Genomic DNA, 57,671 nt, shown 5'->3' on the forward strand with positions numbered 1-57,671 from the left:
AGCTTCTTCACCATTGGAGGCCTTTCCCACTACTTCCATGTCCTCTTCCAAATTAAGCAGTGATCCAAAGGCCCCTAGAAGCATTTGCTGGTCCTCAGCGATAACGATTCTTATCATTTTCGCTCCTCCTTATCCAAATGCGGCTTTACATCATTCGGTACTTTTAGGATTAAGGTTGTTCCATTGTTAGTCACAAGTTCGAGACTGCCGTTAATGAATTCAAGCCGTTCTTTCATTCCAATTAGTCCATGCCCTTCCGCTAAAAACCCTTCTGTACCTTTAAATTTACCATCATCACTTATGGTTAATACAATTTCCTTCCACGATTGCTCAATTGAAACATAACAAGTTGTGGCCCCGCTATGTTTGACCACATTATTAATGGCCTCTTTCAAGCACATACTTAATATATTCTCAGTCAATAACGAAACATTCGTCAGAGTGAACTCCTCTTCAGAAACTAATTGAATCTGGGCGGCCCTCAGAATCTCCTTAACCCGGAACATTTCATCTTTTATACGAATACCCCTCATCGAAGAAACCATTTTTCTTACTTCGCTTAGTGCAGTCCTTGCCGTTTGCTGAACATCCTTCAATTCATTCCTGGCTTGCTCAGGGTCTTTCGTGATCAATTTTCTTGCCAAATCCGTCTTCAATCCTATCAAGGAAAGCTTTTGTCCTAAAGTATCATGAAGATCCCTGGCTATCCGCTGACGTTCCTCCAATTTTACAAGCTCAGAAATCTTTTTATTGGCATATTCCAATTTTTCTTCAAGCTGCCCTCTTTCTTTCCGGTTATAAATACTGAATGGGAGAAGGATCACACTGATCCAAATGATAATAACAAAGGGCAATTGCTGTAAGAAGAGCTTTTCATGCATAACGATGCTGTAATTAATCGATGCCGATGTACTAAGCAGATGGATAAAATACAAGGTTAAAAAAGCTGCGCGGTCTTTTATATTTCCAATAAAATATGCAAGAAAAAAGGCAAAATAAACATAGCTGAATAGACTGGTCGCTGTTATTGAGATACCAATAAGGATTAATGTCCAAAGATAGACAGGCCATCCTTTTGAAATAAACGCGATCCGATAAAGGATAAAAAATAGCAGCGTTAGTAAAATTCCTACTACGATTTGAAGGGTAGTAGGCGCTTGAAAAATGAAGTAAAACGGTAAAATGCAGAGAACAGTCCAAATATACGGAGCAATCCCATTATTTTTTTGGAAAGTCATATACTTTTTAATCATGAACTGTACCTCTTTTTTTAAGTAATTACCTTATCCTCTATCTTAACGCAAAGTACCTTCATTTGGAAAGAAAATGAAAAAACTCCACTATTTTAGGTCAGTGGAGTTTAAATCTTTATCTTATTTAGAGCTTACTAAAACTTTTCGACTTTCCTCAAGGCGACCAGCTACCTTTTTGTGGTTTTCCCTTGCAGCCTTTAAATATTCATCGGAAACTTTTTGCCAGCCATTACGGCGCTCTCTTGCATATTTAACATAGTTTTCACTGCCTTCAACAAAATTTTCTTCAATCCGTTGAATCAGATCTACGCCGGCTGCAAGTGGTGCCATAGTTAACTGCTCAATTCGTTCGGATACCTCACCAAACTGGTCCTTCAATTCAGGGCGTAATGCCTGTTTTTCATCAACTCTTTTAGCCAGATTACTTGAAACTCCTTTAACAAGTTCTGTACTTGTTTGCCTGGAAGTCTGAAAAAGATTGGCAAGGGAGCCTCTAAATTCTTGATTAAACTTTACTGTTTCTTTTACAGCATTAAGATACGCATCTTCTCTTCTTTCGCGGAGCTTTCTTGCTTGATTTAATGATTGCTCATATTGATTCCAGAATGTATCTACAAAACGATTGGAATCAAATGCTGCTTCTTGTTCAACTTTCTTAGTAGTCATAGTTTATCCCTCTCCTTTTTATTTGTTACTCAAATAAGAACATATGCTTTCGTATGTATTTTCTCAGCTAGTCTATATATGTAATTTACACCTATGTGTCATAATCTGTCAACTCTGATTATATAATAAAATAATCAGAATCTTAAAAATGTTTATACCTTAGGAATGTTGGAAACATAGATTATTATAAAAACTTGAGGAGGAATGCATTTTGAGCGAAGTTTTCAAGAACTGTTCAGGGATTCCCTATTTAAGACTCGGTACGGGTGAGCCATTAGTTTTTATTCACGGTCTAGGAGAAGTTAAGGAGGGCTGGTCTAATCAATTTGAATTTGCCGACCAATATGACTTAATCATTCCCGATTTACGGGGGCATGGTGAATATCAATCCCCTGGAGAAATATCAATTAAAAATTTTGCTTACGACGTCATCACCCTTTTAAAAGGCCTTGAAATTGAAAGCGCACACATATGCGGCTTGTCTATGGGAGGGATGGTGGCACAGGAAATTTATCGCCAGGCTCCTGAAATGTGCCGTTCCTTAATGCTAGTCAGTACCTTCCATTATGCACCGAAGCAGCTTGGAAAGTTATTCTTGAAATTCAGGGAAGCACGTGCAGAAAATAAGTCTCCTGACGACCTAAGAGAAACAGCTGCAAAGATTTGCCTTTACTCATGGTCAAAAGAAAATTTTGATCACTTTTATCAATATTACAAACCAAATAGTGAATATTATTTTAAATCGATGGAAGCATGTCTAAAAGTGAATAATTTAAGTTTGCTTCCTAAAATTAAAGTTCCAACCTTAATTATTGGCGGACAATATGATTCAGTCATCCCCGTTTGGGTTCAATTAATGATGCACAAACAAATTCGCCATTCTGAGTTTGTTATTTTCAGAAATACTGGTCATATTGCCAAGCTTGAAGCAAAGGAAGCCTTCAATGAAGTCCTGCGCAACTTTTTAAATAAACACACAAGGGCAAGTTAGCGGGGAAGGAACTAGTTCCTTCCTCCTCCAAATTGCACATACTTATTATATATTTACTTGTACTTAAATTTATTACAGAATAATTTTTATATTGGATTAGAACGGCTGGAAGCCCATTTATCGACAATGCCAGCAAACATTCCGGACAGCGCCATACCAACATGGCCAGATTCTACCACGATATAGGTTTTATCCTCACTTGAGACTAAATCCATTATCGGCTTGCTCTGATCTTCCAAAATCAAATGATCTCTGGAGCCAGAAACGACGAAAAGATTTGCCTTAATATTCTTTAGATCAGCTTTTTTGTTGCCGATCATAAATTCTCCTTTTACCAGCTTATTCTCTTTGAAAAAGTCATTCGCCAATTGGCGGTATGCTTCCCCTGCAAATGGCACCTGGTCAACTGTCCATTTATTCATTCTGCGCCACTTTTCCACATAACGCTTATCGTGTGCCCTGCTTAAAAGCATGGTATAGTTTGTAAAATAAATTGGTGCTCCAATGGCTCTGAACATGCCTTCAACTAATTGAGGCGGCATATTGCCATAAACATCAATAAAATGGTCAATATTCATATCACCATTTCTCATACCTTCAGCCCATTTATCCGGTCCCACGAATGGACCGAAATCGATTGGCACCGTTGCGACAACCAAGTTTTTAATTGGTTCATCTGCAACTGCAGCATAGAGTGAAGCTATAGTTCCTCCTAAACAGTAACCGACAAGGGTAATTTCTTCCGCATCGGAATGACGAATGGCCCTTTTTACTGCCGTTCTTAAATATTTATCAATGTAGGTGTCTAAACCAATTTTCTTATCTTCATAGCCTGGTGTACCCCAGTCTAATAAATACACTTCATAGCCCATGTTGGTAAGACCCTCGATCACGCTGGCCTTTGGGGCAATATCTAAAATGTACGGTTTATTAAAAAGTGAATATACCAAAAATAATGGAACCTCATACTTTTTCTCTTTGGCAGGATAATGCCATAATACCGACTTATTCTTTCTCCATACTTCATTTCTTGGAGTAAGCCCTATTTTTGGCTCTGGTTCACTTAAAAGCTTAAAAACCTGAGACCATCGCTCCATTTCCTTCTCGTAATTCAAATCTGGAATTGCGTTCTTTAAAGGTGATTCTGTTGCCACTGTCTTCCCTCCATTCCGCTATTATTTGGTCGCCCCAGCACTAGCAAGCTCACGCTCAGAGCTTTTGTCTTTTTCAATCAAACCTTTTAGTGTTTCAAATTCTTCTTTAAAATCATTTAACTTTAAGAGCTCAAATTTCATTTCCTGCAGCTCGGCATGTAAATCCTTAGAATCTGATAGCTCTTTTTTTGTTTTCACTAGCTCTGTTTTAAGCTGTTTTGTTAGTTTAATAATCTCCTTGGATACTTCCACAACACTCTCAATATCCTTGCTTTGAGACTTTACAGAATCCTGCAGATCCCATATTTGTTCCTCAAGAGCTTCAATTTTTTCCTCTGTCTGAATCGTCAAGGCTGCCACGTTCGTCACATCATTTTTAGTAGGCAAATTTAAAACACTAGCAAGTGCTTCTTGATTTTTTTTAAATTGATCAAGATAACGGGAATGAATCTCTGTTCCTACATTGGACATTTTGACAAATTCTTTATTATTCGTCCAAAGATAGATAAAATCATTGATCTGCTTTTCCCATAATTGGCTAAACTTATGAAGAGATTCATATGGATCATATGTTTTTTTGCCTGTCATCGTTTCCACCCCTGCATTATTATCATTTTTTTGTAAGTTCAGTAACGCCTTTCATATATTGTTGAAATGGGAACATCGCCGATTTAACTTGTTTTGCAAATAAATTTGCAAATATTTTCTGATTTTCATAGACAACATTCGTTGTTTTCTTTACGCTGTCAACATATTTTTCTCGGCCTTTTTTTCTAAAAGAAATATATTGTTCCAGCGTTTCTAAGTACTTTTCAATTGCTTGGCCATTCGTTAACGAACGGAATGGAGTTAAAAACAGGGAAGTGGTTTTTGTCTGAATATCATCCACCACTTGATTGATTTCTTCATACGATTTAATTGGAAAAAATTGCTGGATGGACGTTGTCGTTACAAGTAACTCCTCCCGTGCTCCTTTTTCCCATTCCTTAAGCTCTTTGTTAAATTGCTCTGTAATTGCTTTAATATTTTCCTGATTGCTTCTTACTCTTTCAACAAAGCTTTTAGCTGCTTCCAGGAATAAATCATCCCGCTTGTTAAATCTTTCAGCCCATGAATCTAATTCATCGAATCCAAGCCTCCACAACATGTCTAAGCTTGATAGTTGTTCTTCAGGACGAAATTCTGTTTCTTGACTTTCAACAACTGCTTCCAGCTCTTTTTCATTTTTCTTTGCCATCAATATTCTCCTCCATCTCAAAATCTGCAGTAAAAAGCTGTTTTAATTCCAACAGCTCTTCCTCTAATTTTTTTATTTTATAATCTTGGATTGCCTTTACTTCTTTTTCTAAAATAGCCAATAATTCTTCAAGCGATTTCTGGACTTTTTTAAACTTAAAACGGTTTTCCTTCATACTTTTTGCTGTCATATAAACTGTCTCATCCAGGAAATCCAGCTTTCCCTCACAATCTACCATTCTTACAGAAAGTTCTGCTATTTCATCTTTATTCGCCAGATCTAAGCGATTCAACCACTTAGTTGTTAACCTTCTGTGAATCTTTAATCGGGAAAGATGCGCATCCATTCCCCTGCCAAAAGCGCGGGTAAAGGAACCGCAATTGGTACGGGCATGGATGCTTTTATTGAGCTCTTCTTCAAATTTTTTATAAAAAGTCATTCTATCTCGGTGTTCGGAATCCATTAAATTCCCTCATAACTAACCGGTCGGTATGTTTATCTAATCATAGTAAATTCAGGCCTTTAAGTCAATTTACAATTTGTTAAAAATTCAAAAAATTTATTTAACATTGCTTAGAGAATTCCTGCTGACGATCCGCCATCAACAGCTAAAACATGGCCCATTACATAATCTGAAGCACTGGAAGCTAGGAAAAGTGCTGGCCCTTTCATATCTTCATCGGAGCCAAAACGTCCAGCTGGTGTACGCTCAAGAATTTTCTCTCCTGAAAAGCCCAAAATACCTTTTGTCATTTTGGTAGGGAAAAAACCAGGTGCAATCGCATTTACATGTACATTATAAGGCGCTAATTTAACGGCTAGTTCTTGCGTTAATGTGATAACAGCACCCTTACTTACGGAATAACCAATCGCATCCATTACTAATGGATTCTGACCGCCCATTCCGGCAATGGAGGCTATATTAATAATCTTACCGGAGCGTTGTTCTTTCATAACTTTACCTGCTGCCTGGGAAAATAAGAAGACTGCTTTAAGGTTAATGTCCATTACATTATCCCATTTCTCTGCTGGCATTTCTAAGGCTGGAGCTCCCCAGCTTGTCCCGCTATTATTGACTAAAATATCAATTCGGCCAAATTCCTTTAATGTTTCGTCAACAACATGCTGGATGTCGTCTGGATTGGAAACATCACACTTAAATGCAAGTGAACGAACTCCTTTTTCTTTCAAAGCATCGCTTAATTCCTGACATGCGTTGATATCTCTAGAGCAAATTACAACATTAGCTCCAGCCTCGGCATATATTTCTGAGATTTGTTGACCTAATCCCCTGCCGCCGCCAGTAACAATTGCCGTTTTTCCTTTTAGACTAAATAAATCTATCAAACTCATCTTTACCCCTCCATTTTTTATTAGGCCTTTATTTTTATTTCTTCTTGATCTCTTAAAACCCTTCTTAATAATTTTCCGACTGATGATTTTGGCAGTTCAGGAAGAATTTCTACTTCCTTTGGCGCCTTATAGGGTGCAAGGTTTTCCTTGCCAAACTGTTTTATTTCCTCTTCAGAAATCGAATACCCCGCTTTTACCTTGACAAATGCTTTCACTGTTTCACCGCGGTATGGGTCCGGAACCCCAATTACCAGTGCTTCTTCAATTGCTTCTAACTGATAAAGCACTTCTTCAATTTCACAAGGATAGACATTGTAGCCGCTTGCAATAATCATGTCTTTCTTACGGTCAACAATATAAAAGTATCCATCCTCATCCATTTTGGCGATATCGCCTGTAAACAGCCATCCATCTCTTAATGTTGCTGCTGTCTCCTCTGGACGGTTCCAGTACCCTTTCATTACTTGTGGACCTTGAATAATTAGTTCCCCTGCCTCGCCAACAGGTACATCAACTAACCCATCTTCTGTTTCATGGACAATTCTTGCGATTGTGCTTTGAACAGGAATACCAATGCTGCCAAATTTCCTTGGTACAAACGGAGGGTTAAAAATGACAGTTGGAGCTGCCTCTGAAAGACCATATCCATCAAGTAACCTAATACCCGTCCTCTTTTCAAACAATTTCGCTTGTTCCACGGGAAGTGGACCGCCGCCGCTACCAATGTAATAAAGTTGATCAAACCCGCAATCTTCAAGTCCCTCTTGACTATTTAAAGCAAAAAACATAGTAGGAACACCAGACATTTGGAATGGTTTTTCCCTCTTAACAATCTCCATTACTTCTTTGGGATCAAATCGTGGTAATATAATCTGATTGGCGCCTTCCCTAATTCCGCAAAGGGCAACACTCGAGAGACCATATACATGGAACATAGGTAAAACAGTTATCATTTTAAAATCTTCTGGTTTATCTTCACAAGTTTTATAAGCAAAATCACAAACTTGATTGAAGTTTGCTAAAAGATTATTATGGGTAAGCATAACACCTTTGGAAAGTCCTGTAGTTCCGCCTGTATATTGCAGAACTGCTACATCTTCAAGGCTGTCAATTTCCACATCAGGTAAATTCAATTCTCCATTAAGGAATTCATCGAAATAATGATCCCCATCAGCAAGGTCAAAACGTTCTCCTCCAAAGCTTACAACGAGAATCTTTTTCAAAGATGTCGCCGATTGTACTTTTTTTACTTTTTGATAGAAAGCATCCAGAACGACCATATATTCAGAGCCTGAATCCTGTAAAACATGCTCAATTTCTCTTTCAACGTACATTGGGTTAACTTGGACAGCAATTCCACCTAAGCGAAAGGCCGCAAATAAGGTGAAAATGTAATGAGGGGAATTGGGAAGCATTATGGCCAAACGGTCACCTTTTGTAAATCCCGCTCTATGTAATGACGAAGCCAATTGATCTGTAATTACTTTTGTCGTGTTAAATGACCATACATTTCCAAAGAATGTGAAAGCAGGTTTGTCTTCATAACGGTCTACTGCACCTTGTAAAAAATCATAAAGGGAATTGTGCTGAATCTGAACATGTTCATCAATTCTCGAATCATAAACTTTCAACCACGGCTTTTGCTGATAAACCATAAAACATGATGCCTCCTCACGATATTGTCATATCAACATTCTTATTTAAAATTGCTGTCCCTCTTTGATGTTATGAATTCACTACATAAATTTTTAGAATATTAATATAATTATAATTATTGTAGAAAAATATAGATTTGTAAACCTATCATTCTCGACATTTTTCCACAATTTTTCTGAGGCTCCATGAAAATTGGATAAAAAACACTTGATAACACTCCTTAAAATAAGCATTTTATAGATTCGCATTAAAAAAAACATAGCGCAAATTGTCGAAAAATTTTTCTTTCGACATTTAGAAACACTAATGATTAATGGGTGTTTCATCCAAATATTATCTCATCCTCCTCCCTTTATAACCGGTACCTCCCGAAAGTAATATTCTTATATAACATTTTCATACTTTAATAAGCGTTATAGGTCTTTTTGAAGGCTTAAGGTTCTTGCAATCTAATCGAAATCATATAATCTATTATTATCTAGAAGAAAGGGAGTTGCCCTATATGCCTATAACAAATGCAAATGGAATTGATCTTTATTATGAAGTGCATGGTGAAGGTGAACCATTACTATTAATTATGGGATTGTCTCTTAACTCAAAGTCCTGGTTCAGAACCTTACCGGCTTTAAGTGAGCATTACAAGGTTATTATTTTCGACAATCGTGGTGTCGGTCATAGCGGAAAACCGAATACCCCTTATTCCATCGAGCTCATGGCAGAGGATACAAAAGCCGTATTAGATGCTGCGGGGGTTGAATCCGCCCATGTTTATGGTATTTCGATGGGCGGAATGATTGCTCAACGATTTGCCATTAAATATCCAGAAAAAGTCCGCTCTCTTATCCTTGGCTGTACAACCTCTGGAGGTATCAATCATGTACAACCTAGTGCGGATGTCTCGATGCTAATGTTATCAAGAGCTTCCTCAACAGCTACTCCTGAGGAAATGGCCTGGGCAACGACTCCAATTCTCTATAGTCAATCCTTTATCGATAATCAGCGGAAACTCATTGCCGAGGACATCCAACGAAGAATCGAACTTCCTATTCTTCCATATGCATACATGCTGCAGCTGCAAGCCTGCCTGGCCCATGATACCTATAATGAAATTGATCAAATTAAAGCACCTGCGCTCGTCATCCACGGGAATGAGGATAGGTTAGTTCCTTATGAAAATGGTGTAACCTTAGCAGAGAAAATTCCAAATGCAGAATTTCTAACCATCAACGGCGCGGGACACATTTATGTCACGGAAGCAAATGATTTAGTAAATAAAAGAGTTTTAGAATTTCTTAATAAACAAAGGTAATTACAAAACGCCCGGTCAGAAAATTGATCGGGCATTTTTTATCAATTGGCTGTGTTAAAATAGTCTGTTGCTTTCCGCTTCAGGCGCGAGCGGTACGCGGGCGGTTCGGGGAGTCTCCTCCGCGCTTATGCGCCTGCGGGGTCTCCCCTCTCCCGTACTTCCGCAGGAGTCTCGCGCCTTCCGCTCCAATCAACAGGGTTAAAAAATCAACAGTGACCTACTACACAGCCTATCTATTAATCGTTATCACTCTTGGCACCAGGATTTATTTTTGCAGCATATGAAAAACTTGTTCAACGTCCTTATCACCGCGGCCTGATAGGTTCACGATGATTACATCATTGTTTGATAATTCTTTTGCTAACTTAATCGCATAGGCAACTGCATGAGAACTCTCAAGGGCTGGGATTATTCCTTCCGTTTTACTTAATAGTTGAAAAGCTTCCAGCGCTTCCTCGCCAGTTATCGTTACATACTCCGCTCTGCCAATTGTTTTCAAAAAGCTATGCTCCGGACCAACACCTGGATAATCCAATCCTGCCGCGATTGAGTACGTTGGTTTTGGTTCCCCGTTTTCATCTAACAGCGTTAAACACTTGAAACCATGGATAACAGCCGGAACTCCTTCTGTTAAAGTTGGCGCCTCGGCAGGTTCTACGCCAATTAGGCGGACATTCTTTTCTTTTATATAATGGGCAAAGGCTCCAATCGCATTGCTTCCGCCGCCTGCACAGGCAATAACCGCAGTCGGGAGCTTTCCTTCCTTTTCAAGCACCTGTCGCTTTGATTCCTCACTAATAATCGCTTGAAAGTGTTTGACCATTGTTGGATATGGGTGTGGTCCAACTGCAGAACCTAATAAATAAAAAGTATTTTGATAGTTTTGCACCAAATCGCCAAGCGCCTCATCTACAGCATCCTTTAAACGCCCTTGTCCCTTAGCCACAGGTACCACTTTCGCGCCTAACAACTGCATCCGAAAGACATTTAACGCTTGGCGTTCTGTATCTAGCTTGCCCATGTAAATCACGCATTCCATCCCAAACATTGCACATGCTGTGGCTGTTGCTACACCATGCTGCCCTGCTCCTGTTTCAGCAATGATTCGCTTTGCTCCCATTCGCTTCGCTAATAATATTTGACCAATGGCATTATTAATTTTATGGGCTCCGGTATGGTTTAAATCTTCCCTTTTTAAATAAATTCTAGCTCCGCCCAGCTGATTCGTTAAATTTTCAGCTAGAGTTAACGGATTTTCCCTCCCAATATATTCTTTTAAATAGTATTTGAACTCTTCTTGGAACTCAGGATCGTCCTTGTACTTTAAAAATTGTTCTTCTAATACGTTCATTACCTGTTGAAGATCCTCAGGTATAAAACTTCCGCCAAATTCTCCAAAATAACCTTTACTATCGACACTTACTTTCTCCATACTCCACTCGTCTCCTTCAAAAACTATTATTTTGGTTCATTTAAATTATAAAATCTTTTGACTGAATATTCAAACACCTGTAATAAAAATAAAACCAGATTGGTTTTCAAAACCACTCTGGTTTTCCTATACATTTATTTTTTCTCTGAAAGCCAGGTAGCAACTGCATCAGCGTCATCACCTTTAAGAAGTCCGGCTGGCATACCGCCTTCCTTACCATGTTCGATTATATCTAGAATTTCAGCCTTTGAATATTTCGAGCCAATTTTATCTAGATCTGGTGCACTGCCACTTTTTAAATCCGCACCATGACAGGCTGCACAGGTTTGCTGAAAGGTAGAATCAGCATTAGCAGTATTTGTGGCTGGAGCTTTTTCCTCGGTTTTTTTAGTGGTAGTTTTATCCTTGTCTGCAGTATCCTTGTCGTTGCCGCCGCCACAGGCTGCAAGAAAACCAAGAAAAACAATACAAATCACACCATTTATGAGTTTCTTCATATTCTCACCTCCATCATTTATAGATTTTGTAATCTTAATTTGTAATATTCATTCCATTACTTGTTATCTATAATAAATTGCACAAAAAAAATCCTAACATCATTTTGATGTTAGGATTTAGAGATGACCTGTGAGGGGTTCGAACCCCCGACCTCAACCCTGTCAAGGTTGCGCTCTCCCAGCTGAGCTAACAGATCGATTATTAAGTACAAATTTAATTATATAAAAATTTTATAGAATGTCAATAACTTTTTTAGGAAATCATTCATCAAACCAACGGGAATGTACGTTCCTTCCATTATTGAATAAAGAACTAATGTTCGGTTATAATAATATTATAAAATTGAAAGGAGCGATTTACATGGATGGACTTTTGATACGTTCAATTGAAGAAAATATTCCTTTAGAGATGATTTACCTTGCAGAAAATCAAGAATTGTCACAGCGATCATTGATCGTTAAAGAAATATCCGACGAATACATTCGTGCCTATTGCCTGCTTAGAAAACAAATCCGCACCTTTAAACGTGAAAATATTTTATCCATTATGCCTGAATCCCACTCTAAAAACAGGTACCTTCACTAACTATTACACATAATTCCCTCATGCTAGTCCCCAAAAACCTAAAAGCATTTCCTCTCAAGATATGATAAAATGCAGTAGTATTCTATCGATTTATTGGGGGTTTTATCACATGCAGTTTCCAAGAGGCACAATAAAAGAACTTACCATTAATAGCAAAGAGCTTGGAGAAGAAATGCAGCTGCTTATTTATTTGCCTGCAAACTTTTCACCATTATATAAATACTCTCTGCTGATCGCCCAGGATGGCCGCGATTATTTTCAACTTGGCAGGATTGGACGTTTAGCAGACGAGTATCTTTATGAAAAGGAAATTGAAAATTTAATAATTGTTGGGGTACCCTATAAAAATGTGGAAGACCGCCGCAAAAAATACCACCCCGAAGGTGTACAAACTCAGTCCTACATCCGCTTCCTTGCCCATGAATTAGTTCCTTTTTTAGATCAACAGTTCCCTACTTATCACATGGGTTCAACTAGAGCATTGATTGGAGATTCACTAGGTGCGACTGTATCATTAATGACAGCGCTTCAATATCCGCACACATTTGGAAAAGTACTCTTACAATCTCCCTATGTAGACCAACAAGTGTTAGAATTAGTCGCTGACTTGCCTGAACCGCAGCTTTTAAACATCTACCATATCATAGGAAAGCAAGAGACTGAAGTAAAAATGACAAACGGTAAAGTTGGCGACTTCCTAACACCTAATAGAAAGCTTTCCAAGTTGCTAAAAGAGAGACCATTTACATATTTTTATGAGGAATTTAACGGAAATCACACATGGACATATTGGCAGCCAGATCTAAGACGAGCACTGAAAATGTTATTTTAGATTTATGTCTAACGAACCAAAATCTTATCGATTCATTTTAATTATTTAATAAATTTAGAAAATTTGCTATAATATTAGGAAGGCTAAATAAAGCATTTATTTTTCTATAAAAATAATTTCTTCCATGGAGGTATCCTTATGAAATTTGGTATTGTTATTTTTCCATCCAAAAAGCTTCAGGATTTAGCTAATTCCTATAGAAAGCGCTATGACCCGCATTATGCCCTAATTACTCCACATCTTACATTAAAAAATTCATTTGATGCGACGGAGGAAGAGGCAAAGGAATTTGCTGAAAAGTTACGGCAAATTGCCAGAAATACAAATGCTTTCACATTAAAAACATCCAAAATCAGCTCATTTCAGCCAGTTAATAATGTTATTTATTTTAAAGTAGATCCTACAGAGGAATTAACTGCTCTTCATGCTGAAATCAATCAAGAGTTTAGCGAGCAAAACTTAGAATATGCTTTTGTCCCGCATATTACAATTGGTCAAAATCTATCCAATGATGAGCATTCCGATGTATATGGTTCACTTCGTATGACTAAATTAAATCATGAAGAAACAGTTGAACGTTTCCATCTCCTATATCAATTAGAAAATGGTTCTTGGACGGTTTATGAAACATTTCGTCTTGGAAAGGAATAATTGCAGTGAAAGTTAAGGTTGTTCAAAATCAAAAAGAACTAGAAGATGCTTATTCCGTTAGAAAAATCGTTTTTGTGGAAGAGCAAAATGTCCCTCTAGAAGAGGAAATTGACCAATATGAAAATGAAGCCACCCATTTTGTCATGTACCAGAATGATTCACCGATTGGGGCTGGCAGGTTTCGGATTGTTGATGGGTTTGGAAAAGTTGAACGGATTTGTGTAATGAAAGACGCCAGAAAAACGGGTGCCGGAAAAGCGATTATGAATAAAATCGAAGACCATGCCAGTGAAAACGGGCTGCACAAGTTAAAGCTAAATGCTCAAACACATGCCATTCCCTTCTATGCCGGTCTGGGCTACGAAGTTGTCTCAGAGGAATTTTTGGACGCAGGAATTCCACACAAAACGATGGTTAAAGAAATATAACGAGAGAAGCACTTGCTGAAAAAACAGCAGGTGCTTTTTTGGTTAATTCAACCTATCCTGATGAAGTGCTTTTAGATAAGATATGGTTTTGATATGATAGAATATGTGTTATTTATCGAAATTGAGGGTTAATAAACTATGAAAACTGTAATTTATCAAGAACAAACTATTAATCTAACTCATTTAAATCGTGATGAGTACCAAAAGTATTTTATAGCTGGAAAAAACGGAGAATTACGTTGCCCAGTATGCAATGAAAAGATGAGGCTGTTCCTTGGCATTAAAGAGTCTCCTCATTTTTTCCATACACTTTCACCTGAGAAACGATGCCCTGAACCCGTTCAACCAAAAATAAATGAGAACTATATCGAGCGAAACGGATTTAAGATACCTCATGGCAGAACCATTACCGAAGCCTCCACTTCCCAAGACTTATACAAACCTGCTAAAACGATTGAATATGAAGTCCTTTTTAACAAGAAAATGGACGGAACACACCAAGCAGGCTCGCCCTATTTACTTCTTCTAGCAGAAAATGGGGTTGTCCTAGATAAAAATCAAGCTGCAGCTGTTTTAGAAACAGAAGGCTCTTTATTAGTACTTGCGGGTGCAGGAAGTGGAAAAACTCGTGTTCTTACTGCCCGTACGGCCTATATGCTGGAGAACAAGCAAATTAATCCACGAACAATCATGCTTGTAACTTTCACATCTAAAGCTGCTACTGAAATGAAAAATCGTTTGCTTTCCTATCCAGAAATGAAGCGAGAAAAAGTCAATCAGCTTGTCTCTGGAACCTTTCACAGTATTTTTTATCGTATCCTTATGTTTCATGATGCAGCTAATTGGTCATCAAACAATCTATTGAAGAAGGAATGGCAACGGGAAAAAATCTTAAAGGATGCCGGAAAAGAGCTGGATTTATCAGAGAAGGAATTTGCTTATGATTTAGCGCTGCAACAAATTGGGTTTTGGAAAAACTCGATGCTAATGCCGAATGAAATCAGGCCCGCATCAGAATGGGAAGAAAGAGCTGCACTATTATATAAGAGATATGAAGAATTTAAGCAAAGAGAAGGACTGTTTGATTTTGATGACATGCTGTTTGGCTGTTACCAGCTCCTAAAAACTTACCCTTCCCTTCTTGAACAGTATCAAGAACGATTCCATTACTTTCTAATTGATGAGTTTCAGGATATTAATAAAGTTCAATATGAACTGATTAAATTATTATCAGGAAAGCATAAAAATGTTTGTGCTGTTGGTGATGATGATCAAGCCATTTATTCCTTTAGGGGCAGTGATCCAAGCTACTTGTTGGATTTTGAAAAGGATTTCCCTTTTGCAAAGCTAGTCACCCTTGATCAAAACTATCGTTCCACCCATGAAATTGTTGCGGCAGCTAATAAAATGATCACTGTAAATAAAATCAGAAGAGCGAAAAAGATGGAGGCGCAATTTTCATCAGGGACCCTTCCGATGTTGTTTTTTCCGTATGATGAAGAGGAAGAAGCAACAATGATTGTTACCGACATTCAAGAAAGGATCACAAATGGTGCAAATCCTTCTGATTTTGCCATTCTGTACCGAACCAATGCCAGCTCAAGGGCGATATTTGAACGTTTAGCAGGCTCAAATCTTCCTTTTAAAATTGACCTGGATGCTGAAGCCTTTTACGATCGATACATTGTCAGGAGCGCCCTTTCCTTCTTAAAGATAAGTTTAAATGAGGATGATCCTCATGCATTGGCGGATATTTTACCGTTATTATTTTTAAAACAGACGGTTATGAAAGATATTAAAGCAATCAGCATTTTGCAAGATTGTAGTTTTCTTGAGGCATTATCTCACCTTAAAACCGCCCATGCGTTTCAAGCAAAAAAATTAAAGCAGGCTGTTAGTATCATTCGTGGATTAAAGCATTTGAACCCTCAGGCAGCTTTAGGAAAAATTGAAAAGGATATAGGCTTTCTTGATTTCCTCAAAAAACGCGGCAATGAAGCGAGTATACTGGAAAAAGGATCTGATGACCTTAAGGATTTAAAGGTTGCAGCTAAAAGCTTCGACTCGATTGAGGCTATGCTTGTACATGCCGAGCATATGTCCGCCATGAATAAGGAAATTAAGAATTTAAGTAAGCATTTTACTGAAGCCATTACCCTAAGTACCATACACCGGGCAAAAGGGCTTGAATATAAAACTGTTTATATTCTTGATGCCGTCGATGGCAGCCTGCCTCACGACTTTGCTCTGGAAGCTAATCGAAATGGCGATTTTTCTTCCCTAGAAGAAGAGCGGAGATTATTTTACGTTGCTATGACACGTGCCCGAGACCAGCTTTTTATTGCCGTTCCCGAAAATAGACGAGGAAAAAAAGTAAACCGTTCAAGGTTTCTCGCACCACTCACAAAAAAGAAGAAGACCCACTCCTGAGCACAGGAGAGGTCTTTCTTTTTATTTTTTATTCATCATTTTTGTAATGGTATTAAAGTCAAGCTGTTTTCCATCTTTAATAATTGACTGAACAATTTGATCTTCAAGATCCTTACTAACCGGTTTACCGGCAATTCGAGAAACTTTTTGAATGACATTACGAACAGTATCTGGGTCCTTAAAATTGGCATGCTGTAAGGAGTTCGCTAATTCAAAGATTTCTTTCATATTAACGCCAGTTTTCTTTTCTATGTTTTTAAAGAAACCATTATCCATGTTAAAAATTCACACTCCTTCATAAACTACTTTATTGTATGAAGGCAGGGCGATTTTGTGAATAAAAGGCAAAGAAAGGGCTGGCCACATTTATGACCAACCCCTTCCACCGCTGTCAAGCTTTTAAATGGTTTAATAAAAGCTTGCACCTACAATGATTAACAGAATGAATAATACTACGATTAACACAAAAGTTGAACCGTAGCCAAATCCTCCACCATAACCGTAGCCGCCACATCCATAGAACATAGATAGTCACCTCACCTTAGTAGTTTCATTAATAACATATGAAAGTACTTAAAAAAGTGTATAGGCAGGATAGCTTAATCCATAAATTGGCTTAAAAAAATGTGTTCATTACCCTTTAGGTTTAAAAATTAGGGATCCAATAAATCCAAAAATTATCGCAGCAGATACTCCAGAACTTGTTACCTGAAACATCCCGGTTAATACCCCAATGATTCCGTGTGCCTTGGCATCCTGTAAAGCCCCGTGGACTAAGGCATTCCCAAAACTGGTAATGGGAATGGTTGCTCCAGCTCCTGCAAAGTCAACGAGCGGTTCATATAATCCGAATCCATCCAATATTGCACCCGCCACAACAAGCAGGCTTAATGTATGCCCTGGAGTCAACTTGGCAACGTCAAAAAGAAGCTGCCCAATGACACATATAAATCCGCCAATCACAAACGCCCAAAAAAACATCGCGAGCATAAATTCACCCCTTTATCCATTCATTTCAATGGCAACAGCATGTGCAATACATGGAATGGATTCATTTTGTTGAAAGCTAAGCGGGGATAACAATGCCCCCGTTGCCACTATTAAAATCCGCTTAAATGTGCCCTTTTTCATTTGGTTTAGTAAATGTCCATATAGTACAGTAGCAGAACAGCCTGCACCGCTTCCACCTGATTGTACTGGCTGGTCCTCTTTATACATTAATAAACCGCAATCTTGAAATTGTTTTCGTTCAAGCTTAAGGCCGCTTTTATTTAGTAATTCAAAAGCAGTATCATGGCCGACTCTGCCCAAATCTCCAGTAACAATTAAATCATAATGTGTTGGGTCTAATTGCAGATCGCGGAAATGTGCCATTATCGTATCAGCGGCAGCCGGTGCCATAGCACCGCCCATATTAAAAGGATCAGTCAGACCCATGTCAATTACCTTACCAATTGTCGCCGAGGTAGTAATTGGGACATGGCGTCCGGATTCATTAGGCTCGACGAGTGCTACCCCTGCACCGGTTATCGTCCATTGTGCCGTTGGTGGTTTTTGTCCACCGTATTCTGTTGGATAGCGGAACTGCTTTTCAACAGCCGCATTGTGACTGGATGCACCAGTTAAGACCTTTTTTGCCCCTTGGTAATTGACAACAAAGGAAGCCAATGCCAACCCCTCCATCGAGGTCGAGCAGGCTCCAAAAAGCCCGAAATACGGTATTTGCATCGTCCTCGCCGCAAAGCTTGTTGGGGTAATTTGATTGATTAGATCACCTGCAAATAAAAATTGAATTTGTTCTTTTTGGAGGTTCGCTTTTTCCAGAGTGATTTTAACCGCTTCTTCAAGCAATAGCCTATGTGCTTTCTCGTAAGATTCTTTACCCATCCACAAATCTTCATATAAGAGATCAAAATCATTCGCCAATTTTCCATTTGCTTCGAACGGGCCGCCCGTTACCCCTGTTGCGGAAATCATTGGCCGGTTTTCAAACACCCATGATTGATGCCCTTTTAACAATTACAAAACCCCCCAAATAACTAGTAACGTTTTAACAAGTGCTACTACAAAGGCGGAGAAGACACCAAAAAGAATAACTGATCCTGCAAGCTTAAACATATTGCCTCCAACTCCGAGAACAAGTCCTTCCGTACGGTGCTCGATGCAGGCAGAAATAACGGCATTGCCAAAACCGGTTACAGGTACTGCACTGCCTGCACCGGCAAATTGCCCGATCCTGTCATAAATTCCAAAGCCGGTTAAAAGCATCGATAAAAAGACCATCGTTGCAACAGTTGGATTTCCTACACTTTGTTCCGTAAAATTAAAGAAATATATGTAAAAATAACTAATAGCTTGGCCCACGACACAAATCAATCCTCCAACAAAAAATGCTTTTATACAATTTTTTAGGACAGGCCGTTTTATCTCATGTTTTTGCTGAAGCTGTTGATAGTTTTGCTGCTGAGGAGTCATGTTTTTTTGCTTGTTTGCCATCCTGCTTCACCCTTTCTTACTTCATTTCTTCCGTCATTTTGACGATTTCCTTTAAACGGTTTTCCGCATCACGATGTGAAAATTTGGAAGATTTCATCCGTTCATCAAGTCTAATGGCTTCAAGAAAAATTTTATAATCACTTGAGACTGTAAAATTTTCCTTTGGGTATTTTTTTTCAAGCATTTTATTAATATTCTTTTCGATTTTTTTCATTTGAAAGCGGTGTAAATGTTTGACTTTATAAACTACGAGTGTATCCTTTTTCCCTTTTACGACGGCGACATCATATAATTCCGGCAAAGAGCTTACATCCTTTTTGATTTCAGTTACACCGTCCCGTTTATTTTTTTTATCCGTTATAACTGGCTTAGGATTAGTCGTTTTTATAAGAGCGAGTTGACTATCCTTAACTTGCTGATGCTGACTACAGGAAGAGAGTATGACAAAGCAAGCCAATACAATTAAACGAAAAGTAATATGCATATAATTTCCTTCCCTTGATTAAGTTTTATGACATACTGATACTAGTTAGTTTTTTCGAGATTCGTTAAAATTATGACTAGATAAGTTTAATTTTTAAACCATTAGTATGGTAAAAAAATAAAAACTGCCAGTCAAAACTAGCAGTTTTTCTATTTACATTGAAGTTTTTTTACCACAGCCGCACCCTTGCGACTTAATAGGTTTTGAAGGTTTGTATCCTTGATTTGATTCTGTGCTTTTTTTCTTTTTGTTTGTGTTATTTGTGTCATTTGTGTTGCTCATGTAGTCTCTCCTCCCAAATAATTCATAAGCTACTAATTAGGATATGAACAACCTGTTAGTCTTGTCTCCACGAACAACATTATTTTTCAATAAAAAACTGAACAATTGCTTCAATGAAAGATGCTAAACCTGCTATTGCTAGGATAAGAATAATCGGTGAGGAATAGATGGGGAAAAGTATATAGGCTGTGACTATAATCGCCGATGCCCATATTCCTGTACACCAATAGCAGCTTAATAGCTCACCAAAAAATTTTTTTATCCCCTTTTTCTTAGGAAGATAGTAAATCTCGATTTCACCATTGTCATTTTCTTCTTTTATTTCATCAAAAAAGGGCCTTCGAATAAATACAGTTATTTTGTCAAAAACAAGGAGCCTTGTTAGTCTAAAGCAGGATAATGATAAAAGGAATATGTTTAAAAAGGTTATTTTCATTATACATTTGTCCTTTCTATTAATCCGCCTAATTTTTTTAAAAGAGGCAATTGTCCGTAACCCAAAAACGCTCTTTAAAATATGTTAGTAATGTAAGATATATAACAGGGATTAAGGAGGAAAAATAATGGGTTGTTGTGGAAGTCATGATAATGATCGTCACGGAAACTGCGTGTGTGAAGTAGTTCGTGCGATAAAAGATATCCAGGATAATGCAGTTGAAGAAGCGGAATGCTCGGAATGTTCCAGTTGTTTTAACGAACCTCTTGGTTCACTAGTTTCACCTGTTAGAAGAGATCCTGTTGATACTCGTGTATTTGTTCTGAGCACTGCGGATGGGACTCCATTCCACGCATTCTTTAGCGGCGAAAATAACGCTTGTGTATCAATCTTCTTCCGTGTAGAAGACGTATTTGATAACTGCTGTGCAACACTTCGTGTGTTAGTACCAGGCCGCAGAGAGGGCGGTAACTTTGTACCAGTAAATCTTGTTTCCAGCGGAGATAGATGCTGTGTTGACCTTACAAGAGTTTGCCAAGTTGAACGCTTCCGTGCTAGTAACGACTGTATCACAGTAGATTTAAAATGCTTCTGTGCAGTACAATGTATTGCGGACGTAGACCTAGGAATTTGCAGCTAAATAAATCAGCCAGTCGGTTAAATCGGCTGGCTTTTTTTATTTCTACCTAACCTATCTTTTAATCCCAATCATAATCACATTTTTAATATCTTCGAGTAGTATGGTATTTGAGGATTGATCTGGAGATTGAATGGTTACTCGATTGTCAGCATATTCAGTAATATAACCTTGGTATCTGTTTTTTGCAGTATAAATAACGCATGGAGCAGGCGGAAGAACCTTTGGGAAATTTAGTAAATATTCAATTCGCTCCACTATATTCATTTCTTTAAAAGGCTTTACTCTAGACATTGAGGACTGAATTTTCTCTTGATTGGTCTTACTTTCCTTTTTATTCACATCCATTGCTATGTCGTCAGGTATTGCCTCTTTTTTTACCCTCTTTTTTGTTTCTACTATATGATTATCTTCCTTTTGCTGCTCCCTTTCATGTCTGTTTGTGTAGATTTCCTGCATATTATGGTTCGATGGAGTCTGGGAGATTGGCTGATTAGTAAAAAGTAACGGTTCTTGACTCCTTTTTTTCGACATGCTCAAAGCACCTCCATTTACATATTCCTTCACTTTATATGTATGCAGAATGCCTATACCCGTCACACTGATTTAAAAAAGAAAAAGCCTGCTTTAACAGCAGGCCCTAAGTTAATATTATAGAATATGATATCCTGAATCCACGTGAATGTTTTCTCCTGTAATACCACGTGAAAGTTCACTGAAAAGGAATACAGCCGTGTCTCCAACCTCTTCAGGTGTTGTTGTTCTCCGTAATGGCGCTTTTTCCTCAATTTCTTTTAAAATCGAGTTAAAATCACTTACTCCTTTAGCAGACAATGTTCGGATTGGACCTGCGGAGATCGAATTAACACGGATATTATCCTTTCCAAGGTCAGCTGCTAAATAACGGACACTTGCGTCTAGTGAAGCCTTAGCTACACCCATAACATTATAATTGGAGATGGCACGCTCACCACCCAAATACGTGAGTGTCACGATGCTGCCGCCTTCGGTCATTAAACCGCGTGCTTCCTTTGCCACTGCTGTTAAAGAATAGGCACTGATATTGTGAGCCAGTAAAAAGCCCTCTCTGGTTGTATTCATATACTCCCCTTGCAACTCTTCTTTATTGGCAAATGCGATACAGTGTGCTACTCCATGAATGGTTCCAACCGCTTCTTTAATATCTGCAAAGCACTTGGCAATGGCTTCATCACTTGTAACATCACATGGAAGGATAATTGTTCCTTCAGCTTCTAAAGAACCAGCCAATTCACGGACACTGCTTTCAAGTCTCTCGCCTGCGAATGTAAATACTAAGCGTGCACCTGAATTATGAAGTGAGCGTGCAATACCCCATGCAATACTGCGTTTATTGGCAACACCCATTACTACAAATGTTTTTCCAGCTAATGAAAGATTCATCTTGAAAAATTCCTCCCACAATAAATACGTGTTATTAGTACTTGGTACTAATTCTACACTAATTTAAGAAAAATGAAAAGTACAGTACCAAGAACAGTGAATAATTTAACACGTTTCACAAAATTCCAGCTCTCTCTTTAGTTCATCGACATATTCCTTTGAACCAGTTACAATCAAATGGTCGGCTAGCTGAAGCTCAGTATCGCCATGCGGCACAATTGAATCCTTCCCTCTAAATATCCGTACAAAAATAATATCACCCGTAAATGGAAATCTTCTTAATGACATTCCCTCAAATTGTTCATTCATCATTTTGATTTCGTACAAGCCAGTTTCTTGATTCGTTAAAATATTTATGACACTCGGTGATTCAATTAAAGCCCGTAGCAATGCTTTGGTGGACAAAAAGGCAGAAAATACTTCTATATTATGCTCACGTACGCTTTGCTCTATTTCAGGACTTTCAATTCGGGCAATGACCCTTGGTACACCATTTTCTTTAGCAGCAATGGACAAGGCAGCATTTTGCTCCTCATCTCCAGTTGATATCACGACAACCTCTGATTGATAAACTTTTGTTTTGGCAATGCTCTCCATAGAGTAATCCTCGATTTCCTCAATATCGAAAAGCGAATCGGCAATCTGCCTGTCTGATTTATCCATAATTGTGTGATATAGAACCGGAGTATATAGACCGGATTTCAATTCTCTTGAAACAGGCAGTGTAACTTGATTGGCTCCTAAGAAAGCAACGCTGACCTTTTTCCCCCCAGCCGCTTCTTTTGGAAATAGCTTCTTGAAAACCATTGGTGTAAAAATAGACGTAATCACTGCAACTAATATTAATGTACCACTCATTTGCTCCGATATGACCTCCATCCGCTCTCCAATTGTTGCAGCCGCAATGACAAGCGAGAGTGTCGACGTTAAAAGAAACCCTGATGCAATTACCGTTTTCGTATCATACCAAAATTTCATAAGATAGACGGGTATTAGCTTTGATAAAAGCAGCCCTATTAATAAAAGCGGGATTAATAAGAGTAATTTTTTTTCACTAAATAATGACCAAACATCAAGATTAACACCAACCATCACAAAAAATATCGGGATTAAAAAACCATAGCCGAAAGAGTCTAGTTTATGTACGAGCTCTTGGTTCGGAGATAGCAATGAAACGAGAACTCCAGCTAAGAAAGCCCCTAAAATATTTTCAGCACCCACTGTTTCAGAAAGACCAACTAAAACAATTATTAGGGTAAACACTGCACGTGTTCCAATCTGTACCGTTCCTGTAGATAGTGCCTGAACAAAGTTCCTATTTTTAAATCTTTTTCCGATAAAATAAAGTCCGACTCCGGCTGCAAACAATATTAGCAGCAGCCAAGTATTTCCATGACCTGCCTCATAGATCGAGACGAAAATAGCAAGTAAAATCATCGTGGCTAAATCGGCGATGACGGCAACCAGCAAAATAATTTGGCCAATGACCGTTTTCATTAAGTGGGCTTCCTTCAAGGTGGGAACAACAACTCCCAATGAAATAGTAGAAATGATCAATGTCATTAAAAAGGCATTATCAATAAAACCAGCCCAAACAAATAGGAATGATAACCCAAGCGAAAAAATAAAAATTCCTAAAAAAATGAAAGAGGAGATAACAAACGAATTCGGTTCTTTCCTGCCATTTGGAAGGATTTCACGTACTTTTCCCTTCGAGAAGGCTGTAAAGTCAATTTCAAGGCCGCTTAAAAACATCAGAAAGATAAATCCAAGAGTCTTAAGAGTGGAAAGCCACATATCCTCATGAACTAAATTAAAACCGCTTTTCCCAATAATAAGCCCCATAATAATTTCAGCTACAACAACTGGAATAAAATTCAACTTAAATCGATGCAGCAGGATTGGGGTCAAAAAGGCCATCGTAACCACAACAAGTAAGGAAATAACTGAAACATGCTGTTCCATTTTATCTGCCTCCCTCTAAAATTACTTAATCCAAAGGTTTTTTTATAAAAATCATCTTTAGTACAAAAAATAAAGGAATTGAAGGGGGTAACAACAATGAAAATTGATATAATTGGCGATATCCACGGGTGTTTACCAGAATTCCAAAATCTTACGAGTAAACTTGGTTATAACTGGGATAGCGGCATTCCGCTTCATCCAGGAAACAGAGTTCTTGGATTTGTTGGCGATCTGACTGATAGAGGTCCTGCCTCACTTAAAGTAGCCGAGATCGTTTGGGAGCTTGTGATAAAATATAAAAAGGCTTATTATACGCCAGGGAATCATTGTAACAAATTATATCGCTTTTTCTTAGGCAACAAAGTACAGATCAAACACGGACTTGAAACAACGGTTGCAGAATATGAATCATTATATAAAAAAGACCAGCAATCCATTCGTAAAAAATTTATCGAGCTTTATGAAAAAGCAGCACTTTATTTAGTATTGGACAAACAAAAGTTAGTTATTGCTCATGCGGGAATTAAACAAGAATATATCGGACAAACTCATGCAAAAGTCAAAGAATTTGTTCTCTATGGGGATATTTCGGGTGAAAAACACCCGGATGGATCGCCTGTCAGAAGGGATTGGGCAAAGAAGTATCATGGCGAAGCCTGTATAGTCTATGGACATACCCCAGTCAATGAACCCAGAATAATTAACAATACGTATAATATAGATACAGGCGCAGTATTTGGCGGAATGCTGACGGCTTTAAGGTATCCCGAAAAGGAAATCGTTTCTGTTCCTTCAACTATGCCATATGTTCCTGAAAAATTTAAACAATTTGATTTAATAAACAGCAAATAAAGAATGGCTGTCCCTATAAATGCGGGACAGCCTTTAAAATATCTTGCATATCGCCAGGTAGCAGTGCAGTAAATGACATAGTCTCATGTGAAAAAGGATGCGTAAATTTTATTTTTTTACAATGCAGGGCTTGCCTTTCAATTAACGAAGTCTCTCCCCCATATAAATCGTCACCGAGCAGCGGGTGCCCTATATAGGATAAATGAACTCTAATTTGATGGGTCCGGCCCGTTTCTAGGTTAAGTTCTATACGGGTAAAGGATGGATGCCTCCCTATCACCTCAAAATGGGTACAGGCATATTGGCCGTCGTCACGGACTTCTCTTTCAATTATGCTGTCCATTTTACGCCCGATTGGAGCAGTTATTGTTCCTTTATCTTCCATAACTGAACCACCAGCAAAGGCCTCGTAAGTTCGCTTCACCCTGCCACTACGCTGCATCAGACTAAATAAATGATGAACGTGTCGATGCTTTGCGATTAAAACAATTCCTGAGGTATCCCGGTCGAGCCGGGTAACAATATGGGAAGTCGCTTGAATGCCCTTGTTTTCATAATAGCCAACAAGGGCATTAGCTAAGCTTCCATCTGGATGTTCACGTGATGGAATGGTATTTATTCCTGCAGGCTTATTGACAACGAGCAGATAATCATCTTCAAATAAGATTTCTAACGGAATTTCTTCCCCTTTTAGTCCTTCACTAGGGCTTTCAGGTGGAAAAATAATTCTTAAATTATCCCCATCCAGCAGTTTGTAACGAACATTTACTTCTTCATTATTTACTAGAATGTGCCCGCCGTTAAACTTGATATCGGTTAAAGCGGATCGGGATATCTCTTTTACTTTTAAAAATTCTTTGACCAGCATTCCGGCATTGCTGGCATCAATACCCCATTCCAATTGAAATTGTGTTACCATTATTGGCCCCCTGCTCAATCAGAAATAAACGAATCATGCACTCTTTTCCAAAATGGAAATGGGCGGAAGCGGGCAAATCTGATTTTTTCATCTGGCACCCTGAATTGAATTGACTTAACATCTTTATGAAGCAAAGTCAAATGATCGATCGTTATCTGGAAGTCAGAACGATTTACGGGCTTTAGCATACAGGTATGATGAGCCGGGAGAATGAGCGGTGACCCTACTGTTCTAAAAACTTTATTATTAATCGAAGCCATTTCCGCAACCTGCAGGGCAGGAATCGATGGGTGTATAATAGCCCCGCCTAACGCTTTATTATAGGCTGTACTGCCGGATGGTGTGGATACACACAGGCCATCTCCACGGAAACGTTCGAAATGCTGACCGCGAATTTCGACATCCATTACAAGTGTCCCCTCGACACTTTTTACAGTCGATTCATTTAATGCTAAATATCTGGATTCCTTTCCAGCATGAGAATAGCGAATGATAACCTCAAGGAGCGGGTATTCGACTACTTGAAAAGGTGTTTTAGCAATAGCGATTACAAGCTTTTCAATTTCATCTGGAATCCAATCGGCATAAAAGCCTAAATGGCCTGTATGGATTCCGACAAAAGCTGTTTTATCTAACCGGCTGCTGTAGCGGTGGAAGGCATAAAGTAACGTACCATCTCCGCCAATGGAAATAACGATGTCAGGTTGATCTTCATCGTACTTTAGATCAAAATCAAGCAAATATGTCCTCATTTTGTGCATCAAAATATTTGATTTTTGATCTCCTTTTGAAGTAATCGCAAATTTCATATGAGTATAGCTCCTTGTCAGAATGATTCTAAAGGGTCCTCTATCAGTCTTTTTCTTCTTGTGTCTGCTCTTTTTTTCTAGTAAAGAATGCTTGAGCATCCTGGATTTCACCGCGAATTAATGACATCTCCTTATCCAAACGGAAAGCCGCTTCCGCCGCCCTTTGCAGCCTCATCTTTATATCGCTTGGGAAAACACCTTTGTATTTATAATTTAGCGAGTGCTCAATCGTTGCCCAAAAATTCATCGCTAATGTTCTGATTTGAATTTCAGCGAGTATTTTTTTTTCACCATTGATTGTTTGAACAGGGTAGCTTATGACAACATGATAGGATCGATAACCGCTTGTCTTTTCATGCGAAATATAATCTCTTTCCTCCACAATTTTAAAATCATTTCGGTTTCTTAATAAACCAACAACCCGATGAATATCTTCGACAAACTGACACATGATACGCATCCCTGCGATATCCTGTATCTCTTCTTGCAATTTATCCAGTGAAATTCCTTTTTGATTTGCTTTATCTAAAATACTAGCGATTGGTTTAACTCTTCCTGTCACAAATTCAATAGGTGAATGAGACGAATCAAGCTCAAACTGTCCCCTAATTCCTTTTAGTTTGATTTTCAATTCCTTAACCGCTTGTTTATATGGTGCTAAAAATTGGTCCCAATGCTTCATGAATCCCACCTCAATGTTAGAAAATACTCTCTACTTTAGTGACCATTTCTTGTCCATAGTTACTATTACCCTTTATATTGTTAATAACGTATTCCAATTCATCATGGAAATTTATTAGTTCAATTTCTTTATCGTTCCCTCTAAGCCATACTGGTATTTTTTGTTCAAATGAATTTTTTAAGTTCACCCAGATTTGTTCAGGCAGGATGATATATGTATAATCTTCTTGGTCTTCCATTAAATAAATAAAGGAATATTTATCGGAATCCACAAGAATTTGACCTTCTGGGATTAACCCTTCAATTATTTGTTCAACTTCTAATAGAAGTTTATTGTCTGTTAGGTCCGTGTTTTGAATCGTTATACTTCTTTTCATTATATATTACCTCCGTCTTTCACTCTCCTCTATTTTAGCATAATTCCTCCATTTCACCCAAGGATTGCAGTTAGTGTAATATTAAAGATAATGAATTTAAATTGAAACTAGGAAGGATTGAAATAGGGTGTCTGAAAATATTGAAATTGAATTTAAAAATATGCTGACCAAAGCGGAATATGAAAACTTGCTAAAAAAATTCAACATAGATTATAAGCAAATTATTACTCAAGAAAACCATTATTTTGATACTCCAAGTTTTTCATTAAAAGCAGCCTCCTCGGCATTACGCATCCGTAAAAAAAAGAATAGTTACGAAATGACACTCAAGCAGCCTGCTAAAGTTGGTCTTCTTGAAATAAATCAAACTTTAAGTGAAGAGGAAGCATATCATGCTATTAATTTCGGGAAATTACCATTTGGAAAAATTAAAGATATTTTAAAAGAAAATGGAATTTCTGATACTGAATTGGAATACTTTGGATCTTTGGTAACAAATAGGGCAGAAACTGACTATAAAAAAGGATTACTCGTCTTAGATCACAGCATTTATTTAAAACATGAAGATTATGAATTAGAATTCGAGGCGGAAAACTATGAGGAAGGAAAGCAGGTTTTTCAAGAACTCCTTCATGATTCCCAAGTTCCGGAGCGAAAAACAGAAAATAAAATCCAGCGTTTTTATAGGCAAAAACATGCAAATCAATAAGTAGGATTTTTTCGTAAACTTGGTTGCATTTTAGAACTACCAACTATCATTGCGAAAATTGCTATAAGTAAAAAACATCCTGCTTGTATACATTAAATAACATATGCACCTCAATAAATTAACATTTTCAAGGCTATTTATTTGAGATATGAAAAATGCATTGCTACAATAAAACATACGAAAGTACTAAAAGGAGTTGTCAACATGATTGAGAAAAAGCTTACACCATTCGAAGCCATTGGGGAAGAGACTCTACACCGGCTTGTGGATACTTTTTATGGCCTTGTTGCACAACATCCTGATCTTGCACCAATATTCCCAAATGAATTTACCGAAATTGCTCGTAAACAAAAGCAATTCTTAACACAATATTTAGGCGGGCCAGCACTTTATACTGATGAACATGGGCACCCGATGATGCGGGCACGCCATTTACCATTTCCAGTTACACCAACCCGTGCCAATGCGTGGCTTTCATGTATGGCTCAAGCAATGGATATAATTGAATTCCAGGGACCACTAAGGGATGAATTTTATTCCCGCCTTTATCTTACAGCCCAACATATGATAAATACCCCTGATAATAAAGAAAATATTGGTGATACTCGTGAATAATTCTTGGCCTTCAAGCCCTAAGCAGAATTGCCCTGATAAAAAGCCAATTGAAATTTATATGTTTATTGATCCTTTATGTCCTGAATGTTGGGCGCTTGAACCGATATTGAAAAAATTGCAAATTGAATATGGTCGTTATTTTTCAATTAAGCATGTACTTAGTGGAAGACTGGCTAATTTAAATTTAAGCAGAAAAAAAAGCTATGAGAGCATGGCTGATTTATGGGAGAAAACAGCAAGCAGATCGGGAATGTCATGTGATGGAAGCCTTTGGTTAGAAAATCCGGTCGATGCTCCTTATAATGTTTCTATTGCCTTAAAATCTGCAGAACTTCAAGGGAGACGAGCAGGAATCCGTTTTTTGCGAAAACTACAGGAGGTTTTATTTTTAGAAAAGCGGAATATCTCGGATTTAAAGGTGCTAAAAGATTGTGCAGAAAGTGCCGGCCTTGATGTGGAGGAGTTTATCAATGATATGCATTCTGAGAGTGCTGCTAAAGCCTTTCAATGTGATTTAAAGATTACTTCAGAAATGGATGTACATGAAATTCCAACTTTAGTATTTTTTAATGAAAATGTCGAGGATGAGGGGATAAAGATTACTGGAACCTATCCCTATGAGGTTTATGTTCAAATTTTGGAAGAAATGCTTTCAGAAAAACCAATTCAATCTTCCCCACCTCCATTAGAGACATTTTTGAAGTTTTTTAAATTTGTTGCTTCAAAGGAAATTGCTGTTGTGTATAATATGTCAATTTCTCAAATTGAAAAAGAAATGAAAAAGCTTCTTTTAAAGCAAATTGTGGAACAAATTCCTGCAAAATACGGAACCTTTTGGAGATATATTGAAGAAAATTAAGTATGTCACTTTTTATTTTGATTTTCAATAAAATGAAAATGCCTTGCAGATTTACTGCAAGGCATTTTTCTATTAATACGAACAAAGGGGATGGGAGAAATTTTTCACGGTCAAACAAAGGGGTATATGTTTTTAGTGATCAACTTCACGAATTAAATATAGCATGGGGTTAATAGACTGACAATGAGTTTGTGTGTTATTTCACATTATTGTCAAAAAATCATAATTTCAAGAAATGGACAATAGACATACTATTAGATAATTATAAAAAGGTGGAATTACAATGAACAAATTCCCATTTATTGCAATGATTCTTTTTATTTTAGCTGCGTTTTTTCTCCATTTGCTTGCTTTGCTTAAAATTTTTCCAATAATGCTTAGTACCCCAATTTTGTTTGTATCCATTCTTATTTTTATTTTTTACCTTAATAACCGAAGGCGATTTAAAGGTTTTTAAAAGGGATGGCGACAACTGTCACCATCCCCCTTTATTTTCCTTATGATAATAACTGCTCTAATTCATTTAGTTTTTCTTCGAATACTTTACATGCATTTTTTATTGGATCGGCGCTGGTCATATCAACTCCGGCTTTCTTTAACACTTCAATCGGATAATCTGAGCTTCCTGCGCTGAGGAAGTCAATATATCTTTTGACTGCGGATTCTCCCTCTTCTAGAATTTGCTTGCTTAAGGCAGTAGCCGCACTGAAACCAGTTGCGTATTGATAAACGTAGTAATTGTAGTAGAAATGTGGTATTCTAGCCCATTCTAATCCGATTTCCTCATCTATCACAATATCTTCTTCACCAAAATATTTTTTGTTTAATGCATAATAACTTTCCGTTAAAGATTCGGCTGTCAACGCCTCATTATTTTGGGCTTTCTGATGAATCAAGTGTTCGAATTCTGCAAACATCGTCTGGCGGAATACGGTTCCTCTAAAGCCTTCTAAATAGTGATTTAAAAGGTAAATCCGCTTTTGTTCATCATCAATTGTCTTTAATAAATAATCATTTAATAGTGCTTCGTTACAGGTTGAAGCGACTTCAGCCACGAAAATGGAATAGTTTCCATACGGATATGGCTGTGATTTTCTAGTGTAGTAACTGTGCACAGAATGACCAAACTCATGGGCAAGTGTAAATAAATTGTTCACATTATCCTGCCAGTTCATCAAAATATAAGGGTGAGTCCCATATGCCCCAGAAGAATACGCGCCACTGCGTTTACCTTTGTTTTCATGGACATCGACCCAGCGGTTTTCAAAGCCTTCTTGTAATATCTTTGAGTATTCCTCACCTAATGGCGCTAACCCCTTAATGATTAAATCTTTTGCTTCTTCGTATTTAATTTCCATTTTCACATCTTTTACAAGCGGTGTATACAAATCATACATATGGAGCTCATCTATGCCTAGCACTTTTTTACGAAGCTTAATATATCGATGTAATAAATGAAGATTATCAGTTACGGTATTAACAAGGTTGTCATATACACTTTCAGGTATATTATTAGCAGAAAGGGCTGCATGTCTTGCCGATTCATATTTCCTTATTCTTGCATTGAAATTATCCTTCTTTACGTTGCCGCTTAGTGTACTAGAAAAGGTATTTTTAAAATTTCCATATGTTTTATAAACTGCCTTGAAGGCATCACGTCTAACACGCTGATCCTTGCTCTCCAAAAAGCGAATATAGCGGCCATGTGTAATTTCTACATCTTCTCCGTTTTCATCTTTAATAGATGGAAACTCCAAATCAGCATTATTAAGCATTCCAAACGTATTACTTGAAGCATCCATTACTTCACCGGCTTCAGCTAGCAATGCTTCCTGCTCAGCGGACAGTACATGTGGTCTCTGCAAATTAATTTCAGCAATTGCATGCTCATAAAGCTTTAATTCGGTCTTATCATTTAAAAAGCTAGTCACTTTGTTTTCATCAATTGCTAGAATTTCCGGAACAATAAAGGCAAGTTGACTAGCTGCTTGAGAATACAGAGCTTTCATTCTATCGTCTAATCCTTGATAAAAAGAATTTGTCGTATCCTGATCATATCTCATATGGGAATATGTATATAGCTTTCCAATTCGTTCAAGCAGCTTATCCTGATATTGCAGAGCTTTATAAAAGGTTTCGGCACTTTCACCCAATTTTCCCTCAAATTCTTTAATACCAGCAATTTGACTTTTTACGTCCTGAAACTCTTTTTCCCAATCCTGGTCACTGGAAAAAATATCTTCTAATTTCCATGTATCATCAACGGGAATCTCACTTCTTACTGGTAGCGATTTTACAGCTGCCTCATTTGCCATCGTCCATCCTCCATTCTATTGTTTAACGAATAACCGGCACATAAATAATATTCTCCTAATCCTTCCAATTTCCTCTTTTAAGGTTTGAAAAGAAACCTTTTACCCTTCTATATTATGCCCATAGCCATTATTTCATTTACTGTTTCACTAACATATTAAGATATTTTTGATTAAAGTGCAGCTTAGCTTCTTCCTTTTCTCGATTAGATGTTGGGATCAATATTTTCCGCTTTAGTTTAAAAGTATTTTCTCCTATTTCAGTTAAAACACCAATCTTTTCCAACAGTTTCAAGTAGGAAATCTCGGCCGAAATCGGATCAAGAGAATCAAGCTGCGGCAAATTTCGCAGTAAAATTTCCTTTCGATAGATTCTTTTATTAAAATGAAAATTTAATTCCTTTAGTGTAAAAGTTTCCTGTGGTTTTTTGTCAGCAAGCAAATCAATAAATATATATATTTGCCATATGACGGGAGGTGTTTGTATAAGAATTGAATGTGGAACGTGAAGGCCTATTTCTGGAGGTAATAAAAACATATTTATATTTCGTTTATATATTTCATGGAGGAAAGAGTTTTGTTTTGGGTTGGGATGAAGCATCCAATTTAAAATAAACGATTCTTTTTCTTTATTCCAGATATCTATATTTGTATTGGCTGATAACCTAGGACCTAATAATCGTTCCAAACTAAATTTATCTAGTGGATATATGGAATGTTGAACAAAAGCATTTTTTATTGATATGGGTTGAATGGATTCTAGGAGATGGAACTGCCTATTTTCGGGGCAATACGATGGAATAAAGTAATTTTCTTTTGGAGCATTCCGTAAAAATAAATAATCAAAGTTTGACAATGCAACGACATTTCTTCTTTTTTTATGGATATGGCTGCTGGCGATAATCCACAACGGGATATATTCATGAGTTAAATAATTGGTCGTTCTCTTGATAAAATCCTTTTCTGGCAATGGAGAACATTGATATTCCAATGCGTATTTCTCCCCCTCATAATGAAACATAATGTCAGGACGCTGCCCAATATCTTTTTCATAAAACTCTAAAACAGCAGGAACGTTTTGTCCTAAAAGCCACTGAAAGAGCTGTCGTTTTCCTTCCATATGATTTATGGTTTCATTCTCAAAAAACTCTCGGCATCTCCCGCCACTTTTATGGGCAAAATGAAAAATTCGTTGATCTCCTAATTTTAGCAATACACTTTCCCCGCAGATTGGGCAAATAAATTCTTCTTTTTTACGAAGGGAAATAAGGGTTTCCTTCCTGTAATGATAACCGAGACATACTTGTTTACCTGATTTCGTATTAGCAGTTAACAAGATTTTCTCCTCCTTTCACCAATAAGATTCGGCAAAATTTGCTAAAAATCCTTTTTTTCAATTAAAAAACTCGCCATTCGACGAGTTTTTTATCTTTATAAGAGTGGCGAAAGCAAACGCGCAGTTGATTCTAGCAATCTAAAACCAATATGCCGCTGTTGAAAGGTTTGTAATTCAAGCTGCTTAGAATGCTTTAGGTCATTTACATATTCAGCCACAAGCTTTTGGGTACTTTCTGTCCTAAATAAGAAAGCATTGACTTCAAAATTTAAATGAAAGCTTCTCATATCCATATTAGATGTGCCAATTGATGCCAGTTCATCATCTACAATCACAATTTTACTATGCATAAAGCCCCTCTCATATTCGTATACCTTTACGCCAGCTTCTAAAAGTTCTGGAAAATAGGACCTTGAGGCATGAAACACAATTCGTTTATCAGGCCGGTTCGGGACGAGGAGCCTAACATCAATTCCACTAAGCGCTGCAACTTTTATGGCTGAAAAGATATCCTCATCTGGAATAAAATAAGGGGAAGCAATCCAAACAGACTTTTTAGCAGATGCAATCATGGAAAAAAAGATATTTTTTATAACACTCCACTCATTATCAGGACCTCCAGCAATCAGCTGAACTCCACCATGACTTTTAAAATCTATTTGCGGCGATAAGTATTCAGCCGTTAAAAAACTATGATTGGTCATGTAATACCAATCCTGAAGGAAGATTAATTGCAGTGTTCGAACGGCTTCCCCCTTCAACATTAAGTGTGTATCACGCCAAAAGCCTATATCTTTGTCTCTTCCTAAATACTCATCCCCGATATTCAATCCGCCAACAAATCCGATTGTGCCATCAATTACAATGATTTTTCGATGATTACGGAAATTAAACTTATTATTTAAAAAGGGGAGTTTAACTGGTCCAAAGGTAACCGTTTCGATACCGGCATTTTTTAAATCATTTATATAAGCTTTAGAAAGCTTCCAGGAACCAACTGCATCATATAAAAATCGAACCTTTACCCCCTGCTGCGCTTTTTCAATTAAGATATTTTTAATTTCCTGACCAATCCGATCATGGCGAACAATATAGTATTCTAAATGAATATGGTGCTTAGCCCTTTTTAATTGCTCAATGATATGAAGAAACGTTTCTTCTCCATTTGTTAATATTTTTGTAGAAGTATCAAAGGAAATAGGACTATTGCCTAATTTTTGAGCTAAAGTGAATAATTTCCCCTGATGTTCTCCTAAAAGATTTAGTTTTTCTTCACTTCTTGGATCATTTTCACCTTCAACCGTTAAAAAAGCTTGTTTATCAAGAAAATACTTTTTTCTAAACATCTTCTCTTTGCGATAATTACGTCCAAACAGAAGATAAAAAATAAACCCCACAAGTGGAAAGCTTCCTAAAACGACGAGCCATGTAATGGTTTGCGTGGGATGACGATTTTCTAAAAAGATGACAAATCCAATAAAAATGACTGACAGCGATATTAAAACGCTTAAGAATCCAAGAAGCCCGCTTTCCAATCGATCCTTAAAGAAAAACAAAAGTATGGATAGAACTAAAAGAAAGCAAACAACCCTTACAGTGTTTTTCAATGTCCTCACCTGCCAGAAGCTACAAATTTATTTCATACTAAAATACCGATTTCAATACTGAAATCGGTACATGTCTAGTTAAAATATTTCCTTAGAGTTCCAAAAACATCTTCAGAAATTATTTCCTTCCCATATTCTTGAATCCGATGAATCGTAAGTTGTGTTTCATAACCATACTCAAGCAATAGACTTAATAGGTCATCGATTTCATCTTCTTCAAATAAATCTTCCGGAAATTCAGTATATAAATAGTATTTCCCTTCAAAATGAAATAGCTGGGTTACTAAATTATCTAAACCTGAGCGCTTTGATAACATTATTACATCTTCAAAGTCTTTAAAGGCAAGTATGAACTCCAATGTTTCTTCTTCGAGTAAAATTTCATCTTCGTCACTATGATTTGGACTGAAGTGTTGATCTAAGATTTCTTCAAGTTTTTCATCTACTGGCAAATCCTTTAATTTATCATTAGGAATAGGGAGCTCAAACTTTTGGCCATCTTTAGAAAGCTGGGCTTTTGTTACAAGAACCTCTAATCCCTTATCAAGAGCTTGAACTTGAATCCAAAGCGGGCCTTCAACGACAAACTCCTCTTCATCATGAACTTCATCCATCATTTCCCAAAAGAGTTCTTCGCTTCGTTCGCGATTGTACCAGATTTCTTCGCGATCAAATCCTCTTTCTTCTATGTCACCATAGGAAATATAAAATTTGACTGTATTTTCGTTAATACGTTCAATCTCCAACATAATCTCTCCCTTCCTTTGTCGATATTGAAGGGACTAAATACCCCCAGCAGATAATGCCAATTAGCATTTACTCAAATAAAAAAGTTTATTCAAATTTAATTTCTACAAAATGTAAATACTCCTGTACTTTCATTTTATGATATAAGTACTAATAAGGGAAATAAAAAAATCCAAAATCAAAAAATCCATTAAAAGCCTAATTATTTAAGGAATTTTCAAATAAGGATATTCCTTAAATTATAACAAAACTTAATCAAAATAACAAACATTAGAATACAAAAAAAGACCTCCAGGCAATGAAGGTCTTAATATTTAGTTAACCATCCGTTGAGCTTCTCGCAATTGATAGGTCCTTACTCTTCTAGGCAAGAAACGTCTAATTTCATCCTCATTATAGCCAACCTGTAAACGTTTTTCGTCTATGATAATTGGGCGTCTAAGGAGACCTGGATTTTCTTTGATTAATTTAAATAAATCTTGAAGTGGCATATTATCTAGGTTTACGTCTAATTTTTGAAAAGTCTTCGACCTTGTGGATATGATTTCATCTGTTCCATCCTCAGTCATCCGTAGAATTTCCTTTATTTCCTCCATTGATAATGGTTCCGAAAAGATGTTTCTCTCTTTGTATGGAATCTCATGCTCTTCTAGCCATGATTTAGCTTTACGACATGATGTACAACTTGGTGAAGTGTATAATGTTACCATTCGATCTTCACACTCCTCTTTAATTTGCGAATCATATTTATTAAAACGAAATTAGATATTTTTAAAGTATACAATAAAAAAACAGGATAAATAATTAAAATTATTATAAATAAGGAATTTATATCATTTATTATACACCACTGTTTCCAAAAAGGATATCCCTTTTTCAAAAAATGTTCAACACCTAATAATTAAGAAAAATGACGTTTCCATTATATTAGACGAATATTTAGTCTAAAGGTTTCAAAAATATTTACATATTACCGTTAGTTTTTTTTAGCCAATCCTATTTACTACATTAAATGTTCGAATCTAATTTCCTCTTATATGAGGGCTTTTAAGATATTTTTTAAAAAATCCATATTACCGATTAATTGAAAAGAAAAAAGCAAAAGGCTCATTCTCAATTATAAGACCGAAATGAAAACGCATTCATTATAGCTGTGAACTTCTGAGCTGTGTCTGTTTATTTTCCTCTTCCCTAAAGTTGTAACTTCTTTTAAAATAGAAATGGAGGGATTAAAGTTTTGTATTGCAAAAATTGGAGGGTGTTTCTATGGGTGCTTACATAACTGATTTAACGATTGTTGCTATATTAATTATTGGGATTACAGCCCTTATGGGTGTCATAACAAACAGTTTTGGAGAAAAAGTCTTCGGAGGAAAACGCCGCACTGAATTTACAGATCAGGGTGCTAAATATCAAACAGGATGGAAAAATGTTGGTGGTAACAGAAAAGCATAAGCGTGCATAAGAAAAAACGATCTCAAAGTCGAGATCGTTTTTTTAATGTTTACTTTGAACTTGATATTGTTTAAATTCTCTTTCAGAACAAAGAACGAAGTGCCCAGGGGTAACTTCTCTAAATTCAACCGATTCATTATCCTGGTAATTATGACTTGCAGGGTCATAAGATTTACGTCTGCGAGTCCGTTCAGCGATTGGATCCGGTGCTGGAATGGCAGATAAAAGTGATTGTGTGTACGGATGAAACGGGTTTCTGTAAAGTTCATCCGCGGGTGCAAGCTCTACCATTTTCCCAAAATACATAACACCGATACGATCACTAATGTATTTTACCATGGAAAGGTCATGTGCAATGAAAAGGTATGTTAATTCTTTTTCTTTTTGCAGCTTTTTCATGAGATTAACAACTTGAGCCTGAATAGAAACGTCTAATGCTGAAATTGGCTCATCCGCAATAATAAACTCAGGTTGAACAGCAAGTGCACGAGCAATCCCAATACGCTGACGCTGACCACCAGAAAATTCATGCGGATAACGGTTTGCGTGTTCTCTATTTAATCCAACTGTTTCTAGGAGTTCATAAACCTGATTCATTCGGTCTTCTTTGGATTTTGCCAATCCATGAATATCGATGCCCTCTGCAATAACATCGGCAATTTTTAATCTTGGGTTTAAAGATGCATATGGATCTTGGAAAATCATTTGCATTTTACGATTAAACTCTTTTAATTGCTTTTTAGATTTTCTGCCATGAACATCTACGCCGTCATACAAAACTTCTCCGCCAGTGGCATCATATAAACGAATAATAGTTCGGCCTGTTGTCGACTTTCCACAGCCTGATTCCCCAACCAGGCCCATAACTTCGCCTTTAAAAATATCAAAAGATACATTATCTACTGCTTTTACTTCATTAGCTTTACCTTCATTGAAATATTGCTTTAAACCTTTTATCTCTAATAATTTTTTCTGTTCAGCCATTTATTTTCCCTCCTTATTTCCAGGGAATGTTCCTGCCCCTACACCTACGCCTGTGCCCACATACTGATTTTGACGTCTTTTAACAGCATCAGGCGGCTCAACCTTTGGTGCATCCGGATGAAGTAACCAGGTTGCGGCATAGTGTGTGTCGGAAACCTTGAAGAACGGCGGCTCCTGTTCTAAGTCAATCTTCATAACGTAAGGATTACGTGGCGCAAAGGCATCACCCTTTGGTGGATCTAACAGATCTGGAGGAGTACCTGGAATAGAGAATAGCTCCTCATCATCTGTTTCCATGTCAGGCATAGAACTGATCAATCCCCAAGTATACGGATGCTGAGGATTGTAGAAAATCTCATCAGCAGTTCCAATTTCAACGATTTTCCCACCATACATAACTGCAACCCGATCGGCTACATTGGCAACAACACCCAGATCATGTGTGATGAAAATAATAGATGTATCAATTTTTTTCTGCAAATCCTTCATTAGCTCAAGAATTTGTGCTTGAATAGTTACATCCAATGCGGTCGTCGGTTCATCTGCAATAAGAATTTTCGGATTACATGCCAATGCAATAGCGATAACTACCCTTTGTCTCATCCCACCAGAAAATTGGTGAGGATATTGATTGACACGAATCTCAGGTTTTGGAATCCCAACAAGTTTTAATAACTCTACTGCTCTTTCCTTGGCAGCATGTTTACTCATGTTTTGATGTTTAATTAGCGGTTCCATAATTTGGTTAGCGATTTTCATTGTTGGATTTAATGATGTCATTGGATCCTGGAAAATCATCGAGATATCTTTACCGCGGATTTTTTGCATTTCTTTATCTTTTAATTTAGTTAAATCTTTTCCGTCGAAAAGGATTTGGCCGCTTTTAATTTCTGAATTATGCTCAGGAAGTAAACGCATAATAGATTTCGTGGTAACGGATTTCCCAGAACCGGATTCACCCACAATGGCCAACGTTTCTCCTTTAAATAACTCAAAGTTAACACCACGAATCGCTTTTACTTCACCAGAAAAAGTATGGAACGATATATTTAAGTCTTTTACTTGTAAAACTTTCTCCACTACCATTCACCTGCCTTCTAATCACGCATTTTTGGATCTAGTGCATCACGCAAACCATCTGCTACTAGGTTAAAGCATACCATTATTAATGCAATCATAACGGACGGAATAATCATTTGATATGGAAACGCAATCATTGCTTTAAATCCATCATTTACTAATGTTCCCAATGAAGCATTAGGCTCTTGAAGTCCCAAACCAATAAAGCTAAGGAATGCCTCGAAGAAAATAGCATTCGGGATTGAAAACATAGTATTAATTATAATTACGCCAAACATATTCGGAATCATATGTTTGAATATGATTGAGCCATTTGAAGCCCCTAATGTTTTAGCTGCTAAAACAAATTCTTGGCCTTTAAATTTTAATACTTGCGCACGGACAACACGAGCCATACTAGTCCATCCCGTAATAGTCAAGGCGATAATAATTGGAATTATCCCTGGTTTAAGGACAAGAATCATTAAAACTACGACAATTAAGTTTGGAATACCTACAATTACCTCGATGATCCGCTGCATAAAGCTGTCCAATTTTCCACCAATATAGCCTGAAATAGCACCATATGAAACCCCAATCAGCATATCAATTAAAGCAGCCATGAATGCAATCAATAAGGACACCTGTGTACCCTTCCAAACACGGGCAAAAAGGTCACGTCCCAAATTATCAGTCCCAAACCAATAATATGCATCTACCTTACGTACTTCATAGGCGTTATACTCCGAGCCATCTCTTCTTGTTAAGGTTCCATCAAAAGGAAGCCAATGAACATTCTCAAGCCCTTGAATCCGTGGCGGCAAATTATTATGTTTTGTTGTTTGCGTGTCATAGGAATATGGTGTAATCATAGGACCAACAAATGCCATAACAAGTAATATGACAAGCACAACAAGGCTAAAAACGGCCCCCTTATTTTTTCGAACCCGAAGCCATGAATCCTGCCAAAAGTTTAGGCTTGGCTTTGCAATTTTTTCACTTTTAGACGGATCAACATGGGCGGGTGCAAACATATCTTTTGAAATTAAAGTTTCTTTGTTGATCATTTAGTTTTCCCCCCCGAAATACGGATACGTGGGTCGATGATTCCATAAAGAATATCAACAACTAATATAATTACGACGAACAATACAGCAAATAAAATATTTGTTCCCATGATTACAGGATAGTCGTTAACACTGATAGACTTAACAAACTGCTCCCCAAGTCCCGGAATTGAAAAAATTCTCTCAATGACTAAAGAACCCGTCATCAAACTGACTGCCAAAGGACCAAGAACCGTAACTACTGGAATTAGGGCATTTCTTAAGGCGTGCTTAATGCTAATTTGCCAGAAGCTGGCACCTTTTGCCTTTGCAAGGGTAATATAATCCGACCCTAAAACCTCAATCATTTCTGTTCGCATGAATCGAGCTGCGATAGAAATTGGGAACATCGCTAAAGCGATCGTTGGAAGGATCGTGTATTCCGGCCCCCTCCAGAACATTACTGGCAGCCATCCCCATTTAACTGCAACGTAATACTGCAGCAATCCAGCAAAAATGAATGAAGGTACAGACTTACCTACAACAGCCAAAAATGTTGATCCATAATCAACCCAAGTGTTTTGCTTCAATGCGGCAATAACACCAAGAAAAATACCAATAATTGAGCCAAAAAGCATGGCTTCGAAACCAAGTGTTGCGGAAGGACCTATTCGGTTTGAGAGAAGTGTTGTAACAGGGGTATTATCAAATTGGAAGGATATCCCCAAATCCCCCTTCACCATATTCTCCATATAGTGTAGATATTGAACAGGCACAGGGTCATTTAAATTGTACTTATCAAGTAAAATATTGCGCTGGACCTCTGTGAGCTTTTCAAAGTTATTAAAGGGACTTCCAGGAATTAACTTCATGAGGAAAAATGTAACGGATGCAACAATGAAAAGTGTAATTAACATATAGAGAACGCGTTGCAATAAATATTTCGCCATGCCTACACCTCCTAATTAGTGGAATATTCGACGTTTTTCGACAATTCTGACACAGGTAAAAAGAGAGTATATTTTTCCAATATACTCTCTTTCTATTTGATTAAATATAGCTACTTTTTAAGGATTTTAATCCACTGGTAACTATATTCTGCACCAAATGCATGGTGAGCAAAACCTTTAACCTTTTGATTAACTAATAAGTTAGATGAACGTTGGTATAATGGTGCAATTGCAGCATCATCTTCTAACAAGATTTTTTCAGCATCTTGAAGAGCTTTCCAGCGGTCTTGTGGCTTAAGAGCTAATTCTTTATTAGCAGAATTGATTAATTTGTCAAATTCTGGGTTGCCGTAATCCATGTGGTTTTGTCCGCCGCCAGTTACCCAAAGATCCATGTAAGTCATTGGGTCAGCGTAGTCAGGACCCCAACCACCCATTAATAAACCGTAATCTTCTTTGTCTTCACGAGCAATACGGATTTTGAAAGGTACGCTTTCAATAGTAAGCTTTAATCCAGGAAGATTCTTTTCTAATTGGTCTTTAATAAAAGCATCAGTAGTTTTAGCAGCTTCTGTATCTTGACCAACATAAACTAGAGAAACTTCTTTAACACCTAGTTCTTTTAAACCTTGTTCCCAAAGTTTTTTAGCTTCTTCTTTATTTGTCTTTAAGTATGTTCCAGCAGTATCACGGAAATCTTTGTTATCTAAGAAAGCGAATCCTTTTGGAACTAAGAAATCAGCCGCGATTGAACCGTTAGCTAAAACATCGTCAACTAAAGCTTTTTTGTCAACAGACAAAGCGATCGCTTTACGGATGTTTTTGTTTTTCAAAGCAGGAATCTTTTCATTCATTTTTAACCACCAGATAGATGGCTCTTGGTAACGTAGTAAGTCTTTTGTTCCTTCAAATTGTGAAAGAATTGCAGCTTGTGAAAGCTTAGGTGTGATATCAGTTTCGCCAGCAGTAAATGCGTTAGCAGAAGCCTGACCATCTTTTGATACGTTAAAGTTAATCTTTGTTAAAGTAACATCTTTTGCATTCCAATAAGTATCGTTCTTTTCAACTGTCCATTCAGTTGCAGTAGGGCCATCCCATTTAGTCATTTTGAATGGTCCGTTGTAAACTAGGTTAGCAGCATCTTTTGCAAAGTCTGCGCCTTTTTCAGTAACGAACTTTTTGTTTTGCGGGTAGAACAATGAGAATGTAAGGTAAGACTCAATGTAAGGAATTGGACCTGTTAAAGTGATTTCTAAAGTATTAGGGTCAATCGCTTTAATACCAAGGTCTTCAAGCTTAGCTTTACCTTCAGTAATTTCAGTTGCGTTTTTGATTTTGCCCATCATGAAGTATGGACCATATGGAGAAGCAGTTTTAGGATCAATTGCACGCTGCCATGCAAACACGAAGTCATCTGCAGTTACAGGGTCTCCGTTTGACCATTTAGCTTCTTTTTTCAATTTAATTGTTAATACAGTTTTGTCATCATTATAAGTTGGCATACCGTCAGCAACACCAGGAATAACTTTTTGATCTGGATCTAAACGGTATAAACCTTCGTTAATAGCTCCCAAAATTGTACCGCCAAGCACGTCTTGGTTCATAACACTATCCAATGATGGAATTTCAGCAGATTCTAAAACATTAAGTTCTTGAGAGTCTGCTAATTGCTCAGTTGCTGCACCTTTGTCAGTGCCCTTGTCCTTGCCAGTATCCTTGCTTGTATCCTTACCGCCAGAGCAAGCAGCGAGGAACATACTAAGAACTAGTGATAGTACTAATAGTAGTGAAAGTTTTGATTTCTTCACTAGTAGACCTCCCTTTTCTATTATTCTGAAAAATTACTACATTCTCTATTATACATATTTTCAACCAATTGTACATTACTTTTTGAAAATTAATTTACAGATTAGATACATTCTTTACGTTAACATTACAAATACCTATGTTATAATTTATTCTTGTAGCCATTTTCGGGTATAATATAGCTATATTTTCCTTTATAAATCAATGTTTTGGAGGTTCGCTTGTGAAATTGAGACTCAGAAAACAATTAATTATGGTAGCGTTTACACAACTTGCCATTTTTTCCTTGTCCTTTATCTTCAACCATGATATTTCTTTATTAAGCTATATCAATATATCTTTTTACATCAGTGCTGCTTTTCTTCTAACCGCATTGCTTCTATATACAATTCATAGCGGTTTTTATGATGTCATTTCTAGGTCCTTTACCCTTGCCTTTTCAAGGGGACATAGGAATAAAAAGTTTAGTGAAATCCCGGGATTATCAGAACTTGTAACAGTTAATCAAAAACCGCTGCTTTTTATAGGACTTGTGAACGGTTTTTTAATGCTGCTTGCCCTCTTCGCCTATTATTTTTTGCTGACTTGAAAATAAATATGCAATTCATTTATAATGTTTGTAAATGAATACTGTTTAAAAAGCGATGATAAAGAGTAGTAAGTATTATTTTTCGTTACAGAGAGTTTGTGGCTGGTGGAAACAAACACGAATGAATTACTGAATGGACTTTGGAGCTTCTTTCTGAACTCTTCCATTATTGGAAAATTTAGTAGGACTAGACGTTTTCCTTACGTTAAAAAGGGATCCAAATCAATTCATTTGTTGATTTGGAACTGAGTGACTCATTTTGAGTAAATTAGGGTGGTACCGCGAAACCATTCGTCCCTATTGTTTTTTAGGGGATGAATGGTTTTTTTATTTATATTTTAGGAGGAATAAAATGAAGACAATTTTTTCAGGTATTCAGCCGAGTGGAACGATTACACTTGGGAACTATATTGGGGCTTTAAAGCAATTTGTGGAATTGCAAAATGATTACAATTGCTTTTTTTGCATTGTTGACCAGCATGCAATAACTGTTCCCCAGGATCCGGCAACGTTGCGCAAAAATATCCGAAGCTTAGCAGCATTATATCTGGCTGTTGGGATTGATCCTGACAAAGCCACTTTGTTTATACAATCTGAAGTTCCGGCACATGCCCAGGCAGGCTGGTTGATGCAATGTGTCGCCTATATCGGAGAATTGGAAAGAATGACACAATTTAAAGATAAATCAGCTGGGAAAGAAGCTGTTTCCGCCAGTTTGTTAACCTACCCTCCATTAATGGCAGCTGATATTCTATTGTATAACACAGACCTTGTTCCAGTTGGTGAAGATCAAAAACAGCATTTGGAATTAACACGGGATTTAGCAGAGAGATTTAATAAGAAGTACAATGACATTCTTACAATTCCCGAAATCAGTATTCCAAAGGTTGGAGCACGAATCATGTCACTTCAAGAACCAACGAAAAAAATGAGTAAATCTGATCCAAATAACAAAGCCTCCATTACACTTTTAGATGATCCAAAACAAATGGAGAAAAAAATTAAAAGTGCGGTTACCGATTCGGAAGGAATCGTTAAATTCGATCGAGAAACTAAACCTGGCATTTCTAATCTTTTATCTATTTACTCTATCTTGGGAGGAAAATCTATTCCAGAGCTAGAGGCAATGTACCATGGTAAAGGATATGGGGATTTTAAAGGCGAATTGGCTGAAGTAGTTGTTAATTTCTTTAAACCGATTCAAGAAAAATACTACAATTTGTTGGAATCAAACGAACTTGATGAAATTTTAGACCGCGGTGCCGAAAAAGCAAACGCAGTCGCTTTCAAAACGCTTAAGAAAATGGAACGAGCAATGGGCCTAGGAAGAAAGAGGAAATAAAAAGTAAAAGCCTGATCCGCAAAAGATATGTCGTGCATACCTTTTGGGTCAGGCTTTTAGTTAACTTTTGGACCATGCTCCATTTCCCATAGTTTTTCAAAAAATGGCTGTCCTTTAATTAAATTTTCACAGAATGTCTCGTGCTTTTTAGACCATCCGTATTTTGCTTCTTCAAATAACTGTTCCCAAGCTTCTTCAAAATTTAACTCTTGGATGGTGGAATACTGTTCAGGGCACCACTCTGTAAACCAATAGCGAATCTCTGCTTCATTATTTGAAGAAAGCAGCTGATCAAGGGCCATAAACAACAGCTGTTTTAGTTGTCGTTCTTTACGAGTTAACCCTGTCATCAGGTCTGGTTCAGGAGAAAGAATATGAAAATCCTTTGTTTTTGGCTGTTGATAAAAATGATATTTTTGGGAATCATGTGTCCCAATCATTTCATATACAAGCTGTTCCTGTCTTGGAATAAGCCTGCTTTTCCTGATTGGGATATTATAGCCGATTGTATCTACTGCCAATATCCCCGTCCCATCAGTTACAACAAAGCAATAATCCAGTTGGACTCTTTCATGATTTTTCCTTAAGTATGCTTTTTGATAAATATCATCTAGAAGTTGTTGAGGTAACTCTGACAAATCATTTTCAATATAGTTAAATAGAATCGGCTCGACTCTTAACAGCGGAACCTGGTCAAGCAGTTCCACTCCGTCATCTTTACGCCATTCATGAAAGTGACAAACATTATAACCGTTTTCTTCACCTTCAAACCAATTTACCCAAACATCATGAAGATATAACATTTTACAACCCCTCACTTCAAGAAACTGTTTGTCAATCAGTATGGGCAGACCTAAGTTAAATTATTCCTTTTCAGGAAATTGAACATGTCCTAAATTTTACTTAAGATATATGAAACGGCAGATATGATTAGTACAGAATAAAAAATCTACCATCTGGGGATGGTAGATTGATGGAAGATTTTTATCTTCTTGATTTTGGATTAAAGGCATCCTTTAATCCTTCTCCGATAAAGTTAATCGAAAGAATGGTTAAAGTGATAATCAATGCAGGCGGTACCCAAATCCACAGCTTATACTGAAGCACATCAGGTTCATTTGCTGAATTCAGCATATTTCCCCAGCTTGGCACCTCTTGCGGCACCCCAAATCCTAAGTAACTTAATGCCGATTCAACTACAATCATTGTCGCAAATGTAATCGTGGCTTGTACAATAATAGTTGATAGTACGTTGGGCAAAAGATGTTTAACGATGATTTTTGCTGGTGAACAGCCTATAGATATTGCAGCAATTATATACTCGTTTTCTTTTTCAGCAAGAATTTTACTGCGGACAATCCGAGCAATTCCTCCCCAGTAAAGAAGACTGATTACTCCAATTAATACCCATAGTCCAGATACTTTACCAAAAAGAATGGCATTTAAAACGATAACAAAAACGAGAAAAGGAAAGTTTAAAATTAAATCAGTAAATCTCATTAACAAACTATCTGCTGTGCCCCCAAAATAACCAGCAATAGAACCAATTAAGGTACCAATAAATATGACAAAAATTGTACAACTGATTCCAACTAGCAGTGAGATCCTTCCGCCGTAAAGCAGCCTTGTAAAAACATCCCTTCCAGCTTTATCCGTCCCTAACCAATGCTTGCTTGATGGTTCTAATCCCATTTCACCAATATTTATTTTCGTAATGTCAGCAGTTGTAATATACGGGGCAAGGCAGGAAATAATCGCAACAAGTGCTAAAAAAATAAGGCTGGTCATCGCTAATTTGTTCTTGATAAATTTTTTCCTGGCAATTGCTAATGGAGATAAACTTTTTTTCTGGGGGATATGGGTAACATTTGTTTCGTTTTGTGTAACTATTTCCATCATTTCTCCCCCTAATCTAATCTGATTCTCGGATCTACAACACCATATAAAATATCAGCGATTAAATTGCCGAATAGTGTTAAGAAGGAGAACATCATTGTCAACGTCAATAAAACAGGATAATCCCTCACCCCGACGGATTGTAAAAATAATTGTCCAAGGCCAGGATATGTAAAAATAGTTTCAGTGATAATTGCACCGCTAATAATAGCAACGATATCGAATCCTAAATAGGTTATAAGCGGAATTACGGAATTTCTAAGTATGTGTACATTATAAATTTTACTTTCGGGCGTGCCTTTCGCTCTTGCCGTACGGACATAGTCCTTTCGGCTATTTTCAATAATATCGTTTCGTAAAAATTGTGTATAACTTGCAATATTTAAAAATCCCAGGACAAAAGCAGGTAATAATACATGGTGCAATCGGCTTAACCACCAATTAAATGTACCTTCGGTAACACCGATATCAACAGAACCATTTGACGGAAACCAGCCCAGCTTAAATGAAAAGAAATAAATAGCAAATACCCCTGCAACAAATGATGGTATGGACAAACCTAAATAGTTAATCCCGCCAATTAGATTATCCCCAAGCGTGTATGGTTTTCTTCCGGCATATGAACCCATCATAAAAGCAAGTAAATAGGTAATTAAGATAGATGTGAGTCCTAGTAGTATCGTATTAGGCAATCGTTCTCCAATAACATCAGCTACTTCAATTTTAAATCGGGTTGATTTTCCAAAATCTCCTTCGATAAAATTACTAACCCAACGAAAATATTGCTGTGGCATAGGGTCATTATAGCCTAGCTTTTCACGCATTTCCGCAATATACTGTGGGTTTGTATTTCTTGGATCGATTTCTCCACTAAGTGAATCCCCCGGCATTAACTTTGCCAAGGAAAAAACAATGATGGAGGTAAGGAGCAGCATTGGAATCATTCCCAATATTCTGCGAAATGCATATTTTAACATGTGCATTCTCCTTGTCTTTAAGCTTTGATGAACCTTAGCAGTTAAAAACCCTATCTTGTTCGAATGGGAGAAGTTGACCTCCTCCCATTCGAATATAAAGATTGAGTTTATATAATTAAGCAGTTAACTTAGACTATATCTCTAGGTCGTTGTAAATTATTGCGTAATCCACCATTCATTTGGACGGTTCATACCTGATACATCGAATTTCACACCATTAACGCGCTTGCTTACTGCCATTGTTTCTTCAAGCTCGGCAATTGGCAATACAGGAAGATCTTTCATAAACAGCTTTTGCCATTGTACATAAAGATCTTTACGCTTATTTGAATCTGTTCCGACAACATTTATATCTAGTGCTTGGTCAAGCAATTTATCACTATCCGCATTTACCCAGCGTGGATAGTTCCAAAGTGCTTTAGAACCCCAAAGTGGAGTTGGATCTGGATCTGATCCTGTAGACCAGCCTCCAAAGAATACTTCCACTGATTTGTCTGCTTTTTCAAGCATATCGTAATATAGATTTACATCTGTCATAGTAAGTTTCGTCTTCAAGCCCACTGCTTCCCAATATTGAGTTAATGCTTTTGCACGTGATTCGAATGTTGGGTTTTGTGTTGCATAATGGCTGAAGTTAACAACAAACTTTTTACCTTGCGGATCTTCACGGAAGCCATCACCGTCAACATCTTTATAGCCTGCTTCATCTAATAGTTCTTTTGCTTTCTTAGGGTCGTACTTATATTGATCTAATTCTTTATTATCTGCTGCAATCCAGTGGTTAGTTGGAATTGGGCGATTAACTGGCTTTCCTACGCCGAAGAAGAATGCTTTTACCCATTCATCACGATTAATCGCATAGTACATCGCCTCACGAAGTTTCTTATCTTGATACTTTGGTTCGTTCATGACATTTTTCTCGCCATCCCAAGTACCTAATCTGAAACCAACATAATAATAACTTACGCCAGGATATGTGATTGCATTTACATTATCAAGTGCTTTAACTTGATCTATGATACTTGGATGGAATGCAGTCATATCAAGAGTTCCGTTTTTAAGTTCTCCCACAGAAAGTGATGGGTCAATAACCTTAATTACAACCTTTTCGATATGAGGCTTTCCACCGAAATAATCGTCAAAACGTTCCATTTCAATAGATTCGCCTGGTACAACTTTTGTTACTTTAAATGGACCTAATCCAACAGGTTTTGTACGAACCTGTTCAGATCCCATCATATCTTTTACAGCCATTCCTTTAAATTCTGTACGATTCATTGGATATGTCCAAAGGTTATCCAAGTTATTAACACGTGCTTTATCAAAAGTAATTTGAATATGGTAATCATCAATTACTTTAATACCTGAAATTTCTTTTGCTTTTCCATCGTGGTAATCTTGGGCACCAACAATATTTCTTACGTTATCAAAACGTGGTCCTTCATAATCCTTGTCAGCAATTACTTTTAAAGCGAATTCCCAGTCTTTTACTGATAATTCGTCTCCGTTATGCCATTTAACGCCTTTTTTGATTTCAAAATCAAAGACTTTATTGTCTGTTGTTTTCCATGAGGCAATATGCGGCTGTGCCTTTAATTGCGCATCATAATCAATTAGGTTCTCATCAAAGAAATCAATTACATATTGATCTGTTTGATTTCCGTAAAAAGCATAGTTGAATTTACCTTCAGGAGCTGAATCCAAGGCATAAACGAGTGTACCGCCATCCTGAGGTTTTTCCGATGTTTCTCCTGTCTTACCCTCATTGTCATTTTTCTTAGTTCCAGCTTTTTCTCCGCCGCTGCAAGCCGCTAAAAATGCCGATAATACAAGCATTAGGGCAGCTAACATGAGCATGCTTCTTTTCTTCATTTGTTTCCCCCCTATAAAAATTTAATTTTTAGTTCTAGTAAAGGTGGCAAGCTACCCGATGAGAGGGCTTCACCTCCTTTAATGCAGGTTTTTGTTTAGTGCATTCTTCCATTGCCATTGGACAACGAGGATGGAATGGACATCCGGACGGAGGATTGATAGGACTTGGGACATCACCCTTTAAAATAATTCTCTCTTTCTTTTGTCTTGGGTCGGGTGATGGAATTGCTGAAATTAAAGCCTGTGTATAAGGGTGCAGCGGCTCAGCATAAAGACTATTTTTATCTGCAATCTCCACCATGTTGCCTAAATACATAACCCCAATTCGGTCGCTCATATGCTTAACAACACTTAAATCATGTGCAATAAATAGGAAGGTTAACTCAAATTCTTCCTGTAAGTCTTTTAATAAATTTAATACCTGTGATTGTACTGAAACATCAAGGGCAGATACTGGTTCATCAGCAATAATCAGCTTTGGTCTTAATGCAAGGGCTCGGGCAATTCCGATTCTCTGCCGCTGTCCCCCAGAAAATTCATGGGCATATTTAAAATAGGCTTCTGGCGGGAGACCAACCTTTTCTAATAGATCCATTACTTCCTGTTTTAATTCTGCCTTACTTTTCTTGGAGTAGTTATAAATTGGTTCCGCTATTATGTCCCCAACCATTTGCATAGGATTTAGAGAAGCATATGGATCCTGAAACACCATCTGCATGTCCTGCCTAATTTCTCGAAGGGATTTACCAGAAACTCGAGTGATGTTTTTTCCTTCAAACAGGATACTGCCTTCTGTCGGTTTTAAGAGGCGCAATATAGTCCGCCCCGCGGTTGATTTACCGCACCCAGATTCGCCGACTAATCCAAGAGTTTCTCCTCTTTTAATCTCAAATGATATATTATCAACCGCTTTTACATGGCCAATCGTACGTTTAAAAAACCCGCCTTTTACTGGGTAATAGGTTTTTAAATTTTGAATTTCTAATAGATTTTCAGGTTGAGAGGATTGTTTTTCATCATTTTTATGTATTGTATCAGTGTTCATTACTGCACCCCTTCCCTTGGTTTACTAGTTTCAAAAAGGAGACAGGCTACTTCATGACCTTGATCGGCTTCTGCAAGCTCTGGGGTTATGGTTAGACATTCAGGCATTGCCATTGGACATCGATTAGCGAAACGACATCCGGATTTAGGCATATTTGTTAGGGAAGGAACAATTCCTTTTATGGAACTTAGTCGCTCTGCTTCTTCTTCCATTTTAGGAATAGCGCCTAAAAGAAGTGTCGTATATGGATGCTTGGGATTATAGAACAAAGTGTCTACATCTGTTCTTTCAACAATTTTTCCGGCATACATAACGATTACCTCATCACACATTTCAGCTACGACGCCTAAATCGTGTGTAATGAGAATAACAGACATATCATTAACTGCTTGAATATCTTTTAAAAGTTCTAGAATTTGAGCCTGTACAGTCACATCCAATGCAGTCGTTGGTTCGTCAGCAATTAATAATTTAGGCTGACATGCAATGGCTATAGCAATCATGACACGTTGTCTCATCCCGCCAGATAATTGATGTGGATATTCATCCACAATTTTTTCGGGCCTGGAGATCCCTACACTTTTTAATAAGGCTATTGCTTTTTGACGTGCTTCCTGTTTTGAAATCTTTGTATGATTAAATAATACTTCTTGAAGTTGATATCCAATTGTAAATACTGGATTAAGAGAGGTCATTGGTTCTTGGAATATCATTGAGATGTCTTTTCCACGGATTTTATTAATTTGGGATTCTGTCAGTTTTTCAAGATTTAACCCTTCAAATAGGATTTCACCGGATTTCACCTTGCCGCTTCCTTTTGGAAGAAGCTGCATGATTGAGAGACTCATAACAGATTTTCCACATCCTGATTCACCTACAACTCCGACTATTTGACGAGGTTTTACTTTAAACGAAACATTATCAACGGCATTATAATCGATTCCGTCAATGTCAAATGCCGTTTCTAAATTTTTCACTTCGAGCAATGGTGCCTCTTTGAGTAGTGATTTTTTTGTGCTCATAGTACACCCTCTTACTTTTTGAATTATTCTGTTTAATTAAAGTGTTCAACTAGAATTCTATTACAGAATTGTTACAATTGCAAGATTATTTTAAAAAATTGGTAATATTCACACTTATCAAAATAAAAAAAAGCCCTTGTTTATTAGGCTTTTTTTGCTAAACATATGGTATTTCACTCTAAAAACTCTGATGATGGGGCCGTAAAAGATAGTTTTGTAGAATATTGATGCGTTTTGTAATATCCCCCAACAATATTATATCCTGCAGCATATCCAAGCAGCTTGGGTATCCTCCCGCCTCCATACAATAATTGGTCATGAATCCTTTCATCTTTTTTACTGCTTAACTGCTTTTTCATATATTTATCCCAAAATATAGATAATTCCTTTTCAGAATACATTCTGCACCAATTTGCCAGGTACTCTTTACCACAATTTTTTAATACGGCATATTCTGCCAGACCCTCTATTACAATTGAGTCCAGCAGTGTATACTCTTCCATTTTTTTGTTTAGAGCTTGAAGGCGGCAAACATGATGGTATTCATGTACCAGAAGTGCCTCTATTTCTTTAGGGTCCTCTATATCTGAAAGAAACAGAAACATTTTATCAGGGAATGAAACCCCCCCTTTTTGCCTTTCTTCCCTTCGTATAAAAAATCCACCTGATTGTCCTATCGGAAAGAGAAAGACAGGTACATCCGGTCCAGACCATTTATTCTTATAGTTTTGATACAGCCGTTCAATACGATCCCATGCTTTCTGTTCAACCATTCGATTTAAATTTCTTTTTGCACTTCCTGATGGTCCATACATCCCAAAGTTCGTTAATTGGCGGTAAATGGATTGAGCAGTCTGCCCGTTAAAATACGGTTTCAACCTTTCACAGATTTTTACTGGCTGTTCAAAATCATTCATTAACCATTTATCCGTTCGAATAATGCCCATTTTCTCACCTCGAATACCGTATCTTTTGATCATTTTATGAATGTAGAAAGGATAGGTTCGTAAAGAAGGAAGGGAATTATTCGAAAGGCTCTGTTAAACTTGGTTGTTGAGAAGTCTTCGTGCCTTCCGCTCTAATCAACTGTGTTAAAAATCAACTATGTCCTTTAACACAGCCATACAAAAAACTCGGCCAGAAGATTCTGACCGAGTTTTTTGTATACTATTCGTATTTTTTAAAGACAATTGTCGCGTTATGACCACCAAAGCCTAATGAATTACTCATGGCTGCTTTAATTTCCAATGGACGTGCCGCATTTACTACATAGTCCAGATCACATTCCGGATCTGGCGTAACATAATTCATTGTAGGCGGAAGCATTCTGTCCCTCATTGCCAATAATGTAAAGATGGCTTCAACACCACCAGCAGCACCAAGTAAATGTCCAGTCATTGATTTGGTTGAACTCATCGCAAGCTTATAAGCATGCTCGCCAAATACTTCTTTAACGGCAAGTGTTTCAAATTTATCATTATATTCTGTACTTGTTCCATGTGCATTAATATAATCAATATCTTTAGGCTCTAAGCCCCCATCAGTAATCGCCATTTTCATTGCTCGGGCACCGCCTTCACCACCTGGTGCCGGTGCAGTAATATGATAGGCATCACCTGTTGCCCCGTAACCAATGATTTCAGCATAAATTTTTGCTCCGCGTGCCAAGGCATGCTCTAACTCTTCCAGAACGATGATTCCTGCACCTTCACCAATTACAAAGCCATCGCGATTTTTATCAAACGGCCTGCTTGCTGTATTTGGATCAGGGTTTGTAGAAAGGGCAGTGTTGGCACAGAACCCAGCAACTGACATTCTCGTAATCGGCGCTTCTGCACCTCCTGATACCATAACATCTGCGTCACCGCGCTGGATCACCTTAAAGGCATCTCCAATTGAATTTGTACCGGTTGCACAGGCTGTAACCGTACATGAATTAAATCCCCGTGCACCGAGTGTAATGGAAACCTGGCCCGTTGCCATATCCGGAATTAACATTGGTACGAAGAAAGGACTTACACGTTTATAGCCCCTTTTTTGAAAAATTTCAAATTGCTGTTCAAAAGTTTCCATACCGCCAATTCCTGAACCAATCCAAACCCCCACGCGGTGGGAATTTTCTTCATTGATCGTTAAATTCGCATCTTTTACAGCCATTATTGCACTTGCAACTGCAAATTGCGTAAAACGGTCCATTTTTCTTGCTTCTTTTTTATCCATAAATGCTTCTGGATTAAAATCCTTTACTTCAGCAGCTACCTTCGCTGGATACTCATCTGCATTAACTCTTGTCAGTGGTCCAATTCCTGATTTCCCTTCAAGAATTCCTTTCCAAGTTGTTTCAGCATCATTTCCAAGTGGTGTCACTGCTCCTACGCCCGTTACTACGACCCTGCGCTTTTCCATTTGTACATCTCCTTTTATCTGCTAACTTTTCCCTATTTTTATATAAAAGTCTCTTATTATTTACCCCAACGGATTGCAATGGCTCCCCAAGTCAAGCCGCCGCCAAAACCTACCATTACTAGGAGGTCATCATCTTTAATCTTTCCTGCTTCTAATTCTTCTACAATTGAAATTGGTATTGATGCTGCAGAAGTATTTCCATATTTATGAATTGTTTTAGACATTTTTTCAACTGGGAGCTCTAACCGCTGTCTCGATGCTTCCATAATCCGAATATTGGCTTGATGAGGGATAAGGAAATCGACGTCATCCTTGGTAAGTCCTGCTTTTTCAAGAACATTTATACAGCTCTCGCCCATTTGTCTAACGGCAAATTTGAATACTTCTCGTCCATTCATAATGATATATTCATCTTGATATAAATGCTTTGCCCCAGTCCCATCTGCACCAAGCTCAAATGAAAGAATTCCTCGATTTTCAGATACTGGGCCAAGTACAACTGCACCTGCACCGTCCCCAAATAGGACAGCGGTATTTCGGTCGCTCCAATCCGTAATTTTTGAAAGCTTTTCAACCCCTACGACAAGTACGTTTTTATATTCTCCTGTTTCTATAAACTGCTTCCCTGTGATAATTCCATACATGAACCCAGCACATGCTGCACTAATATCCATGGCAGCTGCCTTAAAGGCCCCTAATTTTTCCTGAATTCTGCAGGCAACGGATGGAAAAGGTGAATCTGGAGTAACTGTTGCTACCAAGATTAAATCAATTTCTTCTGGATTTATACCTGCATCTTGAATAGCTTTCTGGGCAGCAGACAAGGCCATATCCGATGTATTAATATCGTCTGATGCAATCCTTCGCTCTTCGATACCTGTCATAGTACGGATCCATTCATCAGAGGTATCCATCATTTTTTCTAAATCGTGATTGGTGAGAATTTTTTCTGGTAAATACCTTCCTATTCCAACAATACCAGCTTTCATTATTCCATCTCCTTTAATATGATAAGTTTCTCTATACCAAAGATTAATATCAATTATTATGACTTGGTACTAATTTTATCAAATGAGACATCATTTAAGCAACTGTTACTTACTTTTACCCATCCGCTATAGTACATTCCTTTTGATAGTTTGCTCATATTCTAAAGGTAAGAGACATTTTTCTTCGAAGGAGTGTGTGAGAGGTAATGGAAGATCGGGAAAAAGAGGAATCAACCATAGAAGAGCAGCAAGCGCATTTTGAGGATGAAACGCATCATGACCGTTTCACCAGTTTTATGTTTGGTTCAAGAAGACCTCACCATGAAAGGCCCCCGCTATTTGGCAATCGCAATTCTCTAAATTCTCATCAAAACCAGTCAGATATCGATTATGAACAACTCATGATGAGCATTGATGCTATATGGGAATCAGTACAGGGCTTAAAGCCAATATTTCAAAAATTCTATCCGCTTATCCAGCAATTTTGGAAAAAGAAATAAGCTGCCTTTTTAGCGGCAGCTTATTTTCACTATGGCTATTTTCGCATCAATTGTTGTTTTTCGTATAAATTTACCAACCCGCATAACTAAAGCTTCGTGGCATCTTTTCGTAAGAACTTTTGCGAAAATTGCCTAGAAACTTAGTAATGAACATATTTAATTTCCAAAAGCAACAAAGTTTACGAAAAGAGCCTTAACTATTTACTAACTTCCTGAAGAGCTTCTTCACGGCCAAGGTCGTATGCTTCTTGCATAACCTTTGTAAATAAATTCATAAACGGTTCGATTAATTCCATTGATAATTCTACTCCTGATTTTTCCAGCTGTTCCTTGGCTTCAGGTAAATATTTCATCGCAATCATCATAAATTGTAATGACTTATCTTGGTTGTTCATATGTATCCCCTTTAATAAATTATTGTGGTAACTTTCCGGTTTGCTTATATGTTTGAATTTGCTTATTAATTTTCTTAATAAATTCCTTGCTCACTAACGGACTATATTTTCCTAAGGTTATGACATTATCTTCAAAATCAAAGGAAAGATTTCCTGCTTTTAATTTACCATTATTATATTGTTCTGCAACCTTCTCATATAATTTATCTACCTGCTGAATCGTGCTTGTTAGAATCGTCGATTGCCCCAAATCTGATTGGTCGGAAACATAGCCAATAACATATAGTCCTCGTTCCTTGACCCTTTCAATAACGGGGACATTAAAACCATCGCCAGCAGGATAGATTACGTCGACCCCGTTTTCCATCATACGATCGACTAATTGTATCGCTTTTTTTTCATCATCCCAATTCCCTACGTATTCTATGCTTACTTGGGCATTTTTATTTTCTGCCAATGCTCCTTGATAGAATCCTTCTATTTCTGGCTGCCATTCATAGGCAGCCAACACTCCTACTTTCTGTTCCTTCGACATATGGGCAGCAACCATTCCGCCAAAAAAACCCATCGCGTGTGCTTTAAAGGTTAAACTGGTAGTGTTAGGTTTTTTAGCATCGCCATTAAAACTGACAAAGTGAATTTTAGGATAATCCTTTGAAATCTTATTAAAATATTCAGCATACTCTGAACCGTGACCAAAAATAAGATTTACCCCTTTTTGATCAAATTCTTTTACTGCCCTTTCAACTACAGATTCAGAATTCATTCCTTCTTTATAGTAAACCTCCACATTGAATTTTGATTGTATTTTTAGCATCCCTTTAAAGCCCTTTGTTCCCCATACTTGGTCATTAACCGTTTCAGGCACTAATAAGCCGACATTTTGTAATTTGCCTGAGTTTTTTTGGGTTACCCCACAGGCCCCAAGTAAAAAAAGACATAAAAGAATGATCCCGAAACGGTTTAGCATTCAATGCATCTCCTTCATACCACTGCCATTTCTATAACTGATTCTATCTAGATATAAATAATGGACCTGTAATTCCTCATTTTTCAATTTTTATTCTACCCTTTGAATAATAAAATGAAAAGATAAATTTCCTGCGCTCCCACTTTTTGGATATAAAGTGAATCGTATCATGTTTTACCGGCTTCCCTTCAACTGATCTGCTTGATTTTTTTGTTTCAAAAATGATTCGGAAATCGGGGTGATTTTTTTCATTTGTATCTTAATAACTGATGAATCTATTTCAAATGGTTCAACATGGTTTGAAAGAATTAGATTCTGTTCAAGCTTTAAATAGGACGCGCATAAATC

The 57,671-nt window shown here is 37.4% G+C and carries 65 protein-coding genes, 1 tRNA gene and 1 other annotated feature (2 of these 67 only partly in view); of the genes, 17 read left to right on the forward strand and 49 right to left on the reverse strand.

What is annotated here, in order from left to right; genetic code table 11:
- The 3 genes from PH210_RS02280 to phaP all read right to left on the reverse strand — a co-directional run.
- Positions 1–117, reverse strand: partial view of a response regulator transcription factor gene (locus tag PH210_RS02280; protein WP_289982664.1) — the 5' portion only. Its footprint begins 483 nt before the window's first position; 117 of the gene's 600 nt are visible here — the first part of the coding sequence; it begins with the start codon at positions 115–117; its stop codon lies off the left edge, out of view.
- Positions 114–1,253 (reverse strand): sensor histidine kinase, encoded by a 1,140-nt coding sequence (locus PH210_RS02285; protein ID WP_289982666.1) that lies wholly within the window; start codon positions 1,251–1,253, stop codon positions 114–116. Before PH210_RS02285 ends, PH210_RS02280 begins: the two co-directional genes overlap by 4 nt.
- Before the next feature lie 120 nt (positions 1,254–1,373).
- A complete protein-coding gene (gene phaP / locus PH210_RS02290; RefSeq protein WP_289982668.1) occupies positions 1,374–1,919 on the reverse strand; it encodes a polyhydroxyalkanoic acid inclusion protein PhaP in 546 nt (181 codons plus the stop codon).
- Between the two features lie 211 nt (positions 1,920–2,130).
- Between phaP and PH210_RS02295 the strand changes: the two genes are divergently transcribed.
- A complete protein-coding gene (locus PH210_RS02295; RefSeq protein WP_289982670.1) occupies positions 2,131–2,910 on the forward strand; it encodes an alpha/beta fold hydrolase in 780 nt (259 codons plus the stop codon).
- 86 nt (positions 2,911–2,996) lie between these two features.
- On the opposite strand, the gene PH210_RS02300 is transcribed toward PH210_RS02295, so the two are convergent.
- The 6 genes from PH210_RS02300 to PH210_RS02325 all read right to left on the reverse strand — a co-directional run bounded on the left by PH210_RS02300 (position 2,997) and on the right by PH210_RS02325 (position 8,309).
- A complete protein-coding gene (locus tag PH210_RS02300; RefSeq protein ID WP_289982673.1) occupies positions 2,997–4,064 on the reverse strand; it encodes an alpha/beta fold hydrolase in 1,068 nt (355 codons plus the stop codon).
- Positions 4,065–4,085: 21 nt separating this feature from the next.
- Positions 4,086–4,652: a polyhydroxyalkanoate biosynthesis repressor PhaR gene (locus tag PH210_RS02305; RefSeq protein ID WP_289982675.1), complete on the reverse strand. Its 567-nt coding sequence runs from the start codon at positions 4,650–4,652 to the stop codon at positions 4,086–4,088.
- Positions 4,653–4,674: 22 nt separating this feature from the next.
- Complete coding sequence (locus tag PH210_RS02310) at positions 4,675–5,301, reverse strand: hypothetical protein (protein ID WP_289982677.1); 627 nt, start codon at positions 5,299–5,301, stop codon at positions 4,675–4,677.
- Positions 5,285–5,764, reverse strand: coding sequence for a hypothetical protein (locus PH210_RS02315; RefSeq protein WP_289982679.1), 480 nt, complete (start codon positions 5,762–5,764; stop codon positions 5,285–5,287). The genes PH210_RS02310 and PH210_RS02315 overlap by 17 nt, the downstream gene beginning before the upstream one ends.
- Before the next feature lie 110 nt (positions 5,765–5,874).
- Positions 5,875–6,654, reverse strand: coding sequence for an SDR family oxidoreductase (locus PH210_RS02320; protein ID WP_289982681.1), 780 nt, complete (start codon positions 6,652–6,654; stop codon positions 5,875–5,877).
- A 20-nt stretch (positions 6,655–6,674) separates the two neighbouring features.
- The gene (locus tag PH210_RS02325) at positions 6,675–8,309 is read right to left on the reverse strand and encodes a long-chain-fatty-acid--CoA ligase (RefSeq protein WP_289982682.1); all 1,635 of its coding nucleotides are present in this window, start codon (positions 8,307–8,309) and stop codon (positions 6,675–6,677) included.
- A gap of 503 nt (positions 8,310–8,812) precedes the next feature.
- On the opposite strand from PH210_RS02325, the gene PH210_RS02330 reads away from it, so the two are divergent.
- Positions 8,813–9,619 carry an alpha/beta fold hydrolase gene (locus tag PH210_RS02330; protein WP_289982684.1) on the forward strand — a complete coding sequence of 269 codons (807 nt, stop codon included), beginning with the start codon at positions 8,813–8,815 and terminating at the stop codon, positions 9,617–9,619.
- 265 nt (positions 9,620–9,884) lie between these two features.
- On the opposite strand, the gene trpB is transcribed toward PH210_RS02330, so the two are convergent.
- From trpB to PH210_RS02345, 3 genes are all read right to left on the reverse strand, one after another.
- Positions 9,885–11,051, reverse strand: a complete 1,167-nt coding sequence (gene trpB, locus PH210_RS02335; protein WP_289982685.1) for a tryptophan synthase subunit beta — start codon at positions 11,049–11,051, stop codon at positions 9,885–9,887.
- A gap of 134 nt (positions 11,052–11,185) precedes the next feature.
- Positions 11,186–11,548 (reverse strand): cytochrome c551, encoded by a 363-nt coding sequence (cccB, locus tag PH210_RS02340; protein WP_289982687.1) that lies wholly within the window; start codon positions 11,546–11,548, stop codon positions 11,186–11,188.
- A gap of 124 nt (positions 11,549–11,672) precedes the next feature.
- A tRNA-Val gene (locus tag PH210_RS02345) sits at positions 11,673–11,745 on the reverse strand.
- Between the two features lie 164 nt (positions 11,746–11,909).
- On the opposite strand from PH210_RS02345, the gene PH210_RS02350 reads away from it, so the two are divergent.
- From PH210_RS02350 to PH210_RS02370, 5 genes are all read left to right on the forward strand, one after another.
- Positions 11,910–12,134 carry a hypothetical protein gene (locus PH210_RS02350; protein WP_289982689.1) on the forward strand — a complete coding sequence of 75 codons (225 nt, stop codon included), beginning with the start codon at positions 11,910–11,912 and terminating at the stop codon, positions 12,132–12,134.
- Between the two features lie 109 nt (positions 12,135–12,243).
- Entirely contained in the window at positions 12,244–12,966 is a 723-nt protein-coding gene (locus PH210_RS02355) for an alpha/beta hydrolase (protein WP_289982691.1), read from the forward strand.
- A 138-nt stretch (positions 12,967–13,104) separates the two neighbouring features.
- Positions 13,105–13,617 carry a YjcG family protein gene (locus tag PH210_RS02360; RefSeq protein ID WP_289982692.1) on the forward strand — a complete coding sequence of 171 codons (513 nt, stop codon included), beginning with the start codon at positions 13,105–13,107 and terminating at the stop codon, positions 13,615–13,617.
- A 5-nt stretch (positions 13,618–13,622) separates the two neighbouring features.
- Complete coding sequence (locus tag PH210_RS02365; protein ID WP_289982694.1) at positions 13,623–14,045, forward strand: GNAT family N-acetyltransferase; 423 nt, start codon at positions 13,623–13,625, stop codon at positions 14,043–14,045.
- A 138-nt stretch (positions 14,046–14,183) separates the two neighbouring features.
- Positions 14,184–16,475, forward strand: a complete 2,292-nt coding sequence (locus tag PH210_RS02370) for a UvrD-helicase domain-containing protein (protein ID WP_289982695.1) — start codon at positions 14,184–14,186, stop codon at positions 16,473–16,475.
- Between the two features lie 21 nt (positions 16,476–16,496).
- Here PH210_RS02370 and spoVIF read toward each other — a convergent pair whose 3' ends face one another.
- From spoVIF to PH210_RS02410, 8 genes are all read right to left on the reverse strand, one after another.
- On the reverse strand, positions 16,497–16,751 hold the full coding sequence (spoVIF, locus tag PH210_RS02375) for a sporulation-specific transcription regulator SpoVIF (RefSeq protein WP_289982696.1): 255 nt from the start codon (positions 16,749–16,751) through the stop codon (positions 16,497–16,499).
- A 132-nt stretch (positions 16,752–16,883) separates the two neighbouring features.
- Positions 16,884–17,000, reverse strand: coding sequence for a YjcZ family sporulation protein (locus PH210_RS02380; RefSeq protein WP_289982697.1), 117 nt, complete (start codon positions 16,998–17,000; stop codon positions 16,884–16,886).
- Between the two features lie 108 nt (positions 17,001–17,108).
- On the reverse strand, positions 17,109–17,465 hold the full coding sequence (gene spoVAE, locus PH210_RS02385) for a stage V sporulation protein AE (RefSeq protein WP_289982698.1): 357 nt from the start codon (positions 17,463–17,465) through the stop codon (positions 17,109–17,111).
- A gap of 12 nt (positions 17,466–17,477) precedes the next feature.
- A complete protein-coding gene (gene spoVAD / locus PH210_RS02390) occupies positions 17,478–18,494 on the reverse strand; it encodes a stage V sporulation protein AD (protein WP_289982700.1) in 1,017 nt (338 codons plus the stop codon).
- Positions 18,495–18,971: a stage V sporulation protein AC gene (spoVAC, locus tag PH210_RS02395; protein ID WP_223592794.1), complete on the reverse strand. Its 477-nt coding sequence runs from the start codon at positions 18,969–18,971 to the stop codon at positions 18,495–18,497. It lies immediately after the preceding gene.
- A gap of 16 nt (positions 18,972–18,987) precedes the next feature.
- Positions 18,988–19,455 (reverse strand): YhcN/YlaJ family sporulation lipoprotein, encoded by a 468-nt coding sequence (locus PH210_RS02400; protein WP_289982703.1) that lies wholly within the window; start codon positions 19,453–19,455, stop codon positions 18,988–18,990.
- Positions 19,456–19,608: 153 nt separating this feature from the next.
- Positions 19,609–19,737, reverse strand: a complete 129-nt coding sequence (locus PH210_RS02405) for a hypothetical protein (protein ID WP_289982705.1) — start codon at positions 19,735–19,737, stop codon at positions 19,609–19,611.
- Between the two features lie 79 nt (positions 19,738–19,816).
- Positions 19,817–20,173: a DUF1360 domain-containing protein gene (locus PH210_RS02410; protein WP_289982707.1), complete on the reverse strand. Its 357-nt coding sequence runs from the start codon at positions 20,171–20,173 to the stop codon at positions 19,817–19,819.
- A gap of 127 nt (positions 20,174–20,300) precedes the next feature.
- Between PH210_RS02410 and PH210_RS02415 the strand changes: the two genes are divergently transcribed.
- Positions 20,301–20,813: a CotY/CotZ family spore coat protein gene (locus PH210_RS02415; RefSeq protein WP_289982708.1), complete on the forward strand. Its 513-nt coding sequence runs from the start codon at positions 20,301–20,303 to the stop codon at positions 20,811–20,813.
- 51 nt (positions 20,814–20,864) lie between these two features.
- Here the strand turns inward: PH210_RS02415 and PH210_RS02420 are convergent, their stop codons facing one another.
- From PH210_RS02420 to PH210_RS02430, 3 genes are all read right to left on the reverse strand, one after another.
- Positions 20,865–21,344, reverse strand: coding sequence for a CotO family spore coat protein (locus PH210_RS02420; RefSeq protein ID WP_289982712.1), 480 nt, complete (start codon positions 21,342–21,344; stop codon positions 20,865–20,867).
- 117 nt (positions 21,345–21,461) lie between these two features.
- On the reverse strand, positions 21,462–22,232 hold the full coding sequence (gene fabI, locus PH210_RS02425) for an enoyl-ACP reductase FabI (RefSeq protein WP_289982714.1): 771 nt from the start codon (positions 22,230–22,232) through the stop codon (positions 21,462–21,464).
- 105 nt (positions 22,233–22,337) lie between these two features.
- Positions 22,338–24,197, reverse strand: coding sequence for a monovalent cation:proton antiporter family protein (locus PH210_RS02430; protein WP_289982715.1), 1,860 nt, complete (start codon positions 24,195–24,197; stop codon positions 22,338–22,340).
- Positions 24,198–24,293: 96 nt separating this feature from the next.
- Between PH210_RS02430 and prpE the strand changes: the two genes are divergently transcribed.
- Positions 24,294–25,049, forward strand: coding sequence for a bis(5'-nucleosyl)-tetraphosphatase PrpE (prpE, locus tag PH210_RS02435; RefSeq protein ID WP_289982716.1), 756 nt, complete (start codon positions 24,294–24,296; stop codon positions 25,047–25,049).
- Between the two features lie 13 nt (positions 25,050–25,062).
- On the opposite strand, the gene PH210_RS02440 is transcribed toward prpE, so the two are convergent.
- From PH210_RS02440 to PH210_RS02455, 4 genes are read right to left on the reverse strand one after another with little or no spacing between them, the layout of a single operon-like run.
- Positions 25,063–25,968 (reverse strand): RluA family pseudouridine synthase, encoded by a 906-nt coding sequence (locus tag PH210_RS02440; protein ID WP_289982717.1) that lies wholly within the window; start codon positions 25,966–25,968, stop codon positions 25,063–25,065.
- A gap of 14 nt (positions 25,969–25,982) precedes the next feature.
- Positions 25,983–26,777 (reverse strand): NAD kinase, encoded by a 795-nt coding sequence (locus PH210_RS02445; protein WP_223592805.1) that lies wholly within the window; start codon positions 26,775–26,777, stop codon positions 25,983–25,985.
- 43 nt (positions 26,778–26,820) lie between these two features.
- Positions 26,821–27,459 (reverse strand): GTP diphosphokinase, encoded by a 639-nt coding sequence (gene yjbM / locus PH210_RS02450; protein ID WP_289982722.1) that lies wholly within the window; start codon positions 27,457–27,459, stop codon positions 26,821–26,823.
- 16 nt (positions 27,460–27,475) lie between these two features.
- Positions 27,476–27,835, reverse strand: a complete 360-nt coding sequence (locus PH210_RS02455; RefSeq protein WP_289982723.1) for a UPF0738 family protein — start codon at positions 27,833–27,835, stop codon at positions 27,476–27,478.
- Positions 27,836–27,962: 127 nt separating this feature from the next.
- Here PH210_RS02455 and PH210_RS02460 point away from each other — a divergent pair, with 127 nt between their 5' ends.
- From PH210_RS02460 to PH210_RS29955, 4 genes are all read left to right on the forward strand, one after another.
- Positions 27,963–28,544: a CYTH domain-containing protein gene (locus tag PH210_RS02460; RefSeq protein ID WP_289982724.1), complete on the forward strand. Its 582-nt coding sequence runs from the start codon at positions 27,963–27,965 to the stop codon at positions 28,542–28,544.
- A gap of 204 nt (positions 28,545–28,748) precedes the next feature.
- On the forward strand, positions 28,749–29,159 hold the full coding sequence (locus tag PH210_RS02465) for a globin domain-containing protein (protein ID WP_289982726.1): 411 nt from the start codon (positions 28,749–28,751) through the stop codon (positions 29,157–29,159).
- Complete coding sequence (locus PH210_RS02470; protein WP_289982728.1) at positions 29,152–30,018, forward strand: ClpXP adapter SpxH family protein; 867 nt, start codon at positions 29,152–29,154, stop codon at positions 30,016–30,018. Before PH210_RS02465 ends, PH210_RS02470 begins: the two co-directional genes overlap by 8 nt.
- 307 nt (positions 30,019–30,325) lie before the next feature.
- Positions 30,326–30,475: a hypothetical protein gene (locus PH210_RS29955; protein ID WP_502306723.1), complete on the forward strand. Its 150-nt coding sequence runs from the start codon at positions 30,326–30,328 to the stop codon at positions 30,473–30,475.
- A gap of 40 nt (positions 30,476–30,515) precedes the next feature.
- On the opposite strand, the gene pepF is transcribed toward PH210_RS29955, so the two are convergent.
- From pepF to spxA, 5 genes are all read right to left on the reverse strand, one after another.
- Positions 30,516–32,333 (reverse strand): oligoendopeptidase F, encoded by a 1,818-nt coding sequence (gene pepF / locus PH210_RS02475; RefSeq protein ID WP_289982731.1) that lies wholly within the window; start codon positions 32,331–32,333, stop codon positions 30,516–30,518.
- 136 nt (positions 32,334–32,469) lie between these two features.
- The gene (locus PH210_RS02480; RefSeq protein WP_289982733.1) at positions 32,470–33,666 is read right to left on the reverse strand and encodes a competence protein CoiA; all 1,197 of its coding nucleotides are present in this window, start codon (positions 33,664–33,666) and stop codon (positions 32,470–32,472) included.
- 95 nt (positions 33,667–33,761) lie between these two features.
- On the reverse strand, positions 33,762–35,273 hold the full coding sequence (gene cls, locus PH210_RS02485; RefSeq protein WP_289982735.1) for a cardiolipin synthase: 1,512 nt from the start codon (positions 35,271–35,273) through the stop codon (positions 33,762–33,764).
- 74 nt (positions 35,274–35,347) lie between these two features.
- Positions 35,348–36,019 carry an adaptor protein MecA gene (mecA, locus tag PH210_RS02490; RefSeq protein ID WP_289982737.1) on the reverse strand — a complete coding sequence of 224 codons (672 nt, stop codon included), beginning with the start codon at positions 36,017–36,019 and terminating at the stop codon, positions 35,348–35,350.
- 315 nt (positions 36,020–36,334) lie between these two features.
- The gene (gene spxA, locus PH210_RS02495; RefSeq protein ID WP_289982739.1) at positions 36,335–36,730 is read right to left on the reverse strand and encodes a transcriptional regulator SpxA; all 396 of its coding nucleotides are present in this window, start codon (positions 36,728–36,730) and stop codon (positions 36,335–36,337) included.
- A gap of 556 nt (positions 36,731–37,286) precedes the next feature.
- Between spxA and PH210_RS02500 the strand changes: the two genes are divergently transcribed.
- Positions 37,287–37,475, forward strand: coding sequence for a hypothetical protein (locus PH210_RS02500; RefSeq protein WP_289982742.1), 189 nt, complete (start codon positions 37,287–37,289; stop codon positions 37,473–37,475).
- Between the two features lie 42 nt (positions 37,476–37,517).
- Here the strand turns inward: PH210_RS02500 and PH210_RS02505 are convergent, their stop codons facing one another.
- The 5 genes from PH210_RS02505 to PH210_RS02525 all read right to left on the reverse strand — a co-directional run bounded on the left by PH210_RS02505 (position 37,518) and on the right by PH210_RS02525 (position 43,322).
- Positions 37,518–38,459: an ABC transporter ATP-binding protein gene (locus tag PH210_RS02505; protein ID WP_289982744.1), complete on the reverse strand. Its 942-nt coding sequence runs from the start codon at positions 38,457–38,459 to the stop codon at positions 37,518–37,520.
- A complete protein-coding gene (locus PH210_RS02510; protein WP_289982968.1) occupies positions 38,460–39,539 on the reverse strand; it encodes an ABC transporter ATP-binding protein in 1,080 nt (359 codons plus the stop codon).
- Positions 39,540–39,556: 17 nt separating this feature from the next.
- Positions 39,557–40,585 (reverse strand): oligopeptide ABC transporter permease, encoded by a 1,029-nt coding sequence (opp3C, locus tag PH210_RS02515; RefSeq protein ID WP_289982745.1) that lies wholly within the window; start codon positions 40,583–40,585, stop codon positions 39,557–39,559.
- A complete protein-coding gene (gene opp3b / locus PH210_RS02520) occupies positions 40,582–41,514 on the reverse strand; it encodes an oligopeptide ABC transporter permease (protein WP_289982748.1) in 933 nt (310 codons plus the stop codon). Before opp3b ends, opp3C begins: the two co-directional genes overlap by 4 nt.
- 110 nt (positions 41,515–41,624) lie before the next feature.
- Positions 41,625–43,322 (reverse strand): peptide ABC transporter substrate-binding protein, encoded by a 1,698-nt coding sequence (locus PH210_RS02525; protein WP_289982749.1) that lies wholly within the window; start codon positions 43,320–43,322, stop codon positions 41,625–41,627.
- Positions 43,323–43,543: 221 nt separating this feature from the next.
- On the opposite strand from PH210_RS02525, the gene PH210_RS02530 reads away from it, so the two are divergent.
- Both PH210_RS02530 and trpS read left to right on the forward strand, forming a co-directional pair.
- Positions 43,544–43,909 (forward strand): DUF3899 domain-containing protein, encoded by a 366-nt coding sequence (locus PH210_RS02530; protein WP_289982752.1) that lies wholly within the window; start codon positions 43,544–43,546, stop codon positions 43,907–43,909.
- 46 nt (positions 43,910–43,955) lie between these two features.
- Positions 43,956–44,211 (forward strand) — a binding site (T-box leader).
- A gap of 50 nt (positions 44,212–44,261) precedes the next feature.
- The gene (gene trpS / locus PH210_RS02535) at positions 44,262–45,251 is read left to right on the forward strand and encodes a tryptophan--tRNA ligase (RefSeq protein WP_289982754.1); all 990 of its coding nucleotides are present in this window, start codon (positions 44,262–44,264) and stop codon (positions 45,249–45,251) included.
- 56 nt (positions 45,252–45,307) lie between these two features.
- Here trpS and PH210_RS02540 read toward each other — a convergent pair whose 3' ends face one another.
- The 9 genes from PH210_RS02540 to PH210_RS02580 all read right to left on the reverse strand — a co-directional run bounded on the left by PH210_RS02540 (position 45,308) and on the right by PH210_RS02580 (position 55,458).
- Positions 45,308–46,054, reverse strand: a complete 747-nt coding sequence (locus PH210_RS02540; protein WP_289982756.1) for a YjbA family protein — start codon at positions 46,052–46,054, stop codon at positions 45,308–45,310.
- A gap of 181 nt (positions 46,055–46,235) precedes the next feature.
- The gene (gene opp4C / locus PH210_RS02545; RefSeq protein ID WP_289982758.1) at positions 46,236–47,147 is read right to left on the reverse strand and encodes an oligopeptide ABC transporter permease; all 912 of its coding nucleotides are present in this window, start codon (positions 47,145–47,147) and stop codon (positions 46,236–46,238) included.
- Between the two features lie 11 nt (positions 47,148–47,158).
- Positions 47,159–48,124, reverse strand: a complete 966-nt coding sequence (gene opp4B, locus PH210_RS02550; protein ID WP_289982760.1) for an oligopeptide ABC transporter permease — start codon at positions 48,122–48,124, stop codon at positions 47,159–47,161.
- 156 nt (positions 48,125–48,280) lie between these two features.
- Positions 48,281–49,996 (reverse strand): oligopeptide ABC transporter substrate-binding protein, encoded by a 1,716-nt coding sequence (gene opp4A / locus PH210_RS02555; protein WP_289982762.1) that lies wholly within the window; start codon positions 49,994–49,996, stop codon positions 48,281–48,283.
- Positions 49,997–50,030: 34 nt separating this feature from the next.
- Positions 50,031–51,041, reverse strand: coding sequence for an ABC transporter ATP-binding protein (locus tag PH210_RS02560; protein WP_289982765.1), 1,011 nt, complete (start codon positions 51,039–51,041; stop codon positions 50,031–50,033).
- Positions 51,041–52,063: an ABC transporter ATP-binding protein gene (locus tag PH210_RS02565; RefSeq protein ID WP_289982766.1), complete on the reverse strand. Its 1,023-nt coding sequence runs from the start codon at positions 52,061–52,063 to the stop codon at positions 51,041–51,043. Before PH210_RS02565 ends, PH210_RS02560 begins: the two co-directional genes overlap by 1 nt.
- A gap of 173 nt (positions 52,064–52,236) precedes the next feature.
- A complete protein-coding gene (locus PH210_RS02570) occupies positions 52,237–53,010 on the reverse strand; it encodes a DUF2268 domain-containing putative Zn-dependent protease (protein WP_289982770.1) in 774 nt (257 codons plus the stop codon).
- 220 nt (positions 53,011–53,230) lie between these two features.
- On the reverse strand, positions 53,231–54,469 hold the full coding sequence (gene fabF / locus PH210_RS02575; RefSeq protein WP_289982772.1) for a beta-ketoacyl-ACP synthase II: 1,239 nt from the start codon (positions 54,467–54,469) through the stop codon (positions 53,231–53,233).
- A gap of 56 nt (positions 54,470–54,525) precedes the next feature.
- Positions 54,526–55,458 (reverse strand): beta-ketoacyl-ACP synthase III, encoded by a 933-nt coding sequence (locus PH210_RS02580; RefSeq protein WP_289982774.1) that lies wholly within the window; start codon positions 55,456–55,458, stop codon positions 54,526–54,528.
- Between the two features lie 206 nt (positions 55,459–55,664).
- Here PH210_RS02580 and PH210_RS02585 point away from each other — a divergent pair, with 206 nt between their 5' ends.
- Entirely contained in the window at positions 55,665–55,958 is a 294-nt protein-coding gene (locus tag PH210_RS02585) for a hypothetical protein (RefSeq protein ID WP_289982776.1), read from the forward strand.
- A 197-nt stretch (positions 55,959–56,155) separates the two neighbouring features.
- Here PH210_RS02585 and PH210_RS02590 read toward each other — a convergent pair whose 3' ends face one another.
- The 3 genes from PH210_RS02590 to PH210_RS02600 form a co-directional block, all read right to left on the reverse strand.
- Positions 56,156–56,353: a ComZ family protein gene (locus PH210_RS02590; protein ID WP_289982778.1), complete on the reverse strand. Its 198-nt coding sequence runs from the start codon at positions 56,351–56,353 to the stop codon at positions 56,156–56,158.
- Positions 56,354–56,372: 19 nt separating this feature from the next.
- Complete coding sequence (locus PH210_RS02595) at positions 56,373–57,323, reverse strand: BMP family ABC transporter substrate-binding protein (RefSeq protein WP_289982779.1); 951 nt, start codon at positions 57,321–57,323, stop codon at positions 56,373–56,375.
- 174 nt (positions 57,324–57,497) lie between these two features.
- On the reverse strand, positions 57,498–57,671 hold the 3' portion of the coding sequence (locus PH210_RS02600; protein WP_289982781.1) for a hypothetical protein. The gene runs 660 nt beyond the window's last position; the window shows 174 of its 834 coding nt (coding positions 661–834); its start codon lies beyond the right edge, outside the window; it ends in the stop codon at positions 57,498–57,500.

The organism is Paenibacillus sp. BSR1-1, assembly GCF_030403775.1.
In the GTDB taxonomy this organism is placed as follows: domain Bacteria; phylum Bacillota; class Bacilli; order Bacillales; family Cytobacillaceae; genus Neobacillus.

Coding starts and splice junctions, on each gene's coding strand:
- PH210_RS02285 (WP_289982666.1), bottom strand. CDS start 1,253: ATGATTAAAAAGTATATGACTTTCCAAAAAAATAATGGGATTGCTCCG.
- spoVAE (WP_289982698.1), bottom strand. CDS start 17,465: ATGCTCGCGATGTTTTTTTGGGCGTTTGTGATTGGCGGATTTATATGT.
- PH210_RS02580 (WP_289982774.1), bottom strand. CDS start 55,458: ATGAAAGCTGGTATTGTTGGAATAGGAAGGTATTTACCAGAAAAAATT.
- PH210_RS02320 (WP_289982681.1), bottom strand. CDS start 6,654: ATGAGTTTGATAGATTTATTTAGTCTAAAAGGAAAAACGGCAATTGTT.
- PH210_RS02400 (WP_289982703.1), bottom strand. CDS start 19,455: ATGCATATTACTTTTCGTTTAATTGTATTGGCTTGCTTTGTCATACTC.
- PH210_RS02585 (WP_289982776.1), top strand. CDS start 55,665: ATGGAAGATCGGGAAAAAGAGGAATCAACCATAGAAGAGCAGCAAGCG.
- PH210_RS29955 (WP_502306723.1), top strand. CDS start 30,326: ATGATTCTTTTTATTTTAGCTGCGTTTTTTCTCCATTTGCTTGCTTTG.
- PH210_RS02350 (WP_289982689.1), top strand. CDS start 11,910: ATGGATGGACTTTTGATACGTTCAATTGAAGAAAATATTCCTTTAGAG.
- PH210_RS02405 (WP_289982705.1), bottom strand. CDS start 19,737: ATGAGCAACACAAATGACACAAATAACACAAACAAAAAGAAAAAAAGC.
- PH210_RS02370 (WP_289982695.1), top strand. CDS start 14,184: ATGAAAACTGTAATTTATCAAGAACAAACTATTAATCTAACTCATTTA.
- PH210_RS02305 (WP_289982675.1), bottom strand. CDS start 4,652: ATGACAGGCAAAAAAACATATGATCCATATGAATCTCTTCATAAGTTT.
- PH210_RS02570 (WP_289982770.1), bottom strand. CDS start 53,010: ATGGGCATTATTCGAACGGATAAATGGTTAATGAATGATTTTGAACAG.
- PH210_RS02595 (WP_289982779.1), bottom strand. CDS start 57,323: ATGCTAAACCGTTTCGGGATCATTCTTTTATGTCTTTTTTTACTTGGG.
- PH210_RS02355 (WP_289982691.1), top strand. CDS start 12,244: ATGCAGTTTCCAAGAGGCACAATAAAAGAACTTACCATTAATAGCAAA.
- cccB (WP_289982687.1), bottom strand. CDS start 11,548: ATGAAGAAACTCATAAATGGTGTGATTTGTATTGTTTTTCTTGGTTTT.
- PH210_RS02325 (WP_289982682.1), bottom strand. CDS start 8,309: ATGGTTTATCAGCAAAAGCCGTGGTTGAAAGTTTATGATTCGAGAATT.
- PH210_RS02540 (WP_289982756.1), bottom strand. CDS start 46,054: ATGTTATATCTTCATGATGTTTGGGTAAATTGGTTTGAAGGTGAAGAA.
- spxA (WP_289982739.1), bottom strand. CDS start 36,730: ATGGTAACATTATACACTTCACCAAGTTGTACATCATGTCGTAAAGCT.
- fabF (WP_289982772.1), bottom strand. CDS start 54,469: ATGGAAAAGCGCAGGGTCGTAGTAACGGGCGTAGGAGCAGTGACACCA.
- PH210_RS02455 (WP_289982723.1), bottom strand. CDS start 27,835: ATGAAAAGAAGTATAACGATTCAAAACACGGACCTAACAGACAATAAA.
- PH210_RS02565 (WP_289982766.1), bottom strand. CDS start 52,063: ATGAGCACAAAAAAATCACTACTCAAAGAGGCACCATTGCTCGAAGTG.
- PH210_RS02380 (WP_289982697.1), bottom strand. CDS start 17,000: ATGTTCTATGGATGTGGCGGCTACGGTTATGGTGGAGGATTTGGCTAC.
- PH210_RS02415 (WP_289982708.1), top strand. CDS start 20,301: ATGGGTTGTTGTGGAAGTCATGATAATGATCGTCACGGAAACTGCGTG.
- yjbM (WP_289982722.1), bottom strand. CDS start 27,459: ATGAAGCATTGGGACCAATTTTTAGCACCATATAAACAAGCGGTTAAG.
- PH210_RS02445 (WP_223592805.1), bottom strand. CDS start 26,777: ATGAAATTTGCGATTACTTCAAAAGGAGATCAAAAATCAAATATTTTG.
- PH210_RS02315 (WP_289982679.1), bottom strand. CDS start 5,764: ATGGATTCCGAACACCGAGATAGAATGACTTTTTATAAAAAATTTGAA.
- opp4B (WP_289982760.1), bottom strand. CDS start 48,124: ATGTTAAAATATGCATTTCGCAGAATATTGGGAATGATTCCAATGCTG.
- fabI (WP_289982714.1), bottom strand. CDS start 22,232: ATGAATCTTTCATTAGCTGGAAAAACATTTGTAGTAATGGGTGTTGCC.
- prpE (WP_289982716.1), top strand. CDS start 24,294: ATGAAAATTGATATAATTGGCGATATCCACGGGTGTTTACCAGAATTC.
- PH210_RS02360 (WP_289982692.1), top strand. CDS start 13,105: ATGAAATTTGGTATTGTTATTTTTCCATCCAAAAAGCTTCAGGATTTA.
- PH210_RS02505 (WP_289982744.1), bottom strand. CDS start 38,459: ATGGCTGAACAGAAAAAATTATTAGAGATAAAAGGTTTAAAGCAATAT.
- spoVAC (WP_223592794.1), bottom strand. CDS start 18,971: ATGGCAAACAAGCAAAAAAACATGACTCCTCAGCAGCAAAACTATCAA.
- PH210_RS02440 (WP_289982717.1), bottom strand. CDS start 25,968: ATGGTAACACAATTTCAATTGGAATGGGGTATTGATGCCAGCAATGCC.
- PH210_RS02330 (WP_289982684.1), top strand. CDS start 8,813: ATGCCTATAACAAATGCAAATGGAATTGATCTTTATTATGAAGTGCAT.
- PH210_RS02430 (WP_289982715.1), bottom strand. CDS start 24,197: ATGGAACAGCATGTTTCAGTTATTTCCTTACTTGTTGTGGTTACGATG.
- PH210_RS02560 (WP_289982765.1), bottom strand. CDS start 51,041: ATGAACACTGATACAATACATAAAAATGATGAAAAACAATCCTCTCAA.
- pepF (WP_289982731.1), bottom strand. CDS start 32,333: ATGGCAAATGAGGCAGCTGTAAAATCGCTACCAGTAAGAAGTGAGATT.
- trpB (WP_289982685.1), bottom strand. CDS start 11,051: ATGGAGAAAGTAAGTGTCGATAGTAAAGGTTATTTTGGAGAATTTGGC.
- opp3C (WP_289982745.1), bottom strand. CDS start 40,585: ATGATCAACAAAGAAACTTTAATTTCAAAAGATATGTTTGCACCCGCC.
- PH210_RS02500 (WP_289982742.1), top strand. CDS start 37,287: ATGGGTGCTTACATAACTGATTTAACGATTGTTGCTATATTAATTATT.
- opp4A (WP_289982762.1), bottom strand. CDS start 49,996: ATGAAGAAAAGAAGCATGCTCATGTTAGCTGCCCTAATGCTTGTATTA.
- PH210_RS02410 (WP_289982707.1), bottom strand. CDS start 20,173: ATGAAAATAACCTTTTTAAACATATTCCTTTTATCATTATCCTGCTTT.
- opp3b (WP_289982748.1), bottom strand. CDS start 41,514: ATGGCGAAATATTTATTGCAACGCGTTCTCTATATGTTAATTACACTT.
- phaP (WP_289982668.1), bottom strand. CDS start 1,919: ATGACTACTAAGAAAGTTGAACAAGAAGCAGCATTTGATTCCAATCGT.
- trpS (WP_289982754.1), top strand. CDS start 44,262: ATGAAGACAATTTTTTCAGGTATTCAGCCGAGTGGAACGATTACACTT.
- PH210_RS02310 (WP_289982677.1), bottom strand. CDS start 5,301: ATGGCAAAGAAAAATGAAAAAGAGCTGGAAGCAGTTGTTGAAAGTCAA.
- PH210_RS02465 (WP_289982726.1), top strand. CDS start 28,749: ATGATTGAGAAAAAGCTTACACCATTCGAAGCCATTGGGGAAGAGACT.
- PH210_RS02590 (WP_289982778.1), bottom strand. CDS start 56,353: ATGAACAACCAAGATAAGTCATTACAATTTATGATGATTGCGATGAAA.
- spoVIF (WP_289982696.1), bottom strand. CDS start 16,751: ATGGATAATGGTTTCTTTAAAAACATAGAAAAGAAAACTGGCGTTAAT.
- PH210_RS02420 (WP_289982712.1), bottom strand. CDS start 21,344: ATGTCGAAAAAAAGGAGTCAAGAACCGTTACTTTTTACTAATCAGCCA.
- opp4C (WP_289982758.1), bottom strand. CDS start 47,147: ATGGAAATAGTTACACAAAACGAAACAAATGTTACCCATATCCCCCAG.